Source organism: Lentzea kentuckyensis (assembly GCF_002150765.1).
Taxonomy (GTDB): domain Bacteria; phylum Actinomycetota; class Actinomycetes; order Mycobacteriales; family Pseudonocardiaceae; genus Lentzea; species Lentzea kentuckyensis.
Window position 1 is genome coordinate 1 of the sequence record NZ_MUYM01000128.1, and the last position, 56564, is coordinate 56564.

Sequence of the window (56564 nt, forward strand, 5' to 3'; positions counted from 1 at the left end):
CGCGGCCGCCTACGCGTTCACGCGGTCGGTCAAGTCCGCGGAGAGCCGGCCGCGGACGAAGTGGTTGCTGTGGTGTGCTTTCTTCATCGGCTGCGGGTTCCTCACCAAGATGCTGCAGGCGTGGATCGTGGTGCCGGGCTTCGCGCTGGCCTACCTGGTGGGCACTTCGGCGCCGGTGAAGCGGCGCATCCTCGACCTGCTGGCCGCTGGTGCGGTGCTGGTCGCGTCGTCGTTCTGGTGGGTGGCGCTGCACGCGTGGTGGCCGGGCTCCAAGCCGTACATCGGCGGCAGCACGGACGGCGGCGCGTGGGACCTGATCATCGGCTACAACGGGCTGGGCCGGGTGTTCGGCGGCAGCGGCAACCGGGGTGGCGGGCCTTCCGGTGCTGCTCCGACCGTCGGTCAGCTGCCTCCCGGTCAGCTGCCTCCCGGCCAGGTGCCGACCGGTCAGGGGCCGATGGAGTTCGGCGGGCCCGGCGGCGCGATGTTCGGCGGTCAGCCGGGCGCCACGCGGATGTTCGACGCGTCGGTCGGTGGGCAGATCTCCTGGTTGTTGCCGTTGTGCCTGGTGGTCCTGGTGGCCGTCGCGGTCGCGGGTGTGCTGCGGTGGCGGCGCGGGGTTCCCGGTGTTCCGGCCGAACGCGCGGGCTGGTTCATGTGGGGCAGCTGGTTGCTGGTGACGGCGGTGGTGTTCAGCTTCGCGCAGGGCATCTTCCACCCGTACTACACGACGATGCTCGCTCCGGCGGTCGCGGCGATCAGCGCTGCCGGTCTCGTGATGTTCTGGCGTGCCAAGAGCTTCGTGCGTTTCCTGCTGCCGCTGTCGGTCGCGATCACGGCGGGATGGGCGTTCGTGCTGGTCTCCCGCGACACGTCCTTCCACGGCTGGACTCGCTGGGCCGTGCTCGGGGTCGCGGCGGTGGCGATCGTGGTGCTGTTGGCAGGCCTGCGACGAGCCGGACTGGTGGCCGCGGTGGTCGCCGTGCTGCTGACCCCTGCCGTGTGGTCGACCGCTTCCGCGACGGCCGGCACCAACGGCGTGATGCCGGCGGCCGGGCCGGTCGACCGCGGCATGGGCGGCTTCGAGATCTTCATGAACGGGCAACAGCCACCCAACGGAACGCAGCTGCCCAACGGCATGCAGCCACCGAACGGGTCTCAGCCACCGAACGGCCGTGGGAACCGCGGCCCGATGATGATGGGCGGTCCTGGCAGTGGTCGTGACCTCACCGACGAGCAGAAGCGGATTCTCAACTACGCCAAGGAACACGGCAACGGCGCCGAGATCACTCTCGCGATCGCCGGTTCGGCGCAGGCAGCCTCGCCGTACATCATGCGCAGCGACGAGGTGGTGATCGGCATGGGCGGTTTCTCCGGCTCCGACAACGCGCCGTCGGTCGACCAGCTGCAACAGTGGGTCACCGAGGGCAAGCTCAAGTTCGTGCTCGGCGGCGGTGACCGGATGGGCGGTGGCGGTCCTGGCGGCCGCGGTGACAACGGCCGCCAGGCGTGGATCGAACAGCATTGCTCCACAGTGGATCCGAGCGCTTACGGCGGAGGATCAACGCAAACGCTCATGGAGTGTCATGCCTGAGGGTTCGGCACCGCCGTCAGAGTTCGTTTCACCGCAACCCCTGGTCAGGGCACGAGTGCCCATGCCTTCTGCGCACTGGCTTTGCAGAACGTGAGCCAGCGGCTCTGCGTGGTGATCACGCCGTCGGACCCGGCCCTGGCGAGTGCCGTGGACGAGTTGCGCTGCGTCTCGGGTCCCCAGTCACCGTCGATTCCGGTGGTCAGGCCCCAGATGTACTGGCACGCGGCCTGGACGAAGTACGTCTGCGTCGCCGATCCCGTGTTGAAGCTGGAGTCGCCGCTGCCCGACACCGCGTTGTCGATGTGGGCGTGGTTGTGGTGCTCGGCGTTGTCCAGGTACGAGATCACGTGCCGGAAGTGGTAGTGCAGCGACGCCATCGTGCCCCAGTACCGGATCCGCGCGGTGCGCAGAGCGTCGCCGGTGAGGTTCCGCCACTGGTCGTAGCGGCCGTTGAAGGCGGTGAACATCGCGCCCGTGTCGCGGTTCGTGATGAGCAGGCGTGCGAGGTCGAAGGCGCGACCTTCGCCGTGCATGCCGGGCTTGTCGACGTAGGCGCCGTACGAGTAGATCTTGTGCGGCGCGGTCCAGTGGGCCGGCGTCCAGTTGCGCCAGTGGACGTGCCAGGTCTCCAGGCGGGAGTAGAACCCGGGCTCGTAGCGGAACGACGTCGCGGCGCCGTTCACCTCGTAGAAGGTCGGTTGCGAGTTGATCTCGTTGTGGCTGACCAGGCTCGCCGCGGAGGCGTGGCCGGTGCCGAGCAGAACCGCCGCTGAGCCCGCCACTCCCGCGGCGAGGATGCTCCGGCGCGACATGGATCCGTTCATGCCCAGCAGTGTTCTGCCGGGCATGAACGCGATCCCTAGTCCTGCGGCCAGTCTTCTGCCACAGGGACGCTGACCGGCGTCTCACCGACGCCGGTCAGCTCCTGGTGCTCCGCCTCGCCGGTCAGGCCGAGCGCGCGGAGCTTTTGTTCCTCGCTGGCACCGAACATGAAGCACATGCCACTGACGCTAGGCGCGTGCGCGGGCCGGGGCTTCTCGATTCCTGCTCGACCTCCCCTGCCCCTCTTGCCCGGTTTGTTGGGTTTCCGGCCAACTCGTACGGAACTGGGAACGAAATTTGCACGCGCACGGGTACGGGCACGCATCCTCGTGCTGGTATTTGCGTCCTCTAGTGGGAGAGAGGGAGGCTGCCATGACCGATCGCGGCGACCGCATCGTGAGCGTGCTCGAGGAAGCGTTCTCCGGACTGATGGCGGCCGACCCCGCCGCGTTCCGGCACAAGTTCCGCAAGATGGCGGCCGAACCGTTCGCGTTCTACCGAGGTAGCGCCTGCCTGTTCTACGCCGACATGGCCGAACTGCCGGACGAGTGGGCGGACGACCGCACCGGCCGCATCTGGATCCAGGGCGACCTGCACGCCCAGAACTTCGGCACCTACATGGACGCCGAGGGCACGCTGGTGTTCGACGTCAACGACTTCGACGAGGCCTACCTCGGCTCGTTCACCTGGGACGTCCGCCGCTTCGCCGCCTCCATGGCCCTGCTCGGCTGGCGCAAGGCGTTGCCGGACAGCGTGATCACCGACCTGATCCGCACCTACGTCACCGCCTACGTGAAACAGGTCCGCGCGTTCGCCACACGTCCCGGCGACGAGCTCTTCAGCCTGCGCCTCGACAACACCGAGGGCGCCCTGCACCGCGTCCTGCAACGCGCCCGCCTCGAAACCCGCATCGGCCTGCTGAACGACAAGACCGCCATCGTCGACTACGAACGCCGCTTCCGCCGCGACCGCGAAGGCACCCACGAACTGACGCCGGAGGTGCACGCCGCGGTCGGCCGGGCCTTCGATTCCTACCTCGACACGATCCCGACCGGCAAACGGGCCAGCAGCCGCACCTACGCCGTCAAGGACGTCGTGGGCCGCAGCGGTTTCGGCATCGGCTCGGCCGGCCTGCACGCCTACAACATCCTGGTGGAGGGCCGCTCCCAGGCGTTGGAGAACGACGTCGTCCTCTCGATGAAACAGGCGAACGTCGCCGCCCCCAGCCGAATCGTGCCCGACACGCGGATCCGCGAGTACTTCACCGACCACGGCCACCGCACCGCCGTCTCGCAGCGGGCCCTGCAGGCGCACGCCGACCCGTGGCTCGGCCACACCCAGATCGACGGCGTCGGATACGTCGTCGCCGAACTCTCGCCCTACGAGGCCGACCTGGACTGGTCCGACCTGACCGAACCCACCGACATGCTGCCGGTCCTCGACTACCTGGGCCGCGCCACGGCCAAGATGCACTGCGTGGCGGACGAGGACTCCGCGCAGACCCTGGTCGACTTCCAGTGCGAGGAGGCGATCGCCGCGGCCATCGGCGACCGCGACGACGAGTTCGCCGACTCGATCGTCGGGTTCGCGCTGGACTACGCGCGGCAGACGCGGGAGGACCACCGGCTGTTCGTGGACGCGTTCCGGGAGGGCCGGATCAAGGGTGTCGGCTCGACGGCTTAGCGGCGTGGCTCGCAACGTCGCAGGAGGAATTCGCGGTCAGACGGACGCATCGTGATCAAGAACGGCGTCCTGCTGCCCGGCCTGGACGACGTGCGGCGCCTCATCCACGGCTTCGAGCGCCGTTCCGGCAGACGAGCTTGATCCTCCGCTCCTTCGCGCAAGCACTCACCCAATTCGTTAGAGGCGTACTCTGATCAATATGCGCATCCTCGTGTCAAGTGTTCCTCAGCACGGCCACCTCCTGCCGCTGCTCCCCCTCGCCCGCGCGTTCCAGGACCGCGGCCACGAGGTGGCCGTGCTGACCGCCGCCGGCATGTCGCCCGTCCTCGCCGCTCAAGGCCTGAAGCTCCTTCCCGCCGGCCCACTGCCGGACGCGCTGTTCGCCGAGGTCGCCCGGCGGACCGGAGCCGACCCTGCGAGCGCGCCCACGCCCGCCTCGGTGGCCGAGTTCTTCGCGGGCACCCGGATCGACCTGACCGCGGACGAGGCGCTCGCGGTCACCGAGGGCTTCCGGCCGGACCTCGTGGTGGCCGAGTTGTGCGACTACGTGGGGCCGTTGGTGGCGGCGAGGACGGGCGCGCCCGTGGCGACCCTGGCATTCGGGCCGCCGCTGCCGCCGGTGTTCACTGAGGCCATGGACACCATGGCTCGCAGCCGGCACGAGGTGCGTGACCTGCCGTGGCAGCCTCGGAAGTGGCTGCTCGACACGTGGCCCGCGTCGATGCGGGCGGACGAGTGGCAGCGGCCGGAGGGCTGGTTGCCGTTGCGGCCGGAGGCGTTCCGGGAGCCCGGATCGGCCGTGACGACGCCGCCGGTTTCGGCCCGGCAGCGGGTGCTGGTGACGTTCGGGACGTGGTTCAGCGACCCGGCGAAACTCAGCCCGCTGCTCCAGGAATTGTCCACATTGGACGTCGAGGTGGTGGTGACGCTGGGACTCGCGGCCAAGCCGGAGGAGTTCGACGTCGACAGCGAGCGGGTCGCGTTCGTCGGGTTCAGGCCGATGGAGGACCTGCTCGACGGGGTCGACGTCGTGGTCACGCACGGCGGGGCGGGGACGACGGCGGCCGCGTTGGCCAAGGGTGTGCCACTGGTCGTGCTGCCGCAGGGCGCCGACCAGTTCTTCCAGGCCGAACGGGTGGCGGCCGCGGGCGCGAGCATCGCGCTCGATCCGCCGGCGCAGACGCCCGCGAACCTGGTCGCGGCGGTGCGGAAGGTCCTGGAGGACACGAGCTTCCGGGAGAACGTGACGACGATCGCCAAGGAGATCGCCGCGATGCCGGACGCGCACGCGGTGGCCGCGACACTGGAAGCCGGTTCATGACGAGGCCGTACCACTCACCGCGCCGTGCGCAGGATGCCGCCGGCACCCGGCGGGACATCCTGCGCGCGGCCGCGGAGTTGTTCTCCGCCAACGGGTATGCGCGCGTCACGGTGGCGGACATCGCCAAGCTCGCCGGGGTCGCGCCGCAGACCGTCTACTCGAGCGCGGGCAGCAAGTCGGAGATCCTGCACACGATCGTCAGCGAGTCGATCGCGCGCACCGACGCGTCCGCGACCACGGAGGCGATCCGGAACTCGGAGGGGCTGGCCACCGCGCTCACGCTGCTGGCCAGGGGAACCCGCATCGGCAACGAGACCGAGCAGAAGGTCATCGAGACGCTGCTCGCCGCGGTTCCCGTGCACGAGGACGGCGCCACGCTCTGGGCGCAGAGCACGACCGCCTACCGTCAGGCGCTCAGGGACGTCGCGGAACACCTGCGGGACAAGGGACTTCTCCGGACCGACGTCGAGCAGACGACCGACGTGCTGTGGTTCTGCTTCGGTTTCGCGGCGTGGCGGACCCTGGTCAGGGAGTGCGGGTGGTCCTGGGACGACGCCGAACGATGGCTGGCCCAGCAGGCCATCACGGTCTTCACCCACAGCTGACGTGAACCAGCTCATAAAGCCAAAAGCCTGACGAGTCAGATATTTTGTACTCATCGTGAAGCTCGTCTACGTCTTCGACGCCTACTGCGGTTGGTCGCACGCCTTCTCCGGCACGCTGGAGACGGTCATCGCGCGGCACCCCGAACTGCCCGTCGAGGTGGTCTCCGGTGGCCTGTTCACCGGCGCGCGCCGGGTGCCGATCCGCGAGTACGGGTTCATCAAGGGCGCCAACGCCCAGATCACCGAGCGGACCGGGGCGACGTTCGGCGAGGCCTTCGACGTGCTGCTCGCCGACGGGTCGTTCGTCATGGACTCCGAGGCGGCGGCGCGCGGGCTGATCGCGCTGCGCCAGGCCGCGCCGGACCGGGCGGCCGAGTTGGCCGTGGCGATGCAGCAGGCGTACTTCCACGACGGGCTGAGCCTGTCCAACGCCAAGACCTACCGGGTGATCGCCGACGCGTTCGGGCTCGACTCCGACGCGGTGGTGAGCGCGTTCAAGAACGCCGTGCCGGACACCGACTTCAGCCGGGCCGCGCAGCTCGGGGTGAGCAGCTTCCCGACCTTGATCGCCCTGCAGGGGACCAAGGCGTTCGTGCTCGCGCGTGGACACGCCACCGCAGATGAGATCGACGAGCGGCTGACGCAGCTCCTCTGAGTGAACGCGTTGCTACGCGCGGGATTCGATGGTTCCGCGCAGAGCTTTGGCGAACCGGCGCAAGCCCTGCGGGTCCGGGCGGTAGGCGAGGATCTCGTGGCCGTCGATGTCGTGTGCCAGCGGGGAATCGTTCATCACGGTGCGGCCGTTCGGCAGCGTCCTGGTCAACGCGTCGAGCCTGCCGACCAGGACGCAACGGTTGCCCAGCGTGGGCAGCAGCGTCTGGATCTCCCAGCGCAACGCGTCGGACGGGATGGTCACGTCGATGATCACCACGCCCGAAGCGTGCGCGAACCCGACCACGGCCTGCCGCCACACGGCGTGCGCCACCGTGACGACGGTGAGCCGGGGCGAGAGGATCTTGCTGCTCTTCCTGGCCAACTTGGACACGCGGCCGGGGATCTCACGCTCCGTGCGGATGCGCTGGGTCAACGCGCGCTCGGCTCGGCGGGCCTTGAAGTAGCTGAAGAGCAGCAGTGGCACGGAAACGCCGACGAGAGCGATCAGCAGCCACATGAGGATGAAGATGACAAGGCCGAGGACCATCGCGCCGCCGAGGGCCTTGCCGATGCCGTCCAGGCCGTCACTGCCGGTGCCGGGCGACACGGTCGCGCCGGCCATCCAGTCGTCCACGAACGAGTCCGCACCGAACTGCATGAACCACCAGACGAACACACCGACCGCGGCGAGCACGAACAAGGTGCCGGCACCCGATGCCTTGCGCGGTGCCGTCGAGCCGCCGATGCCCTGCACCATGTCGTCGTCGAGCGTCACCAAACGCCACGAGCCACCGATCGCGTTCGTCGCGGCGAAGCTCAACGCCTTGGTCGCGTCCGCGTAACCGAAGCGCCGCAGGAACAACACGAGCCGCCGACGTCCGCGCAGCAGTTGCAGCCCAAGCCACAGCCCGGCGAACGCCGCGACCGCGCACCAGGCCGTGTAGAGCGCGGCCGTCGTCTTGTCCGGACCCCGGAACGAGTCAGTCAGCTGCAGCGCGACGAGGTAGACCAGTCCGATCAGGCCCACCACGCCGACCAGGATCAACGGCACCGACGCCGCCACCGCGGCCGCTCTGCCCGCCCGACGCGGGCGCGGTCCGTCCAGCACGATCCGCACGCCCACCGCACGCCTCCCCGTTGATGCCGAAACATCATTATGAGGACGGCGAGGCCGCTCCTGATACAGCGCGAACAGGTGATCAGCGAACCAGTCCGTGGTGGCGGTTGGTCCACGCGGCGACGGCCGGCAGCACGTCGGTGATCCACTCTCGGGCGGCGGCGGTGAGCTCGTAGCGGCTCGCCCGGCGGAGCACGAAGCCGTTGTCCTGCAAGCGCTCCAACGTCATGATCACGCGCGGGCCGAGTGCGGAGATGAGCTCCTCGGCGCCCTTCGCGCCGTCGGACAGCGCGACCATGACGTGGGGCAGCTGGTCGCTGCTCATCAGGTCCTGCAACGCGATCAGGTGGTGCAGGGCGGAGGCGTCGGCGTTGCGCTCGGCAGTGAACGCACTCGGGTCGTGCACCTGGACACGGGCCCTGCCGTTGCGCTTCGCCCGTTGCAGTGCCGAGTCGGTGTCGCGGACCAGGTCGATGAGCGTGTCCTCGGCGCCCGGCACGTGCGACGCGACACCGATGGACGCGGTCTGGCCGTGCAGCGTGAGGCCGTAGCCGTCGTTCGTGGTGATCTCGGTCTGTAACGAGCGGATGCCGCGCAACATCCGTTCGGCGACAACGGCCGCTTCACTGCCCGTGGTGCGTGGCAGCAGCACGAGGAACTCATCGCCGCCGTACCGGCACACGAGATCCGACGAGCGTGTGTGCGTCTTCAGCACGTCGGCGACATCGCTCAGCACGACGTCGCCGGCCGGGTGGCCGTACTCGTCGTTGATCTTCTTGAAGCGGTCGAGGTCGATCATGAGCAGCGCGACCTGCTCCCACCGGCGCTGGGCACGGCGGTACGCCGCGGGTGCCTGGTCGTCCCAGCCCCACCGGCCGAGCAGGCCGGTCAGGCGGTCCGTCGCCCACGCACCAACCGGTTGCGCGCAGGAACCACAGCGTGAGGGAGCGCTCTCGTCGTGCAAGCGCAGAGAACCAAGGTTCACCGGAAGTCCCGTCCGCGCAGTCGTCATGAGTCCCCCCAGACTTCAGCTCTGACTGGCCCGATCTGCCCGCTTCAACTCAAGTGACGTCGTTCGGATCAAATGCGACACATCAGTTGAAGCGACGGAGTGTGATCATAGGGCGACACACAGGTGGATTCAACCCCTGTGATGCCATATGCTCTCCGCGTTCCACATCAGTGGAATGATCGCTGGCCAGGGGTCGCTCCAGCGGAGGTGTGGCGTGAGGCCGTTCGCCGAAGTGCTCAACGAGCTGTGCAACAACCCGCCGAGCGGTGCGGGCAAGGTGACCAACGTAGCGCTTGCGGCGGCGGTCAAAGCTCGGGGTGGCGACATCGGGCACGGCTACATCTCGCAGCTCCGGCTCGGTGTGAAGGACAACCCGACCTGCCAGGCCATCGTCGACCTCGCCGGCGCGCTCGGCGTGCACCCCGCGGTGTTCCTCGACGGACGCGGCCGGCTGCACCCCGGTGAGCAACCCGGCTGGCGCGCGAACGCGTTGAGCACGCTCTTCGAGGCCGTGCACCCGCCGGACCGCGGGCCGTGGTCACCCGAGGAGGTCGCGGCCGCGATCAGTTCGTCCGGGCAGTTCGGCAGCATCTCCGCCAGCTACATCCGCGAACTCCTGAGCAACACCAGCGACAATCCCCGGCTCAAGCACATCCTCGGCCTGGCAGACCACTTCGGCGCCGACCCCGCGTACTTCTTCGACGACGACCTCGCGGCGCGCGTCGACTCGGAGCTGACCGACTTCCTGGCACTGCGCGAGCTCGGCGTCGTCGAGTTCGTCACCCGTCTGGCCGAACGTACGGGCGAACTGTCCCCGCAGGCCAGGGCCGCTGCGGTAGAAGGGTTCCGGCAGGCGCTCGAAGTCGGCGAGGGTTGGTCGTTCCCACTGAACGCCCGCCGTACATCCGCGGACCACACTTGATGACGACGACGGCGTGAAGATCTCAGCCTGGACCGCTGCAGACGACATCGAGAGGAGGCGACGGGTGAACCGCAGGAAACTGCGCAAGCTGGTCGACGAGGTCGCCCGCGACCTCGACCTGCCGCCCGACGCCACGCACCGGGACGCGAGCCGGCGGGTCTGCGAGCTGATGAGCGAACGGCTCGAGCGTCCCGTCGACGTCCGCTTCGCCGCCATCACCAACGCGGTCTGCCTCAGCGGTGCGACCGCGTTGCTCGAAAACGGCACGTATCTCGTCATCTGCGCGGACTCACCGTCCTGGTACCACCGCCTGCACGTGCTGCTGCACGAGTTCGCGCACGTGTTGCTGAAGCATCAGCCCGTGGCACTCGGACGCAGCGAGGGCATGCGCAAGCTCGCACCGCACCTGTTACCGCGCATGGCGCAGATCATCGCGGGCCGGACCACGCTCACCGAGGACGAGGAGCGCGAGGCCGAGAACCTCGCCGACCACCTGCTGGAGCGCCTGACCGAACACCGGGTGTGGGCCGACACCGCGGCCACCGAGGAGCCGGCGCACGTGCGGCGGGTGGCCGAGTCTCTCGAAGGAAGATCTCGCTGGGTGCGTCGTGGCGATCTTTAACCTGATCTACCTCTCGTGCGGCATCGTCGGACTGCTCCTGCTCGCGTACAAGATCCGCGCCCTGCGGTCGAGCTGGGGCAGCCCCAGGGTCGTCGCGCTGATCTCCACCGTCTTCTTCTCGGCGTTCGCCCTGCTCTTCGCGGCGCCCGCGAACATCACCTGGATCAACTCGTCCAGCGGCGTGCCGAACTTCGCCGCGTTGGTCGTCTACAGCCTGGTGGTCTGCTTCGCCGGGTCGGCGTTCGCGCTGGTGCTGTACTGGCGCTACCCGGCCGCTCAGGCGTGGCAGCGGGTCCGGCTGATCGTCGTCAGCTACGTCTCGATCGTCGCCGCGATGATCGTGCTGTTCTTCAAGTCCGAGGTCGGGGAAGAGCGTCAGGTCGACTTCGACACCTACTACGCCACGCAACCGACCATCGCGGTCTTCCTGTTCATCTACTTCGTCGCGACCATGATCGGCTGCGGCGGTCAGGCCTACCACTGCTGGCAGGGCTCGCGGGACGAGGCGATCTCCGCACGGCCGTGGCTCGCTCGCGGGCTGCGCTGGTACTGCGCGGCGGCGCTGTTCCCGATGGCGTTCGCGGTGATCAAGCTCTTCGTGCTGCTGATGGACTGGGCGGGCGAGCGCAGCTTCGACGTGCTGAGCCTGACCGCGCCGCTGATGGCGTCACTGTCGATGATCCCGCTGGTGATCGCGATGGCGCTGCCGGTCTTCGGGCCGCGCCGACCGTCGCCCTCGCTGTGGCTGCGGCGCTGGCGGACCTACTTCGCGCTGCGGCCGCTGCACCGGGCGTTGGTGCACGTGAACCCCGGCATCGTGCTGGTGGCGCCGGGCAAGTTCCTCAACCCCCACCACCGCGTGCGCCGGCAGATCATCGAGCTCAACGACTGGCGCTGGGCGCTCACGCCGTACTTCGACCTGTCCGTCGGCGAGGCCGCGACCTCCCTCGCCCGCAAGGCTTCCCTGACCAAGGACGAGGCCGCCGCCGTCGTGGAGGCCGCTCAGCTGCGGGCCGCCGGGTCGTCCAGTGGACGCCTCCGGCCGGCCAAGCGCCGTCCCGCCTCGGAGATCGTCGACGGCACGGACCTCTCCGTCGAGCACGACCGGTGGGTGCGGATCTCACGTGCCTACCAGCACTCGCCGATAGTCGACGCCGCCGTCACGCGCGTGCACGCAGCAGGGGGAATGGATTAGATGGCACCCACACACGCCGTTGTCCTGGGCGGCGGGCTCGCGGGCATGCTCGCGGCGTCCGTGCTCGTCAAGCACGTGGACGAGGTCACCGTCGTCGAGCGCGACAAGCTGCCGGACGGCCCCGAGTCCCGGTCCGGCGTGCCTCAGGCCCGGCACGCGCACCTGCTGATGTCCGGTGGCGCGCGGGCGATCGAGTCGTTGCTGCCGGGGACGCTGGACGCGTTGTTCGCGGCCGGCGCGCATCGGATCGGGGTGCCGAACGACCTGGTGTCGCTGAGCGCTCAGGGCTGGGTGCCGCGGTTCCCCGAGATGCAGTTCATCGTGACGTGCAGTCGTGGGCTCCTGGACTACGTCGTGCGGTCGCAGGTCCTGCGGGACAGCAAGATCTCGTTGCTGACCGGTGCGGAACCGGTGTCGTTGCTCGGCTCGGCGGACGCGGTGTCCGGGGTGCTGGTCGAGGACCGGATCTCGCGCGAGCAGATCACGTTGGAGGCCGACCTGGTCGTCGACGCGACGGGGCGCGGTTCGCGGTTGCCGGCGTGGCTCACGTCGTTCGGGCTGCCCGAGGTGCATTCCGAGAGCGTCGACTCCGGACTTGCTTACGCCACCCGGATCTTCCGGGCGCCCGCGTCGGCCGCCGCGGACTTCCCGATCGTCAACGTGCAGGCGAACCCACGTGATCCACACCCCGGCTGCACGGCGACCCTGCTGCCCATCGAGGACGGCAAATGGCTGGTCACCCTGTCCGGCACGCGCGGTGGTGAGCCGTCGACCGACGAGTCCGAGTTCGTCTCGTTCGCCCGCTCGGTGCGCAACCCGGTGGTGGGTGAGCTGATCGCCTCGGCCGAGCCGTTGTCGCCGGTGTACGGGTCGCACAGCACCGCGAACCGGCGGATGTTCTTCGAGCGCTTGAAGTCCTGGCCGGCCGGGTTGCTCGCGCTGGGCGACTCGGTGGCGACCTACAACCCCGTCTACGGGCACGGGATGTCCATCGCGGCGCAGAGTGCGCAGGCCCTGGACGCCGGGTTGCGTGCCGGGCACGGCGCTCAGCAGATCCAGCGGGCGATCGGCAAGGTCGTCGACGGGGCCTGGGCGATGGCGACCAACCAGGACATCCTCTATCCGGGTGCGGTCGGCAAGCCGTTGCCGCTGGCGGGGCGGGTGTTGCAGCGCTATGTGGACCGTTTGGTGCGCACGGCGACCACCGAGGCCGCAGTGACCCGTGCCTTCCTGGACGCGTTCACGTTGTCGGCGCCGATGACGAACCTGGTCAGCCCCAAGATGATGTGGGCGACCATGCGCGGGCCCCGGAGCGAGGTGTCGCCGGAGCCCACGCTGACCGCGGACGAGCGGGACCGGGTCACGTCCGCGGAGTGAAGTCCACGCTCTGCACGTAGTTCATGGCCTCGACGAACCTCGGCTCCCGCATCCGCTCGTTCAGCTCTTCGGCGGTCGGTTCGGCGACTCGCTGGTGGATCCACCACAGGTTGCCGAACGGGTCGGCGAACCGGCTGACCCGATCACCCCAGAACAGTTCGGTGGGCTCGGTGACGACGGTGGCACCCAGGTTCGTGGCTTTCGCCAGCGTCGCCTTGTCGTCCTCGACGTAGAGGCGGAGGAACGCCGGGGTCTTCGGCCAGTGCGGCACGTCGAAGAGCATCACCACCGAGTCGCCGATGCGGACCTCGGCATGGCCGATGTTCGGCGCTTCGCCGACGCGGCCGAGTTCCGTGGCGCCGAAGACCTTCTCGATGAACTCGATCAGCTCGGCCGTGTGGCCGCGCGTGATCAGCCACGGCGTGACGGTGTGGTAGCCGTCGGGCACGACGTTCATGCTGGATCTCCCCTTCATTCCGTTGGGGGAGAACGTATTCGCGATCTAGGACGACTTCGGTCCTAGATTTCCCCTATTTTGTGCCCATGAGTGATGCGGCCCGGTTGTTGCGTCTGCTGTCACTGCTGCAGACACCGCGCGAGTGGCCCGGCAGCGAGCTGGCCGGCCGGTTGGGCGTCACGCCGCGCACGGTGCGGCGCGACATCGACCGGCTGCGCGACCTCGGCTACCCCGTGGAGGCGTCGATGGGCGTGCTCGGCGGATACCGGCTCGTCGCGGGCACGGGGATGCCACCGCTGCTGCTCGACGACGAGGAAGCCGTCGCCATCGCGGTCGGCCTGCGCACCGCCGCCCGGCAACCGGTGGCGGGCATCGCCGAGGCGTCACTGCGCGCTCTGGCGAAGCTGCAGCAGGTCCTGCCGCCCCGGCTGGCCCGGCGGGTGTCGTCGCTGACAGCGGCGACCGCGCCCGCGGCTTCCTCGTTCGCCTCGCTGGTCGACCCGGCCCAGCTCACGGTGATCGCGGGTGCCGTGACGGCGCGCGAGCGGGTGCGGTTCGGCTATGTGACGAACGAGGGCGTGGTCTCGAAGCGGCACGTCGAGCCTGTTCAGTTGGTAGCGCTCGGCCGGCGCTGGTACCTCCTCGCTTTCGACGTGGAACGGAACGACTGGCGGATCTTCCGGCTGGACCGCATCTCCTCGGCGCTCGCCACCGGTGCCCGGTTCACGCCTCGGGTGCCTCCTGGTGGTGACGCGACCGAGTACGTGACGCAGAAGATGTACGACTCGGCGCCCATCTATCAGGCACACGCGACGCTGCGGCTGCCCCTGGAGCTGGCGCGGGCCCGGCTGGCGGACTTCGCCGGGGAGCTGACCGCCCTCGACGAGACCTCGTGCACCTGGCACAGCGTCGAGGACACCATCGAGTACCTCGCGTTCCGGCTCACCTTGCTGGGGTGCGAGTTCGTCGTGCACGGGCCCGGCGAGCTGGTGGAGCACCTGCGCGGACTCGAGGAGCGGATCAGCCGCGCGGTGGGCCGACCCTGACGCCGAGCACCGGCTGACCGCCCAGCACGCCCTCGTAGTCGCGCTCCCACGGCCATCGCCCGGCCTCGTCGGCGTGCACGAGCTGCAGAGCGTCGATGCTCTCGCCGTAAAGCCGCGCGGACACCAGCAGGTGCGCCCACGGGCGTGCGACGCGCACGACTTCCAGCAGTGGACCGCCTTCCAGGGCAAAGCGTTGGCCCGGCGAAGGAACGCTGCTGTGCGCGAGGTGTTCGGCGGTGTCGTCGAGCAGGCGGCCCGCTTCCAGGACGGCCATGCCCGTCACGACGAGCTCTGGCAGGCCGCGCAGGGTCAGGCCGACGGTGTAGGCCCAGGGTGGATGGGCTCTGTCCCGTTCTATCGCCTGCACGGCCCAGCCGCGCGCGTCGATGCAGCGGCGCAGGGTGGCCAGGTGTTCTTCCATGCGGCCGGCGGGGTGGTCGCAGTCCCAGCACATGACGGTCTCCTCGGATCGGTGGTGGTTCAAGGGCCTGTGTCGAAGTCTGGGTTCGATGAGAGTCGCGCCTCAGGCTCGGCTATCGCGGATCCAGACTTCGACACAGGTCCTAGTGTGCCGAGGAGCACCGACAAGATCGTTTGGGCAGTTCGTGGACAGAAAGTTGACAAACGATCTGTGCGCCGTCTGGATCGTTAACCTGCGACGCACGGAGGATCGTCGATGCGCCCACGAACACCCCAGCGGGGCTGCGGGGACTGAATGGAAATCGAACCCGGCACACCGCTGGCGAACGCGATCAAAGCCGCGCATGCCGCTGCCCGACGCGGCGACGTGCACGGGATCGACCACTACTACCGGGAGGCCGCGAAGGTCACCTGGATCATGGCCCACGACCACTGCGCCGCCCTGCTCGCCCACGGCGCGATCGCGAAGGCCGCGCGGCGTTGCGACGAGTACCTGGCCATGAGCAACGACATCGAGCTGAGAGTCCTCCGGGCCCAGATCCGCAGTGCCGCAACAGATCACGCGAGTGCCGCCCGCGATGTCCGGGCATTGCGCAAGCTGAAGCTCACCGAACTGCAGCAGGCGGTGCTCGCTCGGGTGGCCGCGCTGGCCGCCGCCGACCGCTTCGACTTCCCCACCGCGGAAAGCGAGCTGGACGCCGCCGAACGGCACTACCGCCGCGCCGGACGCACCGAGTACCTGGAGCACGTCGGCGACGACCGGGTGCTGCTCGACGTGCGCCGCGGCTCCCACGTGCCGAAGATCAACGGCCCGGCCCCGCGCACCCCGGCCGAGTACCTGCGACGGGCCGCGGCACTGCGCAGGGAAGTCCGCTACGAGGAAGCGCTGGCGCTGATGACCAGGTGCGCCACCAGCTTCGAGATCGAGCCCGCCCTGCGGGTCGCCGTCGTCCACGAACTGACCGTCCTGCTGGTGCTGACCCGGCAGGCCGGCGCTGCCCGCAGACTGTTCCCGCTGCTCGTCGCCGCGGCCGGGCCGGAGGCGTTGTCGAGGCTCCCGGACGCCACCGGGACGCTCACCCCCGAACGCTGTCTCGACCGAGTCCGCCGGCTGATCGCGGACGGCCGGGTGAGCACCGCGGAAGGCCTGCTGGGCCAGGGAAACTCCGCCCTCTGGCACCTCACCAAGGGCGAACTCGCCTATGCCGGCGAACAATTCGGCCAGGCCGCGCTCCACTTTCGTGAAGCCGCCCGTTCGAACCACGCCGAGCTGAAAGCGTTGGCACTGCGCAAACTCGGCGACACCTGCGCCGACGCCGGCGACGAGGACCAGGCCTCCCAGCTCTGGACGGCGTCCCACCAGGTCGAAGAAGCCATCACCGGCTACCAGGACGCCAGGCTCCGGCTGCTGCGCGCGACCGGGGACGAGTACCACGACCGGGTGCTCGCCGCGGTCCGCCGCGTCCGGCGCGAAGGCAGGAAAGCGTTGGCAGGACTGGTGGTCGCGATGAAGACCGCCATGCACGACATCCCCGGCCGCACCGATCCGCCTGCCGCCAGACGCTGGCTCCGCCGCACGACCAGGCTCCTGCCGCGTGACCAGGTCGTGTGGATGATGCACCCCACCACGGACCAGATCCACCACGTGATCATCGGTCGCCGCACCACCCACCTGACGACCGACGTCCACATCAGCGAGCTCACCGACACGATCCGCAGGCTGACGGAGTGGAATCCCCGGCACAACCCGGCGATCTTCGGCACCCTGCTCGTCGAGCTGACCGCGCTGATCGGCCTGGAAAGCGTGCTCGACGCCCTGCCGCCGAGGACCACGAGGATCGCCGTCGTGGCGGGCGGCATCCTCGCGGACGTCCCGTTCGCCGGTCTGCCCGTCCCCGGCACCCACCACTTCCTCGGACTCACGCACGCGCTGTCCAGCCTGCCGAGCCTGTCCGCGCTTCCCGTGCTGCGACGCCGCGCCCGCAAGCAGAGAAGCGACGAGACCGTCACGTTCCGGGAAGCCGCCGAACTCGAACGAGCCCTGAAAGAGCAACGCTGCCAACGCATCCGCATCGACGCCCAGAGCACTTACGACCGGCTGAACCCGGACCGGTCCTGGCTGAAGTTCAGCGACGAACGGATGTCCGCGGAGACGTGGCAACGTCTGGACTTCAGCAGCTGCGGCACGGTCGTGCTCGGCCGCGACGACCAGTCCGGCTTCGTCCACGCGGCCATCACCGCGGGTGCGGGAGCGGTCGTGGCGGCGCGGTGGAAGGCCGAGGACGAGACCGCGCGCAAGGTGCTCGACGCGTTCGACCGCAACCTGGCCGAACTCCCCCGCGACCGCGCGTTGCAACACGCGCTGAACGAGGTCGCGGACCGGCACCCGGCTGACTGGGCGTGCTGGTCCCTGCACGGCGACGCGGGAATCCAGACCACAGCGGGCCCGCTGCGCAGACGATTCAGGAAGAACGGAGAACCCGTGCCGCTCGAAACCCGTCCCAAGGTGTTCCTGTCGTTCGCCGACAAGGACCGCCCGCACGCCGAGCAACTCCGTGCCGAACTGGAGTCGCGTGGCATCAACGCCTACCTGGACGAGACCGAGATCGAGGCCGGCACCGTCAACGAGGCGCTGGCGACCTCCGACTACTACGTCGTGCTGTGGTCCGGGAACGTCCCGCAACGCACCGGGGACTGGGTCGCGGCGTTCAACCTGGAGCTGACACGCCGCCGTGCCTTCCTGTTCATCGTGCGGCTGGACGAGGAACCGCTACCGCCGCTGCTCGCACCGCGCAAGCACGTCGACCTGGTGAACACCGCCGACAGCCTGGTCGCGATCTGGCGCGCCGACCGCAAGTCGGAGCTCCCGGTCTTCCCGCAGCCGATGCCGCCCACACCGGACGGCCCGACCACCGCGATCTCCGTGCGCAGCCACGACCTCGGCGTCACGCACATCGTCATGGCCCCGCTGCACCTGACCGGTGCCGACCTGTACCGGGCGGTGTTCGCCGCACTGCGACTGCCGACCGAACAGCCCACCTTCGACGGCACGATCGGCATGCGCTTCTCCTACGAGCTTCTCCAGCAGGACAAAAAGATCCCGGACGATCAGTCCACTGTGGACCTCAAGTCCGGGATCGTCGACATCGCGGTCCGCGTCGAGTCGTTCGAGCCGAAGAGCGCGGACGATGGCCTCGATGTCGATCGGCAACGCATGCTGCTCGTCGCCGCCTTCCGCCATCTCCTTCCCTAGAAGAGGCAACGGCCCCCGGAGGCGAAGACCGGGGGCCGCTACCGCTCAGCTCAGGCTCACGACTCGCGCCGGCGCCTGCCCTTCAGCAGCAGGTACGCACCACCGGCGAGCATCGTCAGCGCCGCGAGGAGCAGGCTCCACACGGTCACACCGGTGCTGGCCAGCGGCGGTGCCGGCGGCTTGGGCAGCAGACCCGCGTCGAGGGTCAGGTCGACGCGCTTGTCCTTGCCCAGCTTGACGACGTGGGTGCATCCGGACGCCGGGTCGGCGTCGGAGTCCTTGCCGTCGTCACCGACGTGCGGCGTGGTCAGCTTGCGGCCGGCCACCAGACCGGTCTGCGGATCGGCGTTGAAGCAGACCTTGTACTCACCGTCGGGAAGATCGGTGAACAGGTACTTGCCGTCCTTGTCGGTCTTGCCCTGCGCCACCGGCTTGCCGGCGCCGTCCTGCAGGAACACCGGCAGGTCCGGCACACCGGGCTCACCGGCGTCCTGCACGCCGTTGGAGTTGTTGTCGTACCAGACGAAGTCACCGACGCGGTTGGCCGGCGAGACGAGGCCGAGGTCGAGGGTCAGGTTCTCCCTCTTGCCCACACCGACGGTCACCGGCGGCGTGCAACCACTGGCCGGATCCACATCGGAGTCCTTTGCGTCGTCACCGATGTTCGGCTTCGTCGCCTGGTATCCGGCGTAGTCACCCGGCAGAGCGCCCATCTCGAAGCACACCTTGTAGGTGCCGTCCGGGATGTTCGGGAACTCGTACCTGCCGTCCTTGTCGGTCTTCACCGGCTCGCCGACGGGCTTGCCGCCGGCGTCCAGCAGCTTGACCGGCACACCGGGAACGCCCGGCTCGCCCGGATCCTGCACGCCGTTGCGGTTCTTGTCGGACCACACGAGGTCGCCGAGCTTGTTCGGCGGTGCGATCAGACCCGCGTCGAGCGTGTAGTCCCGGCGCTTGCCGATGCCCACGGTCGTGGTCAGCGTGCAGCCGGTCGCCGGATCGGCGTCGGAGTCCTTCGTGTCGTCACCGGCGTTCGGCTTGGTGAGCGTGTAGTCCGCCACCGCCGCAGGCAGGTTCTTGATGTCGAAGCACACCTGGTACGTGCCGTCCGGCAGGTTGTCGGTGAAGTAGTACTTGCCGGTGGAACTGGTCTTCTGCGTGCCCAGCTCCTTGCCCTGAGCGTCCTTCAGGACGGCGGTGACGCCCTCGACGGGCTTCTCGCCCTCGTCCTGCAGGCCGTTCTTGTTGGCGTCGATCCACACGTAGTCACCGACACCGTTGGCCGGCGGGTGGATGCCGGCGTCGACGGTCAGGTTCTCGCGCTTGCCGAGACCCAGCTCCACCTCAGGGGTGCAGCCGGTCGCCGGGTCGGCGTCCGAGTCCTTCGCGTCGTCCGAGCCGACGTTCGGCGTGGTGAGGACGAAGTCCTTCACCGCGTCCGGCATCGGGCCGAAGCACACGGTGTACTTGCCGTCGGGCAGGTTGTCGAAGACGTACTTGCCGTTCGGGTCGGTCACCGTGGTCTTGCCGTCCGACAGCTTGACCGGAACGTTCGGGACACCGGGTTCGCCGTCGTCCTGCACGCCGTTCTTGTTGTCGTCACGCCACACCGTGTCGCCGAGCTTGTTCGGCGGGGACACCAGGCCCATGTCCAGCGTGAGGTCCTCACGCTTTCCGGTACCCAGCGTGGTTTCCGCCGTGCAGCCGTCAGCACCCGCGTCCGAGTCGGCCGCGTCGTCGCCACCCGCGTTCTGCGTCGTGACCTTGTAGTCCTTCACGTTCGCAGGCAGGTTGGCGAGGTCGAAGCAGACCTTGTAAGTCCCGTCCGGCAGGTCGGTGAACAGATACTTGCCGTCCGCACCGGTCTTCGTGGTCGCGCCGGTGCTCAACTTGACCGTCACACCCTCGACCGGGATGTCGGAGGCGTCCTGCAAGCCGTCCTTGTTGACGTCGATCCACACGTAGTCGCCCAGCCGGTTCACCGGCGAGATCAGACCCATGTCGATGGTCGGGTCTTCCGGCTTGTCGACGTTCAGCTCGACCTCGGGCGCACAACCCGTTGCCACGTCGGCATCCGAGTCCTTCGCATCGTCACCGGCGTTCGGCTTGGTGACCTGGTAGTCCGCGACCGGCCCCGGCAGGTTCTTGATGTCGAAGCACACCTGGTACTTGCCATCGGGCAGGTTCGGGAACTCGTACTTGCCCTGCTCGTTGGTGGTCGTGGTCTTGTCGCCCACCTTGACCGTCACGCCGGGCACACCGGGCTCGTTCGGGTCCTGGAGGCCGTTCTTGTTGTCGTCACGCCAGACCGTGTCGCCCAGCTTGTTCGGCGGCCTGATGCCGAGGTCCAGCGTGAGGTCCTCGCGCTTGGCACTGCCCAGCGACGTTTCCGGCGTGCAACCGTCGGCGCCCGCGTCGGAGTCCTTCACGTCATCGCCGCCCGCGTTCGGCCTCGTCACCAGGTAGGCCTGGTACGGCGCCGGCATGTTGGCGATGTCGAAGCACACCTTGTACGTGCCGTCGGACAGGTCGTCGAAGACGTACTTGCCCTGGTCGTTGGTGGTCGTGGTCTTGTCGCCCACCTTGACGGTCACGCCAGGAACGCCCGGCTCGCCGCCGTCCTGGACACCGTTGCGGTTGGTGTCGACCCAGACGTAGTCACCCAGCCGGTTCGGCGGGGAGACCAGGCCCATGTCCAGCGTGAGGTCCTCACGCTTTCCGGTACCCAGCGTGGTTTCCGCCGTGCAACCGTCAGCACCCGCGTCGGAGTCCTTCGCGTCGTCCCCACCGGCGTTCTGCGTGGTGACCTTGTAGTCCTTCACCGCGGCAGGCAGGTTGGCGAGGTCGAAGCACACCTTGTAGGTGCCGTCCGGCAGATCGGTGAACAGGTACTTGCCGTCCGCACCGGTCTTCGTGGTCGCGCCGGTGCTCAGCTTCACCGTCACACCCTCGACCGGAACGTCGGACGCGTCCTGCAGACCGTCCTTGTTGACGTCGATCCACACGTAGTCACCGAGTCGGTTCACCGGCGAGATCAGACCCATGTCGATGGTCAGGTCTTCCGGCTTGTCGATGCTCAGCTCGACCTCGGGCGCACAACCCGTTGCCACGTCGGCATCCGAGTCCTTCGCATCATCGCCCGCGTTCGGCTTGGTGACCTGGTAGTCCGCGACCGGCCCCGGCAGGTTCTTGATGTCGAAGCAGACCGTGTACTTGCCGTCCGGCAGCTTGTCGAAGACGTACTTGCCGTCCGGCCCCGTCTTCGTGGTGGCACCGTTCGACAACTTCACCGGCACGTCAGGGACACCGGGTTCGCCGTCGTCCTGCAGGCCGTTCTTGTTGTTGTCGATCCAGACGTAGTCGCCGAGCTTGTTCGGCGGCCGGATGCCCGCGTCGAGCGTGAGGTCCTCGCGCTTGTTCGGGCCGACGGTGGTCGTCTGCGTGCACTTCGACGTCGGATCGGCGTCGGAGTCCTTGAGATCGTCACCGGCGTTCGGCTTGGTCAGCAGGTAGCCCGCGTACTCGGCCGGAGCGGTCGAGATGTCGAAGCACACCTGGTAGGTGCCGTCCGGCAGGTTGTCGAACAGGTACTTGCCGTCGGCACCGGTCTGCTTCGGCTGGCCGACGGGCTCTCCGGCGCCGTTCTTCAACGTGACGGTCACACCAGGAACGCCCGGCTCGTCGCCGTCCTGGACGCCGTTGCGGTTGGTGTCCTTCCAGACGAAGTCACCGACCTTGTTGCTGGGCGGCGAGATGCCGGCGTCGAGGGTCAGGTCCTCCCGCTTGGCCGCGCCCAACGTCGTCGTCGCGGTGCAGCCGTCAGCCGGATCCGCGTCCGAGTCCTTTGCGTCGTCACCGGCGTCCTTGCCGGTGAAGGTGAACCCGGCGTACAGCGAAGGCAACGTCGACAGGTCGAAGCACACCTTGTAGACGCCGTCGTCGAGCTGGTCGAACAGGTACTTGCCCTGCGCGTCCGTCTTCGTCGGCTGGCCGACCTGCGTGCCGTCGCCATTCTTCAGCACGACCGTCACGCCCGGCACACCCGGCTCGTCGGCGTCCTGCAGGCCGTTGCGGTTCGCGTCGACCCACACGAGGTCACCGAGCTTGTTGGTGACCTTCGCGACGATGCCGGCGTCGACGGTGTGATCCGCGGTGCCCGCCTTGCCCGTGGTCACCTGGGTCTTGCCGTCGGCGTCCACGTTGGAGTCGATGACGCGGTCCGGCCCGGCCTCCTTGACCGTCCACTTGAGATTCGCGGGGTCCGGGGCGTTCGGCAGTCCGCCCGCGTTCACCGCGCTGCGGTCGAACGTCAGGTTGTAGCAGGTCTCCGGCTTCAGACCGTCCGCGACGCCGAAGTAGTACTCGCCCTTGGCGTTCGTGACCTTGGTACCGAGCGCCGCGCCACCGGCACACGGCGTCGCGGTGACCTTCACGCCGGCGATCGCGGGCTCGTCACCGTCCTGCGTGCCGTCGGCGTCGGTGTCGAACCACACGCGGTTGCCGAGCTGCACAGGTGCGAGATCGCACAGCGCCTCGAGGTCGGCGAGGCCGTTCGCCTTGCCCCAGCCCTCGGTGTTCACGTCGCTGATCAGGTAGGCGTTCGGGTAGCCGTCGGCCATCATGCCGCCGGTGGCCCGGTCGAACCAGCCGGTGCCGCCGGTGTTGATCGCCGTGGGGTCCATCACCATCGCGGGCATCCGGCTCTCGCCGTACACGACCGCGAGCGCACCCTGCGCGGTCTCGTTGTGCGGAGCGCCGTTGGCGTCCTTGTAGTACTCACCGGGGTAGTACTCGACAACATCAGCGGTGCCGTTGTTGGGACAGGTCGAGGTCCCTTCCCAGGCGTAGCTGCCGTTCGCCTGACGACAGGCCCGGTTGAGGTCACCACCGCTGACGGTGTCCCACTGTCCCGCCGACCCGTCGGCAGGAGACAGGCTCTTGCCGCCCTGGTCACCGAAACGGTCGCGGAACGCCAGGACGAGGTCGCCGTTCGCCTCGACACCGAGGTCGGTCAGCAGCGGCTCGGGGTGCTCCACGAGCCCGCCGGTCGGGGTCGGCTGCTTGAAGGTGGTCTGCCAGGGCAGCCAGTGGTCGGTGTTGGTGCCCTGCCACAGAACGGTGCCCCGCCTGAAGGTCAACGGCTGGTTGATCACCGGCGCACTGAACGCGCCAGCGGTGAACGTCCGCACGACGACCCGCATGTCGGCGGCGTTCTGGGTCGTCTCACCGGAACAGACACCACCCACGTAGAGCACGCCGTCGCGGACGCCGAGGGCGCCCGGCCGCCAGTCGTTCGCGTTGGGGCAGGATGACGGGATCGCGTAGGAGGCCTTGGCAGCCGCCGCGGTCGCCGCCGTGGCGTCGTAGACGTAGAGCTTCCGGTCGCCGAGGTTGACGACGTAGAGCTCGCTGCCGTCCTCGGAGATGTCGATGTCGCCCAGCGCCTCCTTGCCGACCACGTTGGCGAAACCACCGTCGAAGTTGTTCTGGTGGTTGTGCTTGGTGATGCCCGCACTGGGCACGGTGGCGAACAGCGTCGTCGCGCCACCCGCGGCGGGCGTGACGTAGATGCCACCGGCGCTACCGGGGCCGTAGTCGGTGAGCCGCTTCGCGAACGCGCCGGAGAAGATCCGCTTGTCCTGCTTGCGGTACGCGATGCCGTACACCGAGCCCGTGGCACCCTGGTTCGCGATCTGCGCCGGCGCGGGGGCCGTGCCGCGGTTGGTGAACGGGAAGGTGATCAGCGATCGCGCGGCGTCGTTGACGTTGCTGCTGCCGTCCGACTTGCGCGTCGCCCGCTGACAGCCGGTGACCAGCGTCGGGTTGGCCTGGCAGTAGTCGGCCGGGTTCCACAGCGCGGTCGTGACGGTCTTGTTCTGCCCGCCGGAGACGTCGACGAACATCGTGTTGCTCTCGAGCCCGGCGCCCGCGGGGGCGGGCACCAGTGGGCTGCCGGCCGGCGGGTTGACCTGCACGCGGTACTTGCCGCCGCTCACCGAGCCGAGACCCACGGTGACGTTGCCGTCCGCGGCTGTCGTGCCGGTCGCGGTCTTGCCGGCGGGATCGGTCACGAGGACGGAGGCACCGGCCACGCCGACTTCGAGGGCGGCCTCGTACGTGCCGTTCGCGTTGACGTCACGAATGACCTTCACGGTCAGTGTGCCGTCGCCGGGACCGGCGTGCGCGGTCGGTATCACCACGGCGAACGAGGCGGCCATCAGCGCACTGAGCGCGACAGCGAGCGGACGTTTCACGAAATCGCTCCTAGACAGCAGGGTCGGGGGCACACACTGCGGGAGCTTGGAAAATGCCACCGTTTCCGCAGGTCCGCCCGGTTACCCAGAGCCGCTTGTCACACTTCCTGGTGAACTTGTGCCGCCGGGACGGCCGCTTGATCGCCGATTCGCGTCGCGTTCCGTGTAGCACTCTTCCCTCGTCGAATGAACTGCGATCCACGATCGGGGGATACAGGTTTAGAACGGATTCGTGGCGAGTGACCGTCCACAGAGGAGGGTTCGCTCTTCTGGGTCGTTCGTGTGCGTGGAGTTCTCAACTTGACCACACGGCCTATGGGTCTGAACGGGTGAATACGCGTGTTGGACTCAGCCTTTGCTGGCTTCAGCGCCTGTAACCGGTGAAGGTCGCTCTCGGGCGGTGAAGGGCACGAGCGAACGCTGAAGGGAAGGCCGTTGAGCACACCGGAGCCGGATCAGGGCTTCGCGGAGTTCTTCCGCACCTGCCTGCCGGTGGTGACCAGGACGTTGACGGCGCTCACCGGCGACACCCGAGTGGTCGAGGACATCGCACAAGACGCGTTGCTGATCGCACGGCACCGTTGGGACGACATCCACTCGTACGACAAGCCCGAGGCGTGGGTGCTGAAGGTCGCCATCCGGCTGATGCGCCGGTGGCAGCAGCGGCACCTGCACGAGACACCGCTGGCCTCAGTGCCTGATGTTGTTGTGGATGTGCACGACGTGGAGGCGCTGCACTCCGCCGTGCGACAGCTTTCCCCCAGGCACCGCGAGGCCGTGGCGTTGCACCACCTGCTCGGCTACTCGGTCAGCGAGATCGCCGCGGTGCTGGTGGTCGGCGAGTCGACCGTGCGCACGCACCTCACCCGCGGCAGGGCCGAGCTGAAACGGATTCTCGGAGGCAGTGATGAGTGAGCTGCTGGCCCAGTTCGAGGTCGACGAGGCGGTCGAGCGGTTGTACCGCGCGGGCGAGGCCGCCGAACGGGCCGGGCACCTGCGCGAGGCCGCCGTGTGCTTCCGGGTGGCGGCCGACCAGCACCTCGGTGACGCGGCGGTGCGGCTGGCCGTCGTGTTGTTCGCGCTCGGCGAGATCCCCGAGGCTCAGCACTGGTGCGAGGTCGCGCTGGCCGACGGCTTCACCGAGGCCGCGGAGCTGCTGCAGGCGGATCACGCTGCCCGGCAACGGTTCCTGGAGCACGCCGCCCGGATCATGGTCGGCGCGCCGACATTCGACTGGTTGCCGTCCTCGGTTCCGTCGGGTCGCATCGAACCGTCAGAGGTGCACGCGCGGACACAGGCGTTGCGCGCGTTGGACCGGCAGTACGGTGGAATCGCTTGCCATGCATCAGTGTTGGAGCACCTCGCGCACGTCGAACCGTTCATCGTCGTCGGTGACGCCGACGTGTGGACGGCCGTCGCGGAGGTGCACGAGCTGGCGGGCTGGACCGCGTTCGACAGTGGAATGCCGGGCACGGCGCTGCCGCACTTCGAGCGCGCGCTGACGTTGGCACGGCAGGCCGAGAACGAGTCGCTGATCGCCACCGTGCTGACGCGCGCGGGCCGGATGTTCCTGCACCACAACGCACCCGACGACGCGTTGAAGGCCTTCCAGCTCGGCTTCGTGGCAGCGCACAACTCGTGGGAACAGCCAGACCTGTCCGATCCGGAAAGTGCCATCCCCTCACTCACGGCAAAGGTCGGCACATACGGCCTCGACCGCGTCCGGGCCCGCACGATCGCGTTGACCGCACTGGCCCGCAACCACCTCGCCCTCGGTGACGTGGCCGCTGCCGGCGGTTTCGCGGAGAGCGCGCTGGCCGGCGCGGCGAACCTGCGATCAACCCGCGCCGACGACCAACTCCGCTGGCTGGACATGGAAGCACGACGTGCCGGCGCATCCGTGCTGGTGGAACAGATGTCGGTACGTTTCGCACGCCGTGGCTGAGGTGTTCACCCGATCCGGGCCGATACACGCGTGCGCACGAACGGGTAGGTTCGGCGGCATGGCCGAGCCTTTCTCCTGGGTGCCCGCAGGACTCAACACCGACGTGCCCAGCGCGGCACGGGTCTACGACTTCCTGCTGGGAGGTGGCCACAACTTCGCCTCCGACCGCATGGTCGGCGACAAGGTGCTGCAGATCCTGCGCGACGGCCGCGCCATCGCGGCCTCGAACCGCTCGTTCATGCGCCGCGCGGTCCTGCTGATGATGGAGCAGGGCATCACCCAGTTCCTCGACCTCGGCTCGGGCATCCCGACGGTCGGCAACGTCCACGAGATCGTGCAACAGGAGAACCCGGACGCACGCGTGGTCTACGTGGACTACGACGAGGTGGCCGTCTCGCACAGCCAGCTCATCCTGGAGGGCAACGACAACGCGGGCGTCGTGCAGGCGGACATGTGCCGGCCCGACGACGTGCTGTCCGACCCGGTCGTGAAGGACCTGATCGACTTCTCCCAGCCGGTCGGCCTGCTCATGGTCGCCGTGCTGCACTTCGTCTCGGACGAGAAGTGCCCGGCCGAGGTGGTCGCCCGCTACCGCGACGCCATGCCGTCCGGCAGCCTGATCGCGCTCTCGCACCTCACCGCCGACTTCAAGCCGGACGAGATGGGCGGCGTCGTCGAGGCCATGAAGCACAGCCGCGACCCGATGTACTTCCGCGCGCTCACGGAGTTCGAGCCGATGTTCGCCGGCCTGGAGGTTCTCCAGCCGGGCGTCGTCCCGGCGCCGCACTGGCACCCGGAACTCGGCCCGGCCGGAGAAGGTGGCCCGGAGGACGTCTACGTGGGAGTAGCCCGCAAGCCGTGAGCTAGCGGAACTTCCACGCCTGAGCCGCGGAACCGTTGCAGGTCCAGATGTTCAGGCGCGTTCCCGGAGTCGTCGACGCACCGGGGTTGTCCAGGCACAGCCCCGACTGCGGGTTCTGCACCGAACCGTCCGACCGCACGCGCCACTGCTGCGCGCCGGTGCCGTTGCACTCCCACAGCTGCACAGCCGTGCCGTTGATGGTGCCGCCGTTGTCTATGTCGAGGCACTTGCCGGAGATGGCGATGGTGCCGTCCGCGACGACGCGCCACTTCTGCGCGTAGGAGTTGTTGCACGTCCAGATCTGCACGGGGTTGCCGTTGGCGGTGCCGCCGGCGTTGTTGTCCAGGCAGAGCGTCGAGGACGCGGCCATTTCCACCGAACCCGCGCCGGACGGGTGGCGCTCGGCCGGGAGCGTTGGCGTGTTGCGGTGGTAGAAGTCGACGGCCAGGTAGTTCGGGGTCTTGCGGGCGGCGGGTTCGCAGAAGCGCTGGGCGCGGTTGACGGCCTTCGAGTTGTCGGTCGCGACGGTGCCTTCCATCGGGACGTCGCGGAAGTGGTTCATCACGAACAGCGGGCGGAAGTTCGCTTCGGTCGCGGTGAGGGGCTTCTCGCCCCAGCGGGAGTAGCAGGACCAGTCGGACGCGCCGGCGCCCGAACCCATCGACCAGTAGTTCTCGACGGTCCAGTCCTTCTGGTAGAGCACGCCGGAGTTCTCGCGGCCGTCCTTGCCGTGGTCGGTGAAGATGAGCAAACGCTTGCCGGACGCCCTCATCTGCGACAACGTCGGCCAGCCGTTCTCTCGCACCCCCTCGGCACGGAACAGCACGTCGTTCAGGCCGTTGACGGACGCGAGAGAGGAGCGCAGCACATCGGCGGATACGTAGTCCTCCAGGAAGACCGTGACGATCTCGGTCGGACGTGACTTCAGGAAGTCGACGATGCGCTGGAGGTCGACGCCCAACGCCACGGGCTTGCTGACCAGGGTGCAGCTGTTGTGGCAGAGGATCGCGCCGTCGGGCGTCTGGTGGATGTCGAGCATGAAGCCGCGCACGCCGTCGTTGAGCTGCTGCACGATGCCGCGCGACTGGTTCGGGGCGATGTTGGCGAAGGTGAAGCCGCCGTCGACGCCGTTCGCGTAGGCGTTGTGAGCGGTCAGGAAGGTCATCTCGTCCAGCCGCGGGTCGGCCGGGGGTTGGTGGCGGACCGGGTCGACCGGCGTGAGGAACCACGTGTCGTTGCCGGTGCCGACGCGGACCTGGTCGGTGCCGGACGCGATCAGGTAGCGGTTCGCGCCGGGGTCCTTGAAGCGGTAGCGGTCCTGGTCGTCCAGCACCGCGACCCACTGGGCGTCGGCGCTGGAGCAGCTGACCATCTGGGTGGCGTCGCCGGAGCGGCCGAGGCACTGACCGCCCTCGGACAGGGTGCTGCCGTTCCAGGCGAACTGCTGGTGGTCCTCGTTGCCCTTGGGGCGGTGCTGGAGGACGGACGAGCCGGACACGGCGGCGTTCTGGCCGGTCACGGCGCTTTGCAGGAAGTAGTTGCCGTTGGGTGCGGCGGCCGCGTCGATGGGGACGAGCAGCAGCGACAACAGCGCGAGTGCAGGGATGATGCGCATGGGGTGAAGGGTCGTTCATCGACGTGAACGTGAAAAGGCTTCACACCGAAATCCGTCCGAACCGAGACATCTGTGGGCTGGACCACAAAACCCGATGCAGCACACGACGGCCTCCTGGGGGTTTCCCGAGCCGCAAGCAACCACAGACAAGAAGGGGGCGGCGTGGGGTTCGACCAGTTCGTCGCTGACCGGCTCGACCGGCTGCTGAGGACCGCGACCGCGATCGCCTGCGACAAACACCTGGCGCAGGACATCGTGCAGGACGTGCTTCTGCGCGCGCAGGGCAAGTGGGATCGCATCGGGGCGATGGATGCGCCCTATCTCTACGTGAAGCGCATGGTGACCAACGACTACCTGTCGTGGCGGCGCCGCAAGGCCGCACGAGAGATCGCTGTGGAACGCGCTGAGCTCAGCAAACACGTACCGTCGATGGCCGATCCGGCCAACGCGTACGCCGAACGCGAGGCCATGCGCGCACGGATCGCTGTCCTGCCGCGCAAGCAACGCGCGGCGTTGGTGCTGCGGTTCTACGAGGACTGCAGTGACGCTGAAATCGCACAGGTGCTGGGTTGCGCGGAATCCACCGTGCGCAGCCAGCTCTCTCGCGCGCTGCAGACGCTGCGTGCCCACGAAATCGCCCGGTCCGCCACCCTGGGGGTGCACTCATGAACGACCTGATCCGCCAAGCCATCGCAGCCGAGGCCGAGGAGCGCGTCGATTCCCGGACCGTGCTGGCCAACCTGCACAAGGCCAAGAAGCGCCGCAAACCGCTCGGGCTGATCGTCGGCGTGGCGACGCTGACCGCGGCCGCGGCTGCCGCGGCCGTCATCATCCCTACGGCGGTGAAGAAGACCGACGCCGCACCGGCGACGCTTCCCCCAGCCCAGGCGGAGAACGTGCTGCTCATCGGCACCGACGACGTCAACAACACCGATGCGCTCGTGTTCGCGCGGTTCGAACCTGACGGAACGGCCTCGGTCATCTCGCTGCCGCGGGACATCTACGCGGGGCCGGGCCGCGACAAGATCAACAGCTTGTACCAGGAGGGTCCGCGCAGGCTGACCGAGGAGGTCCAGCACCTGACGGGCGCAAAGGTCGACCACTTCGCCGCGATCAAGATGTCCGAGTTCGGCAAGGTCGCGACCGCCGTGGGCGGTGTCGAGGTGTGCCTGACGACGGCGGCGAAGGACGTTCGCAGTGGCGTCGACCTGCCGGCCGGCCGGCAGACGCTCACGGGTGACCAGGCGCTCGCGTTCCTGCGGCAGCGGATGAACCTGCCGAACGGCGACCTGGACCGGACGAAACGGCACCAGGCGTTCCTGTCCGGGCTCGCGGCGAAGATCACCAAGGACAACGCGGTGGCGCTCGCCCGTGCGGTCAACGGGTCGATCCAGGTCGACGAGGGCTGGGACGTGCTGGCGTTCGCGGCGCGGTTCCAGGGACCGGTGAAGATCAGGACGGCGACGCTGCCGGTCGGCGAGACGGTCCAACGCGACGGCGTCTTCGGGTTCGCACCGGACCCGGCGCAGGCCAAGCAGTTCGTCGAGGAGCAGTTCGGCGGCAAGGCACAGTCCCAGGACGGATGCGTGAACTGACGTTCACGCTAATGGAGCATCAAGTCGCCCGGATGCGGTGTCGATGACCAGCATGTAGCCCGCCGAATGGCCGCTACGATCAATTCGTGCGCGAACCACTTGAACGAGATTCCGAGATCGCGCACATTCGTGAAGCTCTCGACGCAGCCACCCGTGGTGAGGGTCGCGTCGTTGTCATCGAGGGCCGCGCCGGAATCGGCAAGACCAGGCTCGTGCACGAGTGCCGTGAGCTGGCCAAGGAGCGCGGGTTCGGGAGACTCCAAGCTGTCGGCGACGCCCTGGAGAGCGCCATGGCGTGGGGCGTCGTGCGGCAGATGGTCGAACGGTCCGTGTCGCGGTACTCCGGCGAGGTCCGCGAGAAGATCCTGGCCGGACCGTCCGGGGCGGCGTTGAAAGCACTGGACGACGCCGCGCTCGACCCGAGCGAGGCCGAGCTCGCCCGCACGCTGCACTCGTTGTGGTGGGTCGCGGTGGACCTCTCCTCCACCCGCCCGCTGCTGATCACGGTCGACGACGCGCACTGGGCGGACCTGTCGTCGCTGCAGTTCCTCGTCTACCTGTCCCGCCGGATCGCGGACCTGCCGATCGCGCTGGTCGTCGCGACCCGGCCGCCCGCGGACAACTTCGGGCCGCTCGCGCAGCTCAGCGTGTCCGCGGACCGGCTGATGCCCCGCCCGCTGACCCCAGAAGCACTCCGCGCGCTGGTGGGCGGGCATCCCGCGGTCGTCGAGGCTCTGCACGCGGCCAGTGGCGGCAACCCGTTCCTGACCGGCGTGCTGGTCGACGAACTCGCCGCGCTCGGCCTCCCGCTGGACGACGGCGAGACGGCGGCCAAGATCGGCGGGCTCGGGCCCAGCACCGTCTTCCGGGCCACGCTCGGCCGGTTGCCGGCGGAGGCCGTCGCGCTCGCGGGTGCGGTCGCCGTCCTCGGCACGCAGGCCGATCCGTGGCAGGCGGCGGCGCTGGCCGAGGTGAAGGACCTACCGGCCGCGGTCGAGGCACTGGTCGCGGCGAACGTGATCATCACCGGTGACCACCTTGAGTACGTGCATCCCGTTGTGCGTGAAGCGGTGTTGAACGGCCTCGGTCCGATCGCGCGCGCCTCGCTGCACGCGCGCGCTGCGACGACGTTGTGGGAGACGCACGCACCGGCCGATCGAGTCGCCGCGCATCTCGTGCACGCTCCCAGAGGCACGCTGCCGGACGCCGCCGAGGTGCTGCGCAAGGCCGCGACGGCTTTGCTGGCCGCCGGAGATCCACGCACCGCCGCAGCACATCTGGCGCGAGCGGTGGAGGAACGGCCGAACGACGCCGCGCTGCGGGCCGAGCTGGGCCGGGCGTTGCTGCGGACCGGCGACGCGGTGAACGCGCACCGGCACCTCAAGGCCGCGGCGGCCGGGTTGCCGGACGCGGAACTGGTGGCGGCGGCCGCCTCCGCGACCGCCGCGATCGAGGGTCCGGCGGCGGCGATCGAGGAACTGACCGAGGCCATCGCGGCCAGGCCGGGCGGCGAGTCGCGGCTGCACCTGGAGGCACGCCTGGCGGTGTTCCGGTCATTCCTGCCGGATCAACGGCAGATCGCGTCGGCGCACCTCAGCGACTACGCGGGCCTGGCGGGCGGCACGCCGGACGAACGCACGTTGCTCGGGCTCCTCGCACAGATGGGCCGCTACGAGGTGTGGCCGCACGACGAGGTGGCGGCGACCGCGACGCGTGCGCTGGCGAACGGCGCGTACCTCGACGACGCGACGGGCAGCACGGACGCGATGGTCGCGTGGCTCGTGGCGTTGCTCGCGCTGATGGCCGCAGACGGCGTGGACACCGCACGACGAGAGATAGAACGCGCACGGCTGAAGGTGCGCGCACACGGTTCACCGGTCGAGTTCGCGATGGTCGCGAACGCCTCGTTGTTCCTGAACTGGCGCTGCGGCAACATGCAGGTCGTCGAGGCGGAGGCCGAGGGTGCGCTGGCGGCCGTCGCGCACGAGGACCCGGTGTCCGCGGTGATCAGCCTGCGCGCGACCTCGACGCACTTCGCCGTGTACACCGCACTCGAACGTGGTGACGTCGCAGCAGCAGAGGCGTTCATCGCCGCGTTCGACGGCAGACACGCGGACGCCCGTCCGACCATGCCGACGATCTGGCTGCACGAGGTGCGGGCGTTGATCGCACTGGCCCAGGGCGACCCGCGGCGGGCGATGTCCGAGGCCTACCGCCAGCGGGACGCGATGCACCAGGTGCACGTCGATCCGCCCACGATCCCCTGGCGCGCACCGGCGACCAGGGCGTCGTTGCAGCTCGGCGAGCACGAGCTGGCACTGGAACTGGCCGCGGAACAGCTCGACGTCGCCCGGAAGTGGGGCGCGGCGACCGAGGTCGGCGCGGCACTGCGGCTGCTCGCGCACGCCTCCCCGGACGCACGGCTGGAGCTGCTGACCGAGTCCGTCTCGACGCTGGAGGACTCGCCGTCACGGCTGGAGCTCGCCCGATCGCTGGTCGACCTCGGCGAGGCGCTGCGGGTGGCGCGGAAGCGGACGGACGCGCGGGACCCGTTGCATCGGGCCATCGACCTCGCCGGCGACTGCGGCTCCGCGGTGCTGCGGACGCGCGCGGTCGAGGCGTTGGAGGCGCTCGGCGACCGGCCGCGACGGCAACAGACCATCGGCGCGGAAGCGTTGACGGCGTCCGAACGGCGGGTGGCGGACCTGGCGGCCGCGGGCCGGGCGAACCGGGAGATCGCGCAGGAGCTGTTCGTGACGCCCAAGACGGTCGAGAACCACCTCGGCCGGATCTACACGAAGCTCGGAATCGCAGGTCGCAGGGACCTCGCACGCGTCCTTGCCTGAGACAGAGCGACGTGGGGGTACGCCTGATACACCCAACTTTTCCGGCTCAGGGTTGAGGGATCGTCCCTCATGCCTTTGGGGGCTCGCCTCGGCGAATCTTGTGTCACCACAGGGGAACACAAGATCTCGAAGGGGAAACCGAAATGATCCGCAACGCTCTGCTCGCCGCCGCCGCTCTCACCGCCGTCGTCGCCCCCGCCACCGCGTCGGCCGACACGATCATCGGCACGCCGCCCCCGTGCGTCGGCGCCGCCGACCTGGTCGGCCCCACGTTCAACGTCAAGAAGTGCGGCATCAGCGATGTGGACCAGTTCCGCGCCGGTCTCGAGAACAACGGCAACGCCTACTGCGGCCCCACGTCGCTCTACAACGTCCTGCACTACTGGGGTCACGAGAAGAACGCGCCGGTCGGCTGGCTGACCACCAAGGTCGGCAACCTCGACCCGAAGGACCCCTCCGACTACAGCGTCATCACCAACTCGATCTGGCGGATCGGCGTCGACGCGAAGTACGACGGCGGCACCAACCTCACCAACCTGCGCAGCGCGTGGAACATCGCCACCAAGCCAGCCCGCGACGCCGGCTGGACGACCACGCAGGGCGTCATCAGCACCAACGACGCCGCGGACTTCGCCGGTGACGTCGCCCGCAAGCTGAACGAGGGCCCGATCCAGCTGGTGTACGGCCGCTACAAGGCGGGCCCGACGGCCGGTTCCCTGCAGCGCAGCGGCGGCCACATCGTCACCGTCGTGTCCGCGACCGGCAACTTCAACGGCACGACGATCCAGCTCAAGCTGGCCGACCCCGGCCGCGCGCTGGACAGCGGTCAGGGCGACTACCTCTACACCCAGTCCGCCTACGAGTCGCTCGACGTGACGCTGACCAAGAAGGTCCTCAACGAGTACGTCCCGGTCAAGGACGACGAGAACACGCGTGAGGACGAGTCGCAGCAGCCGGGCACCTACCGCACCGTGACGCGCTGGGAGCTCACCGGCCCGCGCTACGTCAGCGACACCACGCGTCAGATGGTCGAGGGCTTCAACTGGTTCGACATGGCCAAATAACTCGTCCGGGTGGTGGATGAAGGGCTCCTTCATCCACGTGAGGTGGATGAAGGAGCCCTTCATCCACCTGGGGCCACACTCTTCAGGGGTGTGGCCCCTTCGCCATAGCCTGAATCCATGGTCGGCCGCGATCGGGAACGAACCCGCCGCCGGTTGCTGGACGCCGCGTGCGTCGAGTTCGCGGCCTACGGGATCGCCGGCGCACGGATGGAGCGGATCGCCCGCATCGCCGGGTGTTCCGCTGGCCTCGCCTACAACTACTACGGCGGCAAGGACGAGCTGTTCGACGCCGTGCAGTCCGAGGTGATGCGGGCGGCGGCGGTGGAGTTCGACGCCCGCGACCTGCCCGGTTACGCGGTCCGGCTCTACGACCTGCAGCACCGGCACCCAGAGTTCGCGCGGCTCGCCACCTGGCAACGGCTGGAGCGGCGCTGGGGAATCGTCAGCCGCGCGGCCGACGTGGAGGCGATCCGCTCGGCCCAGGAGCTGGGGCTGGTCTCGTCCCGGTTCCCGGCGGAGCACGTGTTGCAGCTGGTGCTGGCGATCGCGTCGATGTGGTCGAACACGCCGGCGTGGGGATCGGACCACGTGGTGCGGCGGCGGACCGTCGAGGAGGCCGTGCGACGGCTGGTGGAGCCGTAGGTCAGTCGACGGCGGTGATGCAGAGGACCGTTAGTTCGGCGTTCGCGAAGTCGGTCAGGGACGTAGGTTCAGCTTCCGGCGAGCCATGTGCCAGCCCCGTCCGTCGCGGTTGATCACGTTCCAGGGCTGGGGCATGGGCGGAGTCTGACCGCCGCAACCCCCGCCCGCATGCGGTTAACCTGGTCGTATGCGTGTTCTCGTGGTCGCCGCTCCGCTGCTGGGTCATGTCTTCCCGCTGATGCCGTTCGCGTTGGCGCTGCGGGACGCGGGACACGACGTCGTGGTGGCGACCGGCGGCGAGGCGCTGCGGGTCCGCGACTCGGGGCTGCACGTCGAGGACGTCGTCCCCGCGAAGGTCCGCTTCGGGCCGATCGCGTTGCGCATCATGGTCACGCATCCGATGGTGGCGAAGCGGGAGATGCGGGGCAGCGGCAGGCTGGACTTCGTGTCCCGGTTGTTCGGGGCGGTCGGCGACGCGATGACGGAGCCGTTGCAGGCGCTCGCCAGGCGGTGGAAGCCGGACGTCGTGGTGCACGAACCGCTGGCGGCCGCCGGGTCCGCTTTGGGTGTGCCGTCGGTCGTGCACGACGTGTCGTTGTTCGACGGGCTGGAGCTGACGGCGGCGGTCGGGGCTCGGATGAAGGCCGGGGTGCGTTCTCCCGCCACGATTCTGCGCACCGCGCCGAAGTCCGTCGCGGAGTTCTGGGGTGGCCGGCCGATGCGGTTCGTCGCCTACAGCGGTGACGGCGAAGTGCCGCAGTGGCTGGCCGAGCCCTCTGGCAAGCCGCGGATCCTGGTCAGCCGCAGCACGGCGCCCGGTCCCGGTTCTGGCCGGATGATGGCGGCGGTGGTCAGGGCGGCGGAGCGGGTGGACGCCGAGTTCGTGCTGGTCCGGCCGGAACGCACCAAGGACCTGCCGGACAACGTCCGGACGGTCGGCTGGGTGCCGATCCCGCGCATCCTGCCGTTCTGCGACGGGATCGTGCACCACGGTGGCGCGGGCACGGTGCTCGGAGCGCTGGCGGCGGGGGTGCCGCAACTGGTCGAGCCGGGGCCGGGTGACCGGACGGTGCACGCGAACGTGATCGCCGCGCGTGGGGCCGGGCTCAGGGCGGCGGCGCAGGAGGTCACGCCCGAACTGCTCACCGGGCTCATCGAGGACTCGAAGCTGCAGCGGGCCGCGGGTGAGGTGCGCGACGAGATCGCCGGGATGCCGGCGCCGGCCGAGGTGGCGGCGATTCTGGAAGATCTCATCCCGCTGAAATGAACAGCACCTATCGTGGATCAGGTGCGTATTCTCTTCTCGAGCTTAGGCTCACACGGACACACATACCCGTTACTCCCGCTCGCGATCGCCGCCCGCGAGCAGGGTCATGACATCCTTTACGCAGTCGATTCCGGTTTCCACACGACCGTGGAAAAGCTGGGTTTCACGGTGGTGGACGCGGGCCTGAGCATCGGAGACGCGTTCCGTCAGGCCAACGAATTGCACGGCACAGCCGAGTTCCGGCGGGACATGTTGCGGCAGACCGCCGTCCAGGCCTTCGGATCTGTGCTGCCCAGGGCCTTCCTGAAGGACCTGGAGCCGGTCCTGCAGCGCGACAAGCCCGACCTGGTGGTCTTCGAGATCGTCAACCCCGGCGCCGGGCTCGCGGCCATGCGGGCGGGCATCCCGGCGGTGTGCCACGGGTTCGGCAAGATGGACACGACCACGGTCCCGGACGCCATGAGCGACCTGTTGCTGGAGTACGTCGCCGAGCTCGGCATTCAGCTGCCGGATGGGCAGCATTTCGGCCTCGGATCGCCGTACCTCGACGTCTTCCCGTCGTCTCTACAGGATTTGTCGTATCTTTCCGGCCTCGATCGCATTCCGCTGCGACCGATCCCCTTCGCCGAATCCGGCGAATTGCCCGAATGGGTGCTCGAACACCGGAAACCGCTCGTGTACCTGACGTTCGGCACCGCGTTCGCGAACCCGGACCTGCTGCGCACCGCCATCGCCGGGCTGTCCGGCCTCGACGCCGAGGTGCTGGTCGCCAGCGGGCCGCTGGTCGACCCGTCCGAGCTGACCGACGTACCGGCCAACGTGCACGTACTGCCGTGGGTGCCCCAGGCGGATCTGCTCGCGCACGCGGATCTCGTCGCGCACCACGGCGGCTCCGGCACCACGATCGCCGCGATGACCCACGGGGTGCCCCAGCTGGTCCTGCCGCAGGGCGCCGACCAGTTCCGCAACGCCGAGATCGTCGCGAACTCAGGCCTGGGGGCACAGCTCGTGGGTGAGGCGTTCACGGCGGACGCGGCACACGAGATCGCCCAGAAGTTGCTTCAGGACAACGACGTCCGGACCGCGAGCGCGAGCATCGCGGCGGAGATCGCCGCCATGCCGCACCCGGACGAGGTCGTGCCGAAGCTGGTCGAACTGGCCGGCTGACACGGTGGAGCCGGTGCCTACTCGCTGGGCACCGGTTTCAACGCGGACAACGCCTCTTCAACCGAGTCGTACAGCGCCAGCACGTCGGCCACTCCCGTGACCTGCAACGGCCTCTTCACCGCGCGGTGCGGCGCGACGACGTGGAAACCCGTGTGGTGCTCCTCGGAGAGCTCGTGCGCCGTGATCAACGTGGAGATGCCGGTCGAGCCGAAGAAGCTGACCTCGGTGAGGTCGGCGACAACCGCCGGCCCTCCGGACTCGAAACCGTGCCGAAGCGCGTCAAGCACGTCGTCGGCGGTGTCGACGTCGATCTCGCCTTCCACCACGACGACCACCACCCCGGCGACGTCCGCGGCACGGACTGTGAGCAGCGGTGATTCCTTGAGCAGATCTTCGTTCACCAGCACTCCCCGGTGGCCGAAGCACATAGATACCGGTCCGAGCACCTTGCTGAACCCGGTTGAGCCTTCGACGTTACGGCTGTTACTTCCACACCACAACCTATCGCTCACCCAAACGCCGAACGGCGGCGACCAGTTCGGTGTTGCGAACGCCTTTGGCCAGGTAGTCGGTCACCCCGGCACGACGCATCTCGTCGACCGCGCCGGGATCGGTGTAGGCGGAGAACGCCAGGATCCGAGTGCCGGGAGTGCGCTGCAGGATCTCCGTCGCCGCGTGCGCACCACCTCCGCAGGGCATCCGGACGTCCAGCACGACCACCGCCGGAGCGTGGCGCTCAGCCAGTTCGACGGCTTCCCTGGCGTCGGCGGCGACCGCGATCACCTCCATGTCCGGCTGGTCGTCGAGCACGTCCCGCAGGACGTCCCTGATCAGCGGATCGTCGTCGGCGATGAGGATGCGGACGTTCACGGCCGCACGTCCGGAAGCCAGAACTCGACCAGGGTGCCCTCACCCTCCGGTCCGGACACGGTGCACCAGCCGCCTGCGGCCTCCGCCCGTTCGCGCATCTCGATCAGGCCGAAGTGGCCGGAGTTCGGGTCGAGGTCGATCAGCCCGACACCGTCGTCGACGACCCGGACCAGGAAGCCGCGGTCGACCGTGGACAGGTCGATGGTGACGGCCGACGCCCGCGCGTGCTTGCGCACGTTGGTCAGCGCCTCCTGGCAGATGCGGAAGACCGTGATGGCCGCGTCGCCACCGGGCTCGCGTTCGAACGCGTAGCGGATCTTCCCGACCATGGAGGTGTCCGCGAGGTACGCGGCCAGCGAGTTCCGCAGGCCCTGCCGCTCGATGCCCGGCGGGCGGACGCGGTAGACCAGGTTGCGCAGCCGGCTGATGGTGGCCCTGACCGCGCCGTCGAGCTGGTCCACGGTCGCGCGGTGCTCGTCGGGCACCTTGCTCGCGAGCAGCTGCAGCCTCATGTCGACGGCGACCATGGCCTGGATCGTGTCGTCGTGGACGTCCCACGCGATGCGCTGCCGTTCCTGCTCCTGCGCCTCGACGAGGTGGGCGAGCAGCCGGCGCCGGTCGGTGAGCTGTTGCTCGGCCCGCCGCCGTTCGGTCATGTCCCTGGTGACCTTGCCGAACCCGCGCAGCTCGCCGCTGTCGTCGTAGAGCGCGGTGATGATCACGTTCGCCCAGAACCGGGTGCCGTCCTTGCGCACCCGCCAGCCCTCGTCCTCGAGGGCGCCCTCGGACCGCGCGACCCGCAGCTCCCAGTCGGGTTTGCCGGCCTGGACGTCCTCCAGCGGGTAGAACGTGGAGAAGTGGCGCCCGATGATCTCCTCGGCGGTATAACCCTTGATGCGCTCGGCGCCGGCGTTCCAGCTCACGATGTGCCCGCCCGGGTCGAGCATGAAGATCCCGTAGTCCCGCACACCGAGCACGAGCAGGCGAAAGAGATCGCTGTCCCGCCAGTCGTCCGGATGCACGGCCTCATCATGGCGGTCAGGCCGTCAGCTCACACCAGACGACCTTCTGACCAGCACGTTCGATGACACCCCAGCTCTCGCTGAGCACGGCCACGAGCTGCAGGCCCCAGCGACCGGCCCGCATCTCGGGTCTGGCGATGTCGTCGTCGACCACCTCGACCAGCATCTGGTCCCGGCCACCGACGATGCGCACGATCGGGTGGCCGCTCCCGTGGCAGACGGCGTTGGTGGTCAGCTCGTTGACGACCAGCACCACGTCGTCGTGGTTGCCGAGGTAACCGCAGGTGGCCGTGGCCCGGCGGGCGAAGTCGCGGGCGAGAGCCACACCGCCGCGCCCCTCCTCACCCGGAAGGGAGAACACCGCTTCGGTGAGCGAACTCGTGGCCACAGAAGCACACTGCACCACCGGCACCCACAAGCGCAGACGCAGGCAGATCAACTCGTGTAGTGCAGTTGCATCAGTCGAGCAGGCCCTCGCGGCGGGCGATGGACACCGCCTCCAGCTTCGACCGGGCGCCGAGCTTGTCGAGCACGCGCTGCACGTGGTTGCGCGCGGTGTTGCGGGCGACGCCGAGCCTGCTGGAGATCTGGTCGGTGCCCGCGCCGTCCGCGAGCAGCAGCAACGTCTCCTGCTCGCGTGCGGTGAGGGTGGCGCCGGCGAACTTCATCCGGCCGCTCAGCCGGTCCAGCACACCCCCGAGCAGCTTCTGGTCGAACACCACCTCGCCCGCCGCGACCTTGCGGACCGCATCGACCAGCTCGTCGAGCCGCGCGGACTTGAGGATCAGCCCGGCACCGCCGGACTCGGCGACGCGGGCGGCGACCGACGCGGTCGCCTCGCCGGTCAGCACGAGCACCTTGGCGCCACCGCTGACGAGTTCCGGGATCAGCGCGGTGCCGTCACCGTCTGGCAGCCTGCGGTCGAGGAGGACGACGTCGGGCTTGCCGCCGCGCGCGTGTGCCAGTGCGGCCGCGACGGTGGACGCACGGGCGATCACCTCGATCCCGGCACGTTCCAGCGCCAGTCCGATCGCCTCGGCGACCATGTCGTGGTCCTCCACGAGAACCACTCTGGTCATGTGGTTCAGCCTACGGCGTACCTGAAATTCCGCGACCGTCCGACCACGAACGGTCGCACCTCGTCGAACACCTCCTCGTGCTGCCGCTGCACGCCGAGCAGCGGCGAGATCAGCTTCAGCAGGTGCGTGGCCTCGGTCCTGAGCGCGCCGCCGAGTGGAATGAGGCCGAGGAAGACGGGCACTCCGGCGTTGGCCGCCTTGTGCCGGACGCGGTGCAGCACGTCCAGCGGGAGGTCGTCGAGCAGCACGTTGTCACCCTGGTAGGAGTGCGGCGGGAGGGGTTTGCCGGCTGCCTCGGCGAACGGCTTGCGGCCGAACTCGTCGATCAGCGTCGGAGCGACGCGGAGGTGGTCGATGTCGAACGGCCTGGTGCTCGCGAAGGTGAGGCGGACGACGTCCCCGATGGTCGTGAGCGCCGTGGTGACGTGGCCGGGCAGGCCCCACTTGTGGAACGCCTCGAACACCGCTTCCGCGTGCCTGGCTTCGAAGTGCAGCTCGCCCGCGTGGACCTGGTCGATCTCCAGGAGTTCGAACTCCAGCGCGGTGACGACGTCGCCGACCTTCTCCGTCCCGCGGACGCGATCGATCGCGAAGCCGAACTCGCGGGCCAGCACGCTGAACCCGCCGCCGAGCGTGTAGCCGACGACGCCGACGTCGCTCGCGTCGCCGCTGAGCGGGGCGAGGCCGTGGGGTGCGGCCTGCTCGATCACCTGCTGCCAGACCGCACCTGCCTGGGCCTTCGCGGTCCTGGTCGCCGGGTCGATCTCGACGTTGTTCATGCGCCTGGTCGAGATGAGGACGCCGGTGGTCGGCGTGGTCAGGCCGTGGCCGGTGGTCTGCACGGCGTACTCGAGGCCGTGCGTTTCGGCGTGGTGGACGGCCTCCTCGACGTCCTCGGCGTCCTCCACGGCGAAGATCACCTGAGGTTCGTGTCGGAGACCGGTCTGGAAACCACTGCGTTCCTCGTCGTAACCGCTGTCTCCGGGGTAGAAAATCTGCATGACTCCAGCATGGTTGGCCTGCGGTTATATGTCCAAGATCTAGTTGTGCTCGGGTCTATAATCGTTGGTTATGGAGCTTCGGCAGCTTGAGTACTTCGTGGCGGTCGCGGAGGAGGCGTCGTTCACGCGGGCGGCGGAACGGGTGCACGTCGCGCAGCCCGGCGTGAGCGCGCAGATCCGGCGGCTGGAGCGAGAGCTCGGGCACGACCTGCTGGACCGGTCGGGGCGCGGCGTCACGCTGACCGACGTCGGGGCGGCGGTGTTGCCGTTGGCGCGGGCGGCTTTGTCGTCGGTCGAGTCGGCGCGGCGGACCGTGGAGGAGATGGCCGGGCTGGTGCGCGGAGTCGTGCGCGTCGGGATGGTCGTGTCGTGCGGGATCATGGACCTGCCGGAGCTGTTGTCCGCGTTCCACACCGCGCATCCCGACGTGGAGATCACGTTGGTGGAGGCCAACTCCGACTCGCTGATCTCGTCCCTTGTGGACGGTCAGCTGGACTTCGCGCTGATCGGGTACGCGGGTTCGGCGCCGGACGGGTTGTCGGTGCGGGTGCTGGCCGATGAGCCGCTGGTGGCCGCGGTCGCCGCTGGGGATCCTTGGTACGGCAGGGAGTCCGTTGCACTGGACGAGCTGCTCGAACGCGGGTTGATCAGCCTGCCGCCGGGAACGGGGCTGCGCGGGGCGTTGGACGCGGCGTGCGGATCACGCCGGCCGCGGATCGCGTTCGAGGCGTCCGCACCGCCGATGGTGATCACGCTGGCGCAGCGCGGCCTCGGCCCGGCGATCCTGGCGCTGTCGATGGTGTCGGACCTGCATGCCGTGCGGATCACCGACCCGTCGCCGTGCAGCCGACTCGGTTTCGCGTGGCGTTCGGAAGGGCCGCACAGCCCCGCGGCGCGAGCGCTGATCCGGTTGGCGGAAAACCATGTGACAACGAATCCGTAGATCTGTCACGATCATCGCATGTTCCTGACGGCTGAGCTCAACACGTTCGCAGGTGTTCCTGCGGGCGCGCTCGCCGTTGCCTCGGCACAGCTGGCCGGCGCCCGACTCTGACCCTTCTCCAGTCCCTCCTTCAGGACCGCTGGAGGGGGGTGGTGGCGGTCCAACGGTTCTGAACCCTCCAGCTGTCTCTTCGAGGACAAGGGCAATGAAGCAAGAGTTCGTGCGCGCCAAGCCGCACCTCAACATCGGCACCATGGGACACGTCGACCACGGCAAGACCACGCTGACGGCGGCGATCACCAAGGTGCTGTCCGAAATGGACCCGTCGGGCACCACCTTCACCGCGTTCGACCGCATCGACCGCGCCCCGGAGGAGCTCGCCCGCGGCATCACGATCAACATCGCGCACGTCGAGTACGAGACGCCCACGCGGCACTACGCGCACGTCGACATGCCCGGTCACGCCGACTACGTGAAGAACATGATCACGGGCGCGGCGCAGCTGGACGGCGCGATCCTCGTGGTGTCCGCCGAGGACGGCACGATGCCGCAGACGCGCGAACACGTGGTGCTGGCGCACCGCGTGGGCGTGCCGCATGTGGTGGTGGCGCTGAACAAGGCCGACGCGGTGGACGACCCGGAGCTGCTCGACCTGGTGGAGCTGGAGATCCGCGACCTGCTCTCCCAGTACGGCTTCGACGGCGACGCCACGCCGGTGGTGCGGGTTTCCGGCCTGCGCGCGCTGCAGGGCGACCCGCAGTGGACGGCTTCGGTCGTCGCGCTGCTGGACGCCGTGGACACGCACGTACCGGTGCCCACGCGTGATCTCGAAGGTGCGTTCCTGATGCCGATCGAGAACGTCATGACCATCACCGGCCGCGGCACCGTCGTGACCGGCGCGGTGGAGCGTGGCGTGCTCGGCCTCGGCGACGCGGTCGAGGTGATCGGCCTCGGCTCCCCCGTGTCGAGTGTCGCCACCGGCATCGAGACGTTCGGCAAGCCGATGCAGCAGGCCCAGGCGGGGGACAACGCCGCGGTGCTGCTGCGCGGTGTTCGTCGCGGCGAGGTCAGGCGCGGCCAGGTGCTGGCCCTGCCCGGCAGCGTGGCGCCGCACACCAGGTTCCGCGCCTCGGTGTACCTGCTGTCGCACGCGGAGGGCGGCCGGCACACCGGCATCGCCACGAACTACCGGCCGCAGTTCCACTTCCGCACCGGCGACGTCGTCGGGGTGGTCGAGCTCGACAGGACGCTGGCGCTGCCAGGTGACACCGTCGAAGTCACGGTGGAGCTGGGCAAGGCGGTGGCGATGGACATCGGGCTCGGGTTCGCGATTCGCGAGGGCGGCAAGACCGTGGGTGCCGGCACGGTCGGCGAGATCCTCGTGTAGAGACGGTGGCGACGGCCCGAGAAGGTGGTCGCGCTGCCTTGGGAAGCGCGGTGGGACTGCTTGTCCCGCCGCGCTTTCGTCATTCGAGCAGCCCTCGCAGGTGCGCGTGCTCCGGATGGGGAATCGAGCGCGCGAGGTACAGGTCATCGAGCGGCCGGACGAGTGCGCGCAACTCGCGGGCCGCCTTGGCGGGCAAGGCGAGCAGGGCCGCGCGCAGTTCGGCGCGGCAGTCGGCCGGGTCGTGCCGGGGGCAACAGGGATAGTCGAGGTGGTTGTCGCTGTAATCGTCGATGATGCGAGCCGGTCCGTGCACGAACCGCGCCCAGCCGGTGAAGGCTTCGGCGACAGCGCCGGGTCCGAAGTACGTGCGTTCGAAATCAGCGATAGCACGCAACGTGGGTGCGGAAACCCGGGAGACTTGCCTGATCGGCCGCCCGTGCAGCTGACGGGCGCGAACCGGAGCGGGGCGCCTACGCGGCATGGCCCTTTCTGGTGGTCATGCGGCCGATCTTAGCCCGACTCGTCGCTCGTCGAGTGCGCCGCACCCACCGGTTTCGACTCGGGCGAGCCGCGTTGCCGCAGGTAGACGCTGAGAATCGCCATCGACGCGATCGCCAGGAACTCGGACTGCCAGTTCTGCAGCGACCGGTTCCAGAAGTCTGCGGAGAAGAAGTACTCGCCCAGGCCCGTCTTCTCGGCCAGCGGGTCGGAGTTGTTGGCGTACCAGCCCGCGATCCACTGCATCGTCCACGAGAACAGGAACAGCACCAGCATCGCGAGGCCGAGCGACCTCGAGAACACCGCGGTGCGCCAGCCGCCCGCACGTGCCCACTTCGGGGACGACGCCTTGACGTACTGGCCGATCTGCTGTTCCTCATCGCTCTCCGGGCCGGCCTTGCCCGCCGGTTTCGACTCGGGCGAGCCCTTCTGGATCAGCCAGACGGTGGCCGTGACGTACAGGAAGAACTGCAGGTACTCGGACTGCCAGTTCTCCACGACGTCGACCAGGAAGTCGGCGGAGAACAGATACGACCCCAGAGACAGCACAGGCTGGCCCAACGCGGCCTGACGCTCGTTGTAGTCGGCGTGGCCGGCGAAGAACTGGCCGACCAGCGCGGCGAGGAAAAGCCCTCCGAAAACGAGCGTCAGGCTGTGCTCGCGCAGGAATCTCCTCATAGGACCGGGTGCCCCGCGCGTATCTGCTCCTAAACGTCGATCAGCGGCACGACCTCCTTGGCCCAGAAGTCGAAGAACTCGCGCTGGTTCGTCCCGATCTGCTGCACGTAGACCTCGTCGAACCCGGCGTCGGCGAACTCCTTGATCTTCTCCACGTACTGCTCCGGGTCGGGACCGCACGGCATCGACGAACGGATCATCTCCGGCGTCACCAGCTCCGACGCCTGCTCGAAGTGGCGCGGCGTCGGCAGCACCTGGGCCAGCTCGCCGGGCAGGCCGTCGTTGGGCCACAGGCGATGCGCGGTGGCGACAGCGTCCTCTTCGGACTCGGCGTAGCAGACCTTCAAGCCGCTCTGCGCCGGTCCACGGCCGCCTTCCGAACGGTACTGCCGCACCAGGTCACCGGCGGGACCGACGGCCATGTACCCGTCGCCGCAGCGGGCCGCGAGCCGGACGGCCTTGGGGCCGAACGCCGACACGTGGATCGGCACCGGGCGTTCGGGCACGGTGTACACGCGGGCGTTCTCGACGGTGTAGTGCTTGCCGTGGTGGGTGAGCTCGTCGCCCTGGTGCAGCGTGCGGATGATGCCGATCGCTTCCTCCAGCATCTCCAGCCGCACGTCCGCGGACGGCCAGTGCGTGCCCAGCACGTGTTCGTTCAGGGCCTCGCCGCTGCCCACGCCGAGCACGAACCGGCCCTCGCACTGCACGGCCGCGGTCGCCGCCGCCTGGGCGATGACCGCCGGGTGGATGCGGACGGTCGGGCAGGTCACGGCGGTGGTGATCGGCACGGACACCGTCTCGGACAACGCGCCGATGGTGCCCCAGACGAACGGCGACTGGCCCTGTTCGTCGTTCCACGGGTGGTAGTGGTCGGAAATCCACAGCGCCTCGAAACCCTGGTCCTGGGCCATGCGCGCGTTGCGGACCAGCTCGCGCGGGCCGTGTTCTTCCGAGGACAGGAAATAGCCGAGCTTCACGGGAGCAACTCCTGGATCTTGGTGGTCAGGCCGCGGCGCAGCACGTCCCACGCGTCGGGGTCGCCGCGCAGCACCGCTTCGGTCATGTCCTTGAGCTGGTCGAACGTCGCGTGCGGCGGGATCGGCGGCACGTTCGGGTCGCAGCGCACGTCGAGCACGACCGTGCCGTCCGACGCCAGCGCGGTCTCCCACGCCATGCCGAGCTGGTCCGGTGAGTCGACCTCGATGCCCTGCAGGCCGATCGAACGCGCGTAGGCCGCGTACGAGATATCTGGAAGTTCCTGCGACACCTCGAACTTCGGTGCACCGCCCATCGCGCGCAGCTCCCACGTGACCTGGTTGAGGTCGTTGTTGTGGAACACGCACACCACGCAACGGATGTTGTGGTGCTTCAACGTCAGCAGCTCCGCCATGCCGTTCATCTGCATCGCGCCGTCGCCGACGAGAGCGATCAACGGCCGTGAAGGCTGAGCGAACGCGGCGCCCAACGCGTACGGGACCGCGCAGCCCATCGTGGCCAGCGTGCCGGACAACGACGACCGCACGTTGCCGTGAATGCGCAGCAGACGGGCGTACCAGTTCGTCGCGGAACCGGAGTCCGCGGTGACGATCGCGTTGGCGGGCAGGCGTTTCGACAGCTCCGACACGATCAGCATCGGGTTGACCGGATCGGCCGGCGCGTGCGCCTGCCGTTCGACGACCTCCTGCCAGCGCTTCATGTTCTTCTCGATCGTCTGCTGCCACGAGCGATCGTTCTTGCGCTCCAGCAACGGAATCAGCGCGCGCAACGTCTCCCGCGCGTCACCGACGAGGTTGACCTCGGTCGGATAGCGCATGCCGATCGCACGGCCGTCGACGTCAATCTGCACCCCGCGCGCCTTGCCGTACTCCGGCAGGAACTGCGAGTACGGGAAGTTCGACCCGACGATCAGCAACCGGTCGCAGTCGCGCATCATCTCGTACGACGGCCGAGTGCCGAGCAGCCCGATCGAGCCGGTCACGTACGGCAGGTCGTCAGGCAGCACGTCCTTGCCCAGCAACGCCTTCGCGACGCCGGCACCGAGCAGGTCCGCGACCTCGCGCACCTCCGCGGCCGCCCCGCGAGCGCCCTGACCGATCAGGATCGCGACCTTCTCACCCGTGTTCAGCACCTCTGCCGCGCGCCGCACCTCGTCGTCGGCCGGCACGACACGCGACGACGGGCGTGAGGGCGGGCTCGACGGGATGTACTTGAACTCGTGCTTGGGCGGCTCGTAGTCCTGTTCCTGCACGTCGTTCGGGATGATCAGCACGGCCGGCGCGCGGTCGGCCGCGGCCGTGCGCATCGCCCGGTCCAGCGCGTTCGGCAGCTGCTCTGGCACCGTGACGTCGACCAGGAACGAGGCGACGTCGCGGAACAACGAGTGCAGGTCGACTTCCTGCTGGTAGCTGCCGCCCTGCGCGGTGCGGGCGGTCTGGCCGACGATCGCCACGACCGGCACGTGGTCGAGCTTCGCGTCGTACAGGCCGTTGAGCAGGTGGATCGCGCCCGGTCCGGACGTCGCCAGGCAGACGCCGACGTCGTCGCTGAACTTCGCGTAACCGACCGCGGCGAACGCGGCCATCTCCTCGTGCCGCGTCTGGATGAACGCGGGATCGTTGTCCGCCTTGCCGAACGCCGCCACGATCCCGTTGATGCCGTCGCCGGGATACGCGAAGACCTGCTTGACACCCCAGTCGCGCAAACGCCCGACGATGAAGTCTCCAACGGTCATGCGGTAGCACCTTCCATCACGTAGACCGTGTAGGCCGAGCGGATGATGGGCTGCGCGACGTTGCGGACCCGCACCCCGCCCGGGGTCATGCCCTGTTCAGTGCCGAAGTGCGCGTGTCCGTGCACGGCGAGATGCGTGCCGGTGGCGTCGATCGCCTCGCCGAGCAGGTACGAGCCGAGGAACGGGTAGATCTCCGGCGGCTCACCGCGCAACGTGTCCGGCACCGGCGCGTAGTGCGTCAGCGCGACCTTGATGTCGGTGTCCAGTTCGGACAGTGCGCTCTCCAGCGTCTCCGCGATGTCGCAGGTGTGCTGGATGAACGCCTTCATCTCACGCTCGCCGAACGCGCTGCCGCACTTGCCGGCGAACCCGCCGCCGAACCCCTTGACCCCGGCGACGCCGAGCGTGCAGCCGTTGATCCTGGCTTCGAACGTCGTGCCCTCCAGCACGTGGATGCCCTTGTCCTGCAACGTCTTGGTGACTTCGAGCGGCTTGTCGTCCTGGTGGTCGTGGTTGCCGAGCACGGCGACGACGGGCACCGGCAGGTCCGCGAACTCGTCCGCGACGACCTGGGCCTCGCTGACCGTGCCGTGCCGGGTGAGGTCACCGGCCAGCAACAGGACGTCCGCGTGCTCCCCGACCTTCTCCAGCGCGGGCCGCAGCCGCCCGCGCATGTCCTCCCCGAGGTGCACGTCGCCTACCGCGGCGATCCGGATCATCGCAGGTCCTCCTCACCCTCCGGTTCGCCCGCCGGCGTCACGCGCACGTCGTTGAAGATCGTCAGCTGGGGTGCCGCCTCGTGCAGCACCTCCTCCAAAGCCTTCCTGCGTTCTGCGCACGCCACGTCGCCGGAGAGCATCACGTGGTCACCGCGAACGGTGACCCGCACGCCGAGTTCGGCCGTTCTGGGGTCTTCCGCGACCGCCCTACGCAGGTTTGCCGCGAGGTACTGCTCGGATTCCATTGCCCCTCCCGATGATCTCCAGACGTTCGATGAGCACCAGGAACGCTTCGGCGTACGGCGAGTGCTTGGTCTCCTCGCGCACCTGATCCCAGTCGATCTGCTCTCTCAGAGCGCGGGCGAAGGGCAGCAACTCGCTGAAGTCGCACCGGTGCCCGTCCAGCACGAGCAACTTGCTGCTCAGCACGAACGTCGCGGGCATCACCGGCAACATCACCGACCCGACCGGCATCTCCTCGGCCATCGCGAGGATCTCGTCGGTGACCGGGCGCTCGTTGGGCCGGAACAGCAGGTCCACCAACGAGTCCCCGTCGTAGACCTTCAGCAGCCAGTCCTCCGGCGGCTCCGCGGCCCGCAGTCCCCGCTGCACGAGAACCCGCACCGCCTCGTTCGCGTCCTGCTGGCGCACCAGCAGGTCCACGTCGTGCTCACTCGCCGGTCCGCCCCGCGCGTAGCCGGCGCACCCACCCGTCAACGCGAAGGGGATCTCCGCGCTGCGCAGGGCGTTGGCGACCTTGGTCAACGTCCGCAGCAGCTCGTCCTGCACGTCGCTCATGCACTACCGGCTACCCAGCCGAGCGCAACGAGAACCACAGCCCGCGCGTCAACAGGATGAAACAGACCTACAGGAGCCCACATGGTCATCTTCGGCTGGCGTACGACGATCCAGCAGCTGCGGATGTTGCAGCTGGTGTGCGGGCACTGCCACCACCAGTCCGCGCACAACCTGTTCCGGCGCTACACGAAGCCGACGATCTTCTTCATCCCGCTGTTCACCATCAGCAGCAGGTACGGGTTGCAGTGCACGTTCTGCGGCGTCTCCTACGACATCAGCAAGATGCACGCGCATCAGCTCGTGTGACGACAGGCTTCACATCCGGGCGCGTCCTCGTCGGTGGTGACACGCCCGCACTCGGGGCAGATCAGCTCAAGAAGGCAGGCCGGTTCAGCCTCAGGGACACGAGCGACGTCCAGATCCAGCCGACCGTCGCCACCGCGTAGAGCAGCACCGTCCCGCCGGGGTTGCCGAGGAACGCCATCGGCACCATCAGCAGCACGCCCGTCAGGCCGCTCACCACCGCCAGCCATCCTCCGAGCCTACGCGCGAACACGAAGCACGCGCCGATCCAGCCGATCATGGCGAGACCGAACGCCACCGCGTGCAGCGCGCCGTGCCACGACATCGAGTCGGGCGGTCCGTCCGGTGCGCCCGCGGGGAAGCCGAGGCCTGGATCGGCGACGAACACTCCGCCGAGGATCATCCCCACCCCCATCAGGCCGATCAGCCGCGCACCCCAATTCGTGTGCCTCGCCATCCCGGTCGCGGCGATGACGAACAGCGCGCCGCTCACGATGAAGTTCGCGATCTGGATCCAGCCCAGCGAGCCGAGGCTGAGCATGCTGAACGGGTGCCGCGCCAGGTCGAAGCCCTCGCGGGTGAACGCCTGGGCGTACCCGACGACGAGGTAGAGCGGACCGGCGACGACACCACAGGCGGTGCGGGACATGACTTCCTCCAGGGGTTTCGGTGTTCAGAACGGAATCACCGACAACTTTTTTTGTCAAGACCAGCTCTACTGTCTTGACGAAGAGAATTGTCGGCGGCAGGATGGCACCATTCACGAAGCCAGGAGGAGAGCTGATGGGCCACGCGTTCGAGAGCACCGACGACATCGAGGTGCCGGCGTCCGTCGAGGACGTCTGGACCGCCATCGCGACAGGGCCGGGCATCGACTCGTGGTTCATGGGCCGCAACGAGGTCGCGAACGGCCAGGTCAAGATGACCTTCGGCGGGTACCAGCCGACGAGTGAGATCACCGCGTCGGAGCCGTTGCGCCACTTCGCGTACAACAGCGGCGAGGCGCCGGACGGCCGGTTCATCGCCTACGAGTTCCTGATCGAGGGCCGTGAGCACAGCAGCACCGTGCTGCGGATGGTGACGAGCGGCTTCCTGCCCGGCGACGACTGGGCCGACGAGTTCGAGGCGATGACGCTGGGCGGCGCGCTGTTCCGCAGCACCCTGGCCGAGTACCTGAGCCACTTCGCCGGCCGCACGGCCCGCCCGCTGACGGTCTTCGGGCCGATGGTCACGGACTGGGACGAGGCCTGGAAGAAGCTCGACGCGGCGCTGGCCGAGAAGCTCCCGGACGCCGTCGAGTTCCACCGCAACGCCCACACGCTCGGCCTGCGCACCGACAGGGGCATCTACCGGTTCATGCGCGGGTTCTTCGGCCCGTTCATCGCCGCACACCACGTCTTCGAGGGCGACGAGTCCGAACAGGACTGGCAGCTCTTCCTCGACACCACTCTGGGAGACCGGAAATGACGCGCTTCACGACCTCCGCCGACGGCACGCGGATCGCCTACTCGGTCACCGGCGCCGGATCCGCGCTGATCCTGGTGGACGGCGCGATGTGCCACCGCATGTTCGGCCCGTCCACCGAGCTGGCATCCGTGCTGGACAAGAACTTCACCGTCTACACCTACGACCGGCGCGGCCGCGGCGAGACCGGTGACGGCGCGACGCCGTGGTCGGTCGAGCGCGAGATCGAGGACCTCGACGCAGTGATCAAGGAGGCCGGCGGGTCGGCGTTCGTGTTCGGCGTCTCCTCTGGCGCGGTGCTGGCGCTCGACGCGGCCACGAGGCTGACGTCCATCACCAGGCTCGCGATCTACGAGCTGCCGATGGTCGTGGACGACACGTACACCCCGCGTCCCGCCGACATCGTCGAGCAGATGAACGACATGCTCGCGCGCGGCGACCGTTCCGGGATGATCTCGAAGTTCATGAAGATGGTCGGCGTTCCCGGCATCGGTCTCGCGATCATGAAGCTCACCCCGGTGTGGAAGAAGCTGAAGCTGGTCGCCCACACGCTGGTGTGGGACCTGCGCATCCTCGGCGACGACGGCCGCGGCAGGCCGTTGCCTGCTGTCCGCTGGAAGATCAAGGTGCCGACGCTCGTCGCGAACGGCGGCAAGAGCCCCGAATACCTCCGCAACACCATGAAGAACGTCGCGGAGGTGCTCGGGGACGTGGAGCACCAGGAGCTTGCGGGTCAGACGCACATGCTCAAGTCGTCGGCCGCGGCACCGGTGCTGGTGGAGTTCTTCTCGCGGGCCCAGCGCACCGCGGGTCCCATCGCGTAACCGGCCACGACGAACAGCCCGCCGACCAGCAGCCAGCCGAGCGACCCCCAGCCGAGCACGACGGTGGTGAGCAGGGCGGGGCCGACCATGCGCGCGACCGCGGTGCCGGTCGCGAAGAAGCCCTGGTACTGGCCCTGCCGGTCGGCGGGCGCGAGGGAGAAGCTGATCTCCCACGCCCCGGAGGCGAGCATCATCTCGCCGAGCACCTGCAGCGCGGCGGCGGCGATCAGCACGGCCGCCCCCTGCCACGCGCCGAGGCTGAACGCCGTCACCGCGAAGACCGCGCAGGACGCGAGCATGATCAGCCCGGCGTGGCGGACGAGCTTCGACGCGCTGCCGAGGTCGGTCGCCCGCCGTGCGATCCGGACCTGGAACAGCACGACGGCCGCGGTGTTGAGCACCAGCAACGCGGCCGCGAGCCACGTCGGCGCCTCGGTCCGTTGCACGATCCACAGCGGGATGATCAGGCTCAGCAACGGCATGTAGAGCAGCATCACGGCGTTGATCAGCGTGATCAGCGCGTACGGCCGGTCCTTCAGCACGTCGAACTTGCCCTTGGCCCTGGTCATCACGGTCTCCGGCAGCGTGCTCAGGATCGCGGCGGCGGCGAGGAAGCTGAGCGCGTCGAGCACGAACACGGCCGTGTAGGCGGCTTCGGTGCCGAGGTGCAGGGCCAGCCCGCCCATCGCCGCGCCGATCGCGATGCCCGCGTTGGCCGTGGACTGGATCCGCGCCCGTGCTCGCGTGCGCTCCTCCGGCGTGGTGAGGCCGGCCAGGAGTGCCTGCCGGGACGCCTGCAGTCCGCTCTGGAAGCTCGCGTACAGGCACATGACCACGACGAACGCCGCGAAGTTCCGGGTGAGGAGCAGGATCCCGATGCTCGTCGCCGTCGCTGCCGCGAGCACGACCGCGGTGGTGCGCGGTCCCAGGCGGTCGGCGAGGTGTCCCAGGCCCACCCCCGCGACGGCGCCGACGCCCCACGCGAGGGTCAGGGCGAGCCCGACCCGCGCCGCGCTCAGGCCGACGATCTGGGTGAAGTACAACGCCGAAACGACGAGAAACCCGCCGTCACCGATGGAGTTCGTCAGCTGTGCGTACGCGAGTCGCCTGGTCATGACTATGACCGTAGGGCGGCGATTGGCCCTAGTCGTGGGACAAGGTGGCGCCACTTCCTTGGGCCAATTTCCGCACCGACCCACGTCCCCGCCACGGCGCGTCGCGCCTCGACACGCCGACACCGAAGTACACGCGGGGAGCTTTCGTGCGCTCTGAGCGCACGCGAGGGCCCCGCGTGTCGTCAGCGGCGAGCGAGGAGGCAGGCTGCGAGTTTCGGGCGCGCGGGTCGCACTGTGCCACGATCGGGTCAGAGCGCGGTTTCGAGCGCCGCGCTGGCCGTGGTGATCCGCCGACGGCGCGTCGGAAGCATGACCGTCGGGTGCGAGATGCTCCACGCCGCGGACTTGCAGATGAACTCCTTCACGCGTGCGGCCGTCTTGCCGGTGAGGACGGACGGCTTGGGCTGGTCGTCAGGAGTCACCCACTGCACGAGGGCGTCACCGCGGCCGAGGCTGATGCACTGACCGCTGTAACCGATCTTGTTCTCCGGGAGCGCACGGCCCGTCAGGCGCGCGGCGATGGCGTCGGCCGCCAGGTGACCCGTCGGAACGCCTGAGGCGCACGACATCCGCAACGGCGAACCGCTCCCGCCGACCGCGAAGGCGGCGTCACCCACGGCGTACACGTCCGGGTGCGAGACGGACCGCATCGTCTCGTCCACGACGATCTGGCCCGACGGCGAGACCTCCAGGGTCGTGGCCGCGGCGATGGGGTGGACGGCGAAGCCGGCGGTCCACACCGTCACGTCAGCCGGGATCCCACGACCGTCGACGCCTTCGAGCACGGTGATCCCGAGCCGGTTGAAGGCCTTGCGCAGGTAACCCTGGCCCTTGTCGCTCAGCCACGACCCGAGCTCACCTCGGGTGGCGAGCGAGACGTCGAGGTCCGGCCGGGCCTCGGCGATCTCGGTGGCGGCCTCGATGCCGGTGAGTCCACCACCGACGACGAGCACGGACGCACCCGCGCCGAGCTCCGCCAGCCGAGCCCGCAGGCGCAGTGCGGACTGCTTGCCCGCGACGTTGTGGACGTGCTCGGGAACGTCGGCGGCGGTGCTGCCGAGGGCGTAGACGAGGGTGTCGTAGGCGATGTCGCCACCGTCGGTGGCCACGATCCTGCGTTCGGCGTCGACGGCTTCGACCCGCGCGATGCGCACCTGCACGCCGGTGCCCGCGAAGACGTCGGTCAGCTTGCGGACCTTGAGGTCCTGGCCGGTCGCCAGCTGGTGCATGCGCACGCGCTCGACGAACTCGGGGTCTGCGTTGACCAGAACGATCTCGGTGTCGGCGGGGTGCAGCCTCTTGGCGAGGCGCCCGGCGGCGTTGGCTCCGGCGTATCCGGCTCCGAGAACGACGATGCGGTGAGTCATGGGCTTCACTCCTGTCTGGATGGTGTCGCTCCCTGAACCGGGCAGCGGCGCGAAACCTGACAGGAGTCGACTGTGACCTGGGTCACCACTCTTCGGCGAGGGGTTCTCCGCGTTCGATCGTGGCCCACTGGCGCGTGGCGTGGTCGAGCTTGGCGGGGTTGGCCTGGGTGTGGATGGCCGCGATGCCGTCGGTGGTGACTTCCAGGGAGATGACGACGAAGACCCGGTCGCCCACCACGAGCACCAGCGCGGGCACGCCGTTGACGATCGAGGCGAAGAACTCGAGGCGGCCGCCGACCATCTCCTGCTTGGCGGCGTCGGGGGTGAACAGCGTGCGCAGGAACCTCGCCACCTTCAACGCGCCGGTGATCGGCTTCGGCAGGCTGATGAACACACCGCCGGCGTCGCCCGCGCTGATCACGTCGTCGGAGAGCAGCTGCACGAGCGAGTCGGTGTTGCCGCTGAGCGCCGCGGCGAGGAACTCCTCGACGATCCTGCGCGCGCCCGCCGCGTCGACCTCCATGCGGGTCCGACCGCTGGCGAGGTGCTGCTTGGCGCGCCGGTAGATCTGCTGGCAGTTCACCTCGGTGAGGTCGAGGATCTCGGCGATCTCGCTGTGCGCGTAGCCGAACGCCTCACGCAGCACGTACACGACCCGTTCGTTGGCCGAGAGCCGTTCCATCAGGGTGAGCATCGCGATGGAGACCGATTCGCGCTGCTCGACGGTCTCGGACGGGCCCAGCATCCGGTCACCGGCGAAGACCGGCTCTGGCAGCCACTGGCCCACGTACGTCTCGCGCCTGGCCCGCGCCGAGGTGAGGCGGTTGAGGCAGAGGTTGGTGAGCACCTTCGTCAGCCACGCCTCGGGCGTCTCGATGACCTCGTGCTCGGCGGCCTGCCAGCGCAGGTACGCGTCCTGCACCGCGTCCTCGGCCTCGCTCGCGGACCCCAGGAGGCGGTACGCGATCGCCTCCATCCGCGGCCTGAACTTCTCGAACACCTCGAGCTCTCGCGTCCCCACCAGCATGGTTCGCAGTCAATCATGGATGCATGCGAGCGCCCTTGAAGATTTTGTCGACGGCGTTCTTCTGGCCGTGCACGGCGATCCCGACCAGGTCGAGGTCCTGGGTGTGCACCTTGCGCACGGCAGCGCGGTTGTCCTCGTCGTTGCCCGTCTCGAACAGGTCGGCGGTGAAGACGGTCATGGCCTGGTTGCGGCTGAGGGCGCGCTCGTGGGCCTTCTTGACCAGGTCCCCGTCGCCCTGCAGGACCACCACTGGCTGGCCGAACATCGGCAGGTAGTTGACGTCGTCGGCGTCGATGTAGGGCTCGCCGCGCAGCGTCTCGGGCAACCCGCTGACGAGGAAGGCGGTGACGTTCAGCGCCTGCCAGCCGGCCAGGTCGTCCCGCAGCAACACAGCGATCTTGGTGTCGAACATGGACTCACGATCGCGGCCGACCGGCATCAGCGTCTTGTACGTTTTTGACATGGGCGTCTCGGCTTGGAAGCCAGGCGTGGAAGGCATCAAAGAGGTCTTCCACGCCTCGTTCACCACGCACGTCTACCCAGCGCACACGCACGATGCGTGGACGTTGATGCTGCTGGACACGGGTGCCGTGCGGTACGAACTGGACCGTCACGAGCGCGGCGCTCTCGTGGACGGCGTCACGCTGTTGCCGCCGCACGTGCCGCACGACGGGAGGTCGGCGTACCCGACCGGTTTCCGCAAGCGGGTGTTGTACCTGGACGACACCGCGCTGCCGGGCGAGCTGATCGGCAAGGCCGTCGACACCCCGATGCTCGTCGATCCGCTGCTGCGGCAGCGGGTGCACCAGCTGCACCTGGCGCTGGAGGACCCGTTCGAAGCGTCGAGCCAGCTGGCGTTGATCACCGAACGCCTCACGCACCACTTCGCGGGCACTTCGCCAGTCGTGCACGCGGACCCGACGCTCGCCGACAGGTTGCGGCAGTTGCTCGACGCCTCCCTGCCCGCCGGGATCACGCTCGCCGAGGCCGCCGCCGAGCTGCAGACCAGCCCGACGCACCTGGTGCGGGCGTTCAGCCGGCGGTTCGGGTTGCCGCCGCACCGGTATCTGACCGGACGCCGGGTCGATCTCGCCCGCGGGTTCCTGGTGGACGGACTTCCGGCGGCCGAGGTCGCGGTGCTGGCCGGGTTCCACGACCAGTCGCATCTGACGCGCCATTTTCGCCGTGTCCTGGGTACGAGTCCCGGCCGCTTCGTACGCTGACACCGTGCACGTCGGCATTCTCGGCCCAGTTGAGGCGCACTCCCCGGACGGCAGGATCCCGGTGGGTGGCCCACGGCCGCGCACCCTGCTGGCGTTGCTGGCCATCAGGGCAGGCGAAATCGTCCCGCTCGACCGGTTGATCGACGAGCTCTACG

The 56564-nt window shown here is 68.8% G+C and carries 54 protein-coding genes (1 of these 54 running past the window's edge); 28 read left to right on the plus strand and 26 right to left on the minus strand.

Annotated features, from left to right (window positions below; all coding sequences use genetic code 11):
- On the plus strand, nucleotides 1-1594 hold a 1594-nt coding region (locus tag B0F77_RS40730; protein WP_086668411.1), incomplete at its 5' end, for an ArnT family glycosyltransferase.
- A gap of 44 nt (nucleotides 1595-1638) precedes the next feature.
- Here the strand turns inward: B0F77_RS40730 and B0F77_RS40735 are convergent.
- Together B0F77_RS40735 and B0F77_RS48320 are read right to left on the minus strand one after the other, a co-directional pair.
- Nucleotides 1639-2442, minus strand: coding sequence for a hypothetical protein (locus B0F77_RS40735; protein WP_143467186.1), 804 nt, complete (start codon nucleotides 2440-2442; stop codon nucleotides 1639-1641).
- Nucleotides 2443-2453: 11 nt separating this feature from the next.
- Entirely contained in the window at nucleotides 2454-2594 is a 141-nt protein-coding gene (locus B0F77_RS48320) for a hypothetical protein (protein WP_158102966.1), read from the minus strand.
- Between the two features lie 194 nt (nucleotides 2595-2788).
- On the opposite strand from B0F77_RS48320, the gene B0F77_RS40740 reads away from it, so the two are divergent.
- From B0F77_RS40740 to B0F77_RS40755, 4 genes are all read left to right on the plus strand, one after another.
- Nucleotides 2789-4099 (plus strand): DUF2252 domain-containing protein, encoded by a 1311-nt coding sequence (locus tag B0F77_RS40740; protein ID WP_086668413.1) that lies wholly within the window; start codon nucleotides 2789-2791, stop codon nucleotides 4097-4099.
- 199 nt (nucleotides 4100-4298) lie between these two features.
- A complete protein-coding gene (locus tag B0F77_RS40745) occupies nucleotides 4299-5420 on the plus strand; it encodes a glycosyltransferase (protein ID WP_086668414.1) in 1122 nt (373 codons plus the stop codon).
- Complete coding sequence (locus B0F77_RS40750) at nucleotides 5417-6025, plus strand: TetR/AcrR family transcriptional regulator (protein WP_086668415.1); 609 nt, start codon at nucleotides 5417-5419, stop codon at nucleotides 6023-6025. The genes B0F77_RS40745 and B0F77_RS40750 overlap by 4 nt, the downstream gene beginning before the upstream one ends.
- Nucleotides 6026-6080: 55 nt before the next feature.
- Complete coding sequence (locus tag B0F77_RS40755; protein WP_086668416.1) at nucleotides 6081-6680, plus strand: DsbA family protein; 600 nt, start codon at nucleotides 6081-6083, stop codon at nucleotides 6678-6680.
- Between the two features lie 12 nt (nucleotides 6681-6692).
- On the opposite strand, the gene B0F77_RS40760 is transcribed toward B0F77_RS40755, so the two are convergent.
- Both B0F77_RS40760 and B0F77_RS40765 read right to left on the minus strand, forming a co-directional pair.
- Complete coding sequence (locus B0F77_RS40760) at nucleotides 6693-7802, minus strand: hypothetical protein (RefSeq protein ID WP_086668417.1); 1110 nt, start codon at nucleotides 7800-7802, stop codon at nucleotides 6693-6695.
- A gap of 76 nt (nucleotides 7803-7878) precedes the next feature.
- The gene (locus tag B0F77_RS40765; RefSeq protein WP_158102967.1) at nucleotides 7879-8781 is read right to left on the minus strand and encodes a GGDEF domain-containing protein; all 903 of its coding nucleotides are present in this window, start codon (nucleotides 8779-8781) and stop codon (nucleotides 7879-7881) included.
- 241 nt (nucleotides 8782-9022) lie between these two features.
- On the opposite strand from B0F77_RS40765, the gene B0F77_RS40770 reads away from it, so the two are divergent.
- The 4 genes from B0F77_RS40770 (at nucleotide 9023) to B0F77_RS40785 (ending at nucleotide 12924) form a co-directional block, all read left to right on the plus strand.
- Nucleotides 9023-9730: a helix-turn-helix transcriptional regulator gene (locus B0F77_RS40770; protein WP_086668419.1), complete on the plus strand. Its 708-nt coding sequence runs from the start codon at nucleotides 9023-9025 to the stop codon at nucleotides 9728-9730.
- 64 nt (nucleotides 9731-9794) lie between these two features.
- Entirely contained in the window at nucleotides 9795-10352 is a 558-nt protein-coding gene (locus B0F77_RS40775) for a hypothetical protein (RefSeq protein WP_086668420.1), read from the plus strand.
- Entirely contained in the window at nucleotides 10339-11547 is a 1209-nt protein-coding gene (locus B0F77_RS40780) for an MAB_1171c family putative transporter (RefSeq protein WP_086668421.1), read from the plus strand. The genes B0F77_RS40775 and B0F77_RS40780 overlap by 14 nt, the downstream gene beginning before the upstream one ends.
- Nucleotides 11548-12924 carry an NAD(P)/FAD-dependent oxidoreductase gene (locus B0F77_RS40785; protein WP_086668422.1) on the plus strand — a complete coding sequence of 459 codons (1377 nt, stop codon included), beginning with the start codon at nucleotides 11548-11550 and terminating at the stop codon, nucleotides 12922-12924.
- Here the strand turns inward: B0F77_RS40785 and B0F77_RS40790 are convergent.
- The gene (locus B0F77_RS40790) at nucleotides 12908-13381 is read right to left on the minus strand and encodes a VOC family protein (RefSeq protein WP_086668423.1); all 474 of its coding nucleotides are present in this window, start codon (nucleotides 13379-13381) and stop codon (nucleotides 12908-12910) included. The genes B0F77_RS40785 and B0F77_RS40790 overlap by 17 nt on opposite strands.
- A gap of 86 nt (nucleotides 13382-13467) precedes the next feature.
- On the opposite strand from B0F77_RS40790, the gene B0F77_RS40795 reads away from it, so the two are divergent.
- Nucleotides 13468-14427 (plus strand): helix-turn-helix transcriptional regulator, encoded by a 960-nt coding sequence (locus tag B0F77_RS40795; RefSeq protein WP_086668424.1) that lies wholly within the window; start codon nucleotides 13468-13470, stop codon nucleotides 14425-14427.
- Here the strand turns inward: B0F77_RS40795 and B0F77_RS40800 are convergent.
- Entirely contained in the window at nucleotides 14402-14881 is a 480-nt protein-coding gene (locus tag B0F77_RS40800; RefSeq protein ID WP_086668468.1) for a DUF4262 domain-containing protein, read from the minus strand. The two genes, B0F77_RS40795 and B0F77_RS40800, sit on opposite strands and share 26 nt — an antisense overlap.
- Before the next feature lie 261 nt (nucleotides 14882-15142).
- Here B0F77_RS40800 and B0F77_RS40805 point away from each other — a divergent pair, with 261 nt between their 5' ends.
- Nucleotides 15143-18100, plus strand: coding sequence for a TIR domain-containing protein (locus B0F77_RS40805; RefSeq protein WP_086668425.1), 2958 nt, complete (start codon nucleotides 15143-15145; stop codon nucleotides 18098-18100).
- Nucleotides 18101-18156: 56 nt separating this feature from the next.
- Here B0F77_RS40805 and B0F77_RS50245 read toward each other — a convergent pair whose 3' ends face one another.
- Nucleotides 18157-24354 carry an SdrD B-like domain-containing protein gene (locus B0F77_RS50245; protein WP_086668426.1) on the minus strand — a complete coding sequence of 2066 codons (6198 nt, stop codon included), beginning with the start codon at nucleotides 24352-24354 and terminating at the stop codon, nucleotides 18157-18159.
- A 435-nt stretch (nucleotides 24355-24789) separates the two neighbouring features.
- On the opposite strand from B0F77_RS50245, the gene B0F77_RS40815 reads away from it, so the two are divergent.
- From B0F77_RS40815 to B0F77_RS40825, 3 genes are read left to right on the plus strand one after another with little or no spacing between them, the layout of a single operon-like run.
- A complete protein-coding gene (locus B0F77_RS40815; protein ID WP_158102968.1) occupies nucleotides 24790-25269 on the plus strand; it encodes an RNA polymerase sigma factor in 480 nt (159 codons plus the stop codon).
- A complete protein-coding gene (locus B0F77_RS40820; RefSeq protein ID WP_086668428.1) occupies nucleotides 25262-26299 on the plus strand; it encodes an NsdA family TPR-like regulatory protein in 1038 nt (345 codons plus the stop codon). The genes B0F77_RS40815 and B0F77_RS40820 overlap by 8 nt, the downstream gene beginning before the upstream one ends.
- 58 nt (nucleotides 26300-26357) lie before the next feature.
- The gene (locus B0F77_RS40825) at nucleotides 26358-27161 is read left to right on the plus strand and encodes an SAM-dependent methyltransferase (RefSeq protein WP_086668429.1); all 804 of its coding nucleotides are present in this window, start codon (nucleotides 26358-26360) and stop codon (nucleotides 27159-27161) included.
- Nucleotide 27162: 1 nt separating this feature from the next.
- On the opposite strand, the gene B0F77_RS50250 is transcribed toward B0F77_RS40825, so the two are convergent.
- Entirely contained in the window at nucleotides 27163-28776 is a 1614-nt protein-coding gene (locus B0F77_RS50250; RefSeq protein WP_086668430.1) for a PI-PLC domain-containing protein, read from the minus strand.
- A gap of 162 nt (nucleotides 28777-28938) precedes the next feature.
- Between B0F77_RS50250 and B0F77_RS40835 the strand changes: the two genes are divergently transcribed.
- From B0F77_RS40835 to B0F77_RS40865, 7 genes are all read left to right on the plus strand, one after another.
- Entirely contained in the window at nucleotides 28939-29445 is a 507-nt protein-coding gene (locus B0F77_RS40835; protein WP_086668431.1) for a SigE family RNA polymerase sigma factor, read from the plus strand.
- Complete coding sequence (locus B0F77_RS40840) at nucleotides 29442-30371, plus strand: LCP family protein (protein ID WP_086668432.1); 930 nt, start codon at nucleotides 29442-29444, stop codon at nucleotides 30369-30371. Before B0F77_RS40835 ends, B0F77_RS40840 begins: the two co-directional genes overlap by 4 nt.
- An 86-nt stretch (nucleotides 30372-30457) precedes the next feature.
- Nucleotides 30458-33217, plus strand: a complete 2760-nt coding sequence (locus B0F77_RS40845) for a helix-turn-helix transcriptional regulator (protein ID WP_086668433.1) — start codon at nucleotides 30458-30460, stop codon at nucleotides 33215-33217.
- Nucleotides 33218-33360: 143 nt separating this feature from the next.
- A complete protein-coding gene (locus B0F77_RS40850) occupies nucleotides 33361-34281 on the plus strand; it encodes a hypothetical protein (RefSeq protein WP_086668434.1) in 921 nt (306 codons plus the stop codon).
- 117 nt (nucleotides 34282-34398) lie between these two features.
- The gene (locus B0F77_RS48325; protein WP_086668435.1) at nucleotides 34399-34923 is read left to right on the plus strand and encodes a TetR/AcrR family transcriptional regulator; all 525 of its coding nucleotides are present in this window, start codon (nucleotides 34399-34401) and stop codon (nucleotides 34921-34923) included.
- Nucleotides 34924-35110: 187 nt separating this feature from the next.
- Nucleotides 35111-36190: a nucleotide disphospho-sugar-binding domain-containing protein gene (locus B0F77_RS40860; RefSeq protein WP_086668436.1), complete on the plus strand. Its 1080-nt coding sequence runs from the start codon at nucleotides 35111-35113 to the stop codon at nucleotides 36188-36190.
- Nucleotides 36191-36211: 21 nt separating this feature from the next.
- Nucleotides 36212-37357, plus strand: coding sequence for a nucleotide disphospho-sugar-binding domain-containing protein (locus B0F77_RS40865; RefSeq protein WP_086668469.1), 1146 nt, complete (start codon nucleotides 36212-36214; stop codon nucleotides 37355-37357).
- Nucleotides 37358-37374: 17 nt separating this feature from the next.
- On the opposite strand, the gene B0F77_RS40870 is transcribed toward B0F77_RS40865, so the two are convergent.
- From B0F77_RS40870 to B0F77_RS40895, 6 genes are all read right to left on the minus strand, one after another.
- A complete protein-coding gene (locus B0F77_RS40870; RefSeq protein ID WP_158102969.1) occupies nucleotides 37375-37758 on the minus strand; it encodes an STAS domain-containing protein in 384 nt (127 codons plus the stop codon).
- Nucleotides 37759-37858: 100 nt separating this feature from the next.
- Nucleotides 37859-38227 carry a response regulator gene (locus tag B0F77_RS40875; protein ID WP_245849315.1) on the minus strand — a complete coding sequence of 123 codons (369 nt, stop codon included), beginning with the start codon at nucleotides 38225-38227 and terminating at the stop codon, nucleotides 37859-37861.
- Nucleotides 38224-39249, minus strand: coding sequence for a PAS domain-containing sensor histidine kinase (locus B0F77_RS40880; protein WP_245849317.1), 1026 nt, complete (start codon nucleotides 39247-39249; stop codon nucleotides 38224-38226). The genes B0F77_RS40875 and B0F77_RS40880 overlap by 4 nt, the downstream gene beginning before the upstream one ends.
- Nucleotides 39250-39265: 16 nt before the next feature.
- Complete coding sequence (locus tag B0F77_RS40885; RefSeq protein WP_143467188.1) at nucleotides 39266-39637, minus strand: ATP-binding protein; 372 nt, start codon at nucleotides 39635-39637, stop codon at nucleotides 39266-39268.
- Between the two features lie 70 nt (nucleotides 39638-39707).
- Entirely contained in the window at nucleotides 39708-40328 is a 621-nt protein-coding gene (locus B0F77_RS40890) for a response regulator transcription factor (protein WP_086668439.1), read from the minus strand.
- A gap of 5 nt (nucleotides 40329-40333) precedes the next feature.
- Entirely contained in the window at nucleotides 40334-41329 is a 996-nt protein-coding gene (locus B0F77_RS40895; RefSeq protein ID WP_086668440.1) for an FAD-binding oxidoreductase, read from the minus strand.
- 70 nt (nucleotides 41330-41399) lie between these two features.
- On the opposite strand from B0F77_RS40895, the gene B0F77_RS40900 reads away from it, so the two are divergent.
- Both B0F77_RS40900 and tuf read left to right on the plus strand, forming a co-directional pair.
- A complete protein-coding gene (locus B0F77_RS40900) occupies nucleotides 41400-42272 on the plus strand; it encodes a LysR family transcriptional regulator (RefSeq protein WP_086668441.1) in 873 nt (290 codons plus the stop codon).
- A gap of 205 nt (nucleotides 42273-42477) precedes the next feature.
- A complete protein-coding gene (tuf, locus tag B0F77_RS40905; RefSeq protein WP_086668442.1) occupies nucleotides 42478-43659 on the plus strand; it encodes an elongation factor Tu in 1182 nt (393 codons plus the stop codon).
- Nucleotides 43660-43738: 79 nt separating this feature from the next.
- Here tuf and B0F77_RS40910 read toward each other — a convergent pair whose 3' ends face one another.
- The 7 genes from B0F77_RS40910 to B0F77_RS40940 all read right to left on the minus strand — a co-directional run bounded on the left by B0F77_RS40910 (nucleotide 43739) and on the right by B0F77_RS40940 (nucleotide 49086).
- The gene (locus tag B0F77_RS40910; RefSeq protein ID WP_086668443.1) at nucleotides 43739-44053 is read right to left on the minus strand and encodes a hypothetical protein; all 315 of its coding nucleotides are present in this window, start codon (nucleotides 44051-44053) and stop codon (nucleotides 43739-43741) included.
- A gap of 116 nt (nucleotides 44054-44169) precedes the next feature.
- Nucleotides 44170-44835 carry a DUF6766 family protein gene (locus tag B0F77_RS40915; protein ID WP_086668444.1) on the minus strand — a complete coding sequence of 222 codons (666 nt, stop codon included), beginning with the start codon at nucleotides 44833-44835 and terminating at the stop codon, nucleotides 44170-44172.
- Nucleotides 44836-44864: 29 nt separating this feature from the next.
- A complete protein-coding gene (locus B0F77_RS40920; protein WP_086668445.1) occupies nucleotides 44865-45815 on the minus strand; it encodes a TIGR03557 family F420-dependent LLM class oxidoreductase in 951 nt (316 codons plus the stop codon).
- Entirely contained in the window at nucleotides 45812-47569 is a 1758-nt protein-coding gene (locus B0F77_RS40925; RefSeq protein WP_086668446.1) for a thiamine pyrophosphate-requiring protein, read from the minus strand. Before B0F77_RS40925 ends, B0F77_RS40920 begins: the two co-directional genes overlap by 4 nt.
- Nucleotides 47566-48288, minus strand: coding sequence for a metallophosphoesterase family protein (locus B0F77_RS40930; protein ID WP_086668447.1), 723 nt, complete (start codon nucleotides 48286-48288; stop codon nucleotides 47566-47568). The genes B0F77_RS40925 and B0F77_RS40930 overlap by 4 nt, the downstream gene beginning before the upstream one ends.
- Nucleotides 48285-48533 (minus strand): BON domain-containing protein, encoded by a 249-nt coding sequence (locus B0F77_RS40935; protein WP_086668448.1) that lies wholly within the window; start codon nucleotides 48531-48533, stop codon nucleotides 48285-48287. Before B0F77_RS40935 ends, B0F77_RS40930 begins: the two co-directional genes overlap by 4 nt.
- A complete protein-coding gene (locus B0F77_RS40940; RefSeq protein ID WP_086668449.1) occupies nucleotides 48496-49086 on the minus strand; it encodes a nucleotidyltransferase family protein in 591 nt (196 codons plus the stop codon). The genes B0F77_RS40935 and B0F77_RS40940 overlap by 38 nt, the downstream gene beginning before the upstream one ends.
- Before the next feature lie 81 nt (nucleotides 49087-49167).
- Between B0F77_RS40940 and B0F77_RS40945 the strand changes: the two genes are divergently transcribed.
- Nucleotides 49168-49392, plus strand: coding sequence for a zinc-ribbon domain-containing protein (locus B0F77_RS40945; RefSeq protein WP_086668450.1), 225 nt, complete (start codon nucleotides 49168-49170; stop codon nucleotides 49390-49392).
- Nucleotides 49393-49453: 61 nt separating this feature from the next.
- On the opposite strand, the gene B0F77_RS40950 is transcribed toward B0F77_RS40945, so the two are convergent.
- Nucleotides 49454-50038: a DUF998 domain-containing protein gene (locus tag B0F77_RS40950; protein ID WP_086668451.1), complete on the minus strand. Its 585-nt coding sequence runs from the start codon at nucleotides 50036-50038 to the stop codon at nucleotides 49454-49456.
- A 134-nt stretch (nucleotides 50039-50172) separates the two neighbouring features.
- Here B0F77_RS40950 and B0F77_RS40955 point away from each other — a divergent pair, with 134 nt between their 5' ends.
- Together B0F77_RS40955 and B0F77_RS40960 are read left to right on the plus strand one after the other, a co-directional pair.
- The gene (locus B0F77_RS40955; RefSeq protein ID WP_086668452.1) at nucleotides 50173-50856 is read left to right on the plus strand and encodes an SRPBCC family protein; all 684 of its coding nucleotides are present in this window, start codon (nucleotides 50173-50175) and stop codon (nucleotides 50854-50856) included.
- Complete coding sequence (locus B0F77_RS40960; RefSeq protein WP_086668453.1) at nucleotides 50853-51677, plus strand: alpha/beta fold hydrolase; 825 nt, start codon at nucleotides 50853-50855, stop codon at nucleotides 51675-51677. Before B0F77_RS40955 ends, B0F77_RS40960 begins: the two co-directional genes overlap by 4 nt.
- On the opposite strand, the gene B0F77_RS40965 is transcribed toward B0F77_RS40960, so the two are convergent.
- The 4 genes from B0F77_RS40965 to B0F77_RS40980 form a co-directional block, all read right to left on the minus strand.
- The gene (locus tag B0F77_RS40965) at nucleotides 51587-52792 is read right to left on the minus strand and encodes an MFS transporter (protein ID WP_086668454.1); all 1206 of its coding nucleotides are present in this window, start codon (nucleotides 52790-52792) and stop codon (nucleotides 51587-51589) included. The genes B0F77_RS40960 and B0F77_RS40965 overlap by 91 nt on opposite strands.
- 248 nt (nucleotides 52793-53040) lie before the next feature.
- Nucleotides 53041-54159, minus strand: a complete 1119-nt coding sequence (locus B0F77_RS40970; protein WP_086668455.1) for an NAD(P)/FAD-dependent oxidoreductase — start codon at nucleotides 54157-54159, stop codon at nucleotides 53041-53043.
- Nucleotides 54160-54241: 82 nt separating this feature from the next.
- Complete coding sequence (gene sigJ, locus B0F77_RS40975; protein ID WP_086668456.1) at nucleotides 54242-55186, minus strand: RNA polymerase sigma factor SigJ; 945 nt, start codon at nucleotides 55184-55186, stop codon at nucleotides 54242-54244.
- Between the two features lie 13 nt (nucleotides 55187-55199).
- Nucleotides 55200-55649: a DUF2000 domain-containing protein gene (locus B0F77_RS40980; RefSeq protein WP_211294286.1), complete on the minus strand. Its 450-nt coding sequence runs from the start codon at nucleotides 55647-55649 to the stop codon at nucleotides 55200-55202.
- On the opposite strand from B0F77_RS40980, the gene B0F77_RS40985 reads away from it, so the two are divergent.
- Entirely contained in the window at nucleotides 55648-56409 is a 762-nt protein-coding gene (locus tag B0F77_RS40985) for an AraC family transcriptional regulator (protein WP_086668457.1), read from the plus strand. The genes B0F77_RS40980 and B0F77_RS40985 overlap by 2 nt on opposite strands.
- A gap of 4 nt (nucleotides 56410-56413) precedes the next feature.
- Nucleotides 56414-56564: the start of an AfsR/SARP family transcriptional regulator gene (locus B0F77_RS40990; protein ID WP_143467189.1), read on the plus strand. 2459 nt of this gene lie beyond the right edge of the window; only the first 151 of its 2610 coding nucleotides appear in the window; it begins with the start codon at nucleotides 56414-56416; its stop codon lies beyond the right edge, outside the window.

What these genes read in the sequence shown, in the direction of transcription:
- B0F77_RS40890 (WP_086668439.1), bottom strand. Translation starts at nt 40,328, where the DNA reads ATGACCAGAGTGGTTCTCGTGGAGGACCACGACATGGTCGCCGAGGCG.
- B0F77_RS40790 (WP_086668423.1), bottom strand. Translation starts at nt 13,381, where the DNA reads ATGAACGTCGTGCCCGACGGCTACCACACCGTCACGCCGTGGCTGATC.
- B0F77_RS40750 (WP_086668415.1), top strand. Translation starts at nt 5,417, where the DNA reads ATGACGAGGCCGTACCACTCACCGCGCCGTGCGCAGGATGCCGCCGGC.
- B0F77_RS40840 (WP_086668432.1), top strand. Translation starts at nt 29,442, where the DNA reads ATGAACGACCTGATCCGCCAAGCCATCGCAGCCGAGGCCGAGGAGCGC.
- B0F77_RS40740 (WP_086668413.1), top strand. Translation starts at nt 2,789, where the DNA reads ATGACCGATCGCGGCGACCGCATCGTGAGCGTGCTCGAGGAAGCGTTC.
- tuf (WP_086668442.1), top strand. Translation starts at nt 42,478, where the DNA reads ATGAAGCAAGAGTTCGTGCGCGCCAAGCCGCACCTCAACATCGGCACC.
- B0F77_RS40900 (WP_086668441.1), top strand. Translation starts at nt 41,400, where the DNA reads ATGGAGCTTCGGCAGCTTGAGTACTTCGTGGCGGTCGCGGAGGAGGCG.
- B0F77_RS40860 (WP_086668436.1), top strand. Translation starts at nt 35,111, where the DNA reads ATGCGTGTTCTCGTGGTCGCCGCTCCGCTGCTGGGTCATGTCTTCCCG.
- B0F77_RS40785 (WP_086668422.1), top strand. Translation starts at nt 11,548, where the DNA reads ATGGCACCCACACACGCCGTTGTCCTGGGCGGCGGGCTCGCGGGCATG.
- B0F77_RS40925 (WP_086668446.1), bottom strand. Translation starts at nt 47,569, where the DNA reads ATGACCGTTGGAGACTTCATCGTCGGGCGTTTGCGCGACTGGGGTGTC.
- B0F77_RS40820 (WP_086668428.1), top strand. Translation starts at nt 25,262, where the DNA reads ATGAGTGAGCTGCTGGCCCAGTTCGAGGTCGACGAGGCGGTCGAGCGG.
- B0F77_RS40895 (WP_086668440.1), bottom strand. Translation starts at nt 41,329, where the DNA reads ATGCAGATTTTCTACCCCGGAGACAGCGGTTACGACGAGGAACGCAGT.
- sigJ (WP_086668456.1), bottom strand. Translation starts at nt 55,186, where the DNA reads ATGCTGGTGGGGACGCGAGAGCTCGAGGTGTTCGAGAAGTTCAGGCCG.
- B0F77_RS40825 (WP_086668429.1), top strand. Translation starts at nt 26,358, where the DNA reads ATGGCCGAGCCTTTCTCCTGGGTGCCCGCAGGACTCAACACCGACGTG.
- B0F77_RS40915 (WP_086668444.1), bottom strand. Translation starts at nt 44,835, where the DNA reads ATGAGGAGATTCCTGCGCGAGCACAGCCTGACGCTCGTTTTCGGAGGG.
- B0F77_RS40955 (WP_086668452.1), top strand. Translation starts at nt 50,173, where the DNA reads ATGGGCCACGCGTTCGAGAGCACCGACGACATCGAGGTGCCGGCGTCC.
- B0F77_RS40735 (WP_143467186.1), bottom strand. Translation starts at nt 2,442, where the DNA reads ATGCCCGGCAGAACACTGCTGGGCATGAACGGATCCATGTCGCGCCGG.
- B0F77_RS40850 (WP_086668434.1), top strand. Translation starts at nt 33,361, where the DNA reads ATGATCCGCAACGCTCTGCTCGCCGCCGCCGCTCTCACCGCCGTCGTC.
- B0F77_RS40935 (WP_086668448.1), bottom strand. Translation starts at nt 48,533, where the DNA reads ATGGAATCCGAGCAGTACCTCGCGGCAAACCTGCGTAGGGCGGTCGCG.
- B0F77_RS48320 (WP_158102966.1), bottom strand. Translation starts at nt 2,594, where the DNA reads ATGTGCTTCATGTTCGGTGCCAGCGAGGAACAAAAGCTCCGCGCGCTC.
- B0F77_RS40800 (WP_086668468.1), bottom strand. Translation starts at nt 14,881, where the DNA reads ATGTGCTGGGACTGCGACCACCCCGCCGGCCGCATGGAAGAACACCTG.
- B0F77_RS40965 (WP_086668454.1), bottom strand. Translation starts at nt 52,792, where the DNA reads ATGACCAGGCGACTCGCGTACGCACAGCTGACGAACTCCATCGGTGAC.
- B0F77_RS40805 (WP_086668425.1), top strand. Translation starts at nt 15,143, where the DNA reads ATGGAAATCGAACCCGGCACACCGCTGGCGAACGCGATCAAAGCCGCG.
- B0F77_RS40930 (WP_086668447.1), bottom strand. Translation starts at nt 48,288, where the DNA reads ATGATCCGGATCGCCGCGGTAGGCGACGTGCACCTCGGGGAGGACATG.
- B0F77_RS40945 (WP_086668450.1), top strand. Translation starts at nt 49,168, where the DNA reads ATGGTCATCTTCGGCTGGCGTACGACGATCCAGCAGCTGCGGATGTTG.
- B0F77_RS40970 (WP_086668455.1), bottom strand. Translation starts at nt 54,159, where the DNA reads ATGACTCACCGCATCGTCGTTCTCGGAGCCGGATACGCCGGAGCCAAC.
- B0F77_RS40950 (WP_086668451.1), bottom strand. Translation starts at nt 50,038, where the DNA reads ATGTCCCGCACCGCCTGTGGTGTCGTCGCCGGTCCGCTCTACCTCGTC.
- B0F77_RS40980 (WP_211294286.1), bottom strand. Translation starts at nt 55,649, where the DNA reads ATGTCAAAAACGTACAAGACGCTGATGCCGGTCGGCCGCGATCGTGAG.
- B0F77_RS48325 (WP_086668435.1), top strand. Translation starts at nt 34,399, where the DNA reads ATGGTCGGCCGCGATCGGGAACGAACCCGCCGCCGGTTGCTGGACGCC.
- B0F77_RS40745 (WP_086668414.1), top strand. Translation starts at nt 4,299, where the DNA reads ATGCGCATCCTCGTGTCAAGTGTTCCTCAGCACGGCCACCTCCTGCCG.
- B0F77_RS40795 (WP_086668424.1), top strand. Translation starts at nt 13,468, where the DNA reads ATGAGTGATGCGGCCCGGTTGTTGCGTCTGCTGTCACTGCTGCAGACA.
- B0F77_RS50250 (WP_086668430.1), bottom strand. Translation starts at nt 28,776, where the DNA reads ATGCGCATCATCCCTGCACTCGCGCTGTTGTCGCTGCTGCTCGTCCCC.
- B0F77_RS40960 (WP_086668453.1), top strand. Translation starts at nt 50,853, where the DNA reads ATGACGCGCTTCACGACCTCCGCCGACGGCACGCGGATCGCCTACTCG.
- B0F77_RS40940 (WP_086668449.1), bottom strand. Translation starts at nt 49,086, where the DNA reads ATGAGCGACGTGCAGGACGAGCTGCTGCGGACGTTGACCAAGGTCGCC.
- B0F77_RS40985 (WP_086668457.1), top strand. Translation starts at nt 55,648, where the DNA reads ATGGGCGTCTCGGCTTGGAAGCCAGGCGTGGAAGGCATCAAAGAGGTC.